At 39.0% G+C, this 57,671-nt stretch carries 45 protein-coding genes and 2 pseudogenes; 32 read left to right on the forward strand and 15 right to left on the reverse strand.

Annotation, left to right across the window (positions count from 1 at the left end):
• Positions 1–163: 163 nt before the first annotated feature.
• Positions 164–1,057, reverse strand: coding sequence for a hypothetical protein (locus ACPDHL_RS09385; protein WP_430532508.1), 894 nt, complete (start codon positions 1,055–1,057; stop codon positions 164–166).
• 343 nt (positions 1,058–1,400) lie between these two features.
• Between ACPDHL_RS09385 and ACPDHL_RS09390 the strand changes: the two genes are divergently transcribed.
• The 3 genes and pseudogenes from ACPDHL_RS09390 to ACPDHL_RS09400 form a co-directional block, all read left to right on the forward strand.
• Positions 1,401–1,847, forward strand: a complete 447-nt coding sequence (locus ACPDHL_RS09390) for a hypothetical protein (RefSeq protein ID WP_430532509.1) — start codon at positions 1,401–1,403, stop codon at positions 1,845–1,847.
• 165 nt (positions 1,848–2,012) lie between these two features.
• Positions 2,013–2,837, forward strand: coding sequence for a helix-turn-helix domain-containing protein (locus tag ACPDHL_RS09395; RefSeq protein WP_430532510.1), 825 nt, complete (start codon positions 2,013–2,015; stop codon positions 2,835–2,837).
• A gap of 91 nt (positions 2,838–2,928) precedes the next feature.
• Positions 2,929–3,045, forward strand: a pseudogene (locus tag ACPDHL_RS09400) (NAD(P)-dependent alcohol dehydrogenase); the annotation flags it as partial.
• 60 nt (positions 3,046–3,105) lie between these two features.
• Here ACPDHL_RS09400 and ACPDHL_RS09405 read toward each other — a convergent pair.
• Positions 3,106–3,552: a hypothetical protein gene (locus tag ACPDHL_RS09405; protein WP_430532511.1), complete on the reverse strand. Its 447-nt coding sequence runs from the start codon at positions 3,550–3,552 to the stop codon at positions 3,106–3,108.
• 765 nt (positions 3,553–4,317) lie between these two features.
• On the opposite strand from ACPDHL_RS09405, the gene ACPDHL_RS09410 reads away from it, so the two are divergent.
• The 6 genes from ACPDHL_RS09410 (at position 4,318) to ACPDHL_RS09435 (ending at position 13,459) form a co-directional block, all read left to right on the forward strand.
• The gene (locus ACPDHL_RS09410) at positions 4,318–5,292 is read left to right on the forward strand and encodes a FecR family protein (protein WP_430532512.1); all 975 of its coding nucleotides are present in this window, start codon (positions 4,318–4,320) and stop codon (positions 5,290–5,292) included.
• Positions 5,258–5,863: an RNA polymerase sigma-70 factor gene (locus tag ACPDHL_RS09415; protein ID WP_430532513.1), complete on the forward strand. Its 606-nt coding sequence runs from the start codon at positions 5,258–5,260 to the stop codon at positions 5,861–5,863. The genes ACPDHL_RS09410 and ACPDHL_RS09415 overlap by 35 nt, the downstream gene beginning before the upstream one ends.
• Positions 5,860–9,018 carry a TonB-dependent receptor domain-containing protein gene (locus ACPDHL_RS09420; protein ID WP_430532514.1) on the forward strand — a complete coding sequence of 1,053 codons (3,159 nt, stop codon included), beginning with the start codon at positions 5,860–5,862 and terminating at the stop codon, positions 9,016–9,018. The genes ACPDHL_RS09415 and ACPDHL_RS09420 overlap by 4 nt, the downstream gene beginning before the upstream one ends.
• An 11-nt stretch (positions 9,019–9,029) precedes the next feature.
• Positions 9,030–10,448, forward strand: a complete 1,419-nt coding sequence (locus ACPDHL_RS09425; RefSeq protein WP_430532515.1) for a tetratricopeptide repeat protein — start codon at positions 9,030–9,032, stop codon at positions 10,446–10,448.
• A gap of 10 nt (positions 10,449–10,458) precedes the next feature.
• Positions 10,459–11,781, forward strand: a complete 1,323-nt coding sequence (locus tag ACPDHL_RS09430) for an alkaline phosphatase family protein (protein ID WP_430532516.1) — start codon at positions 10,459–10,461, stop codon at positions 11,779–11,781.
• A gap of 301 nt (positions 11,782–12,082) precedes the next feature.
• Complete coding sequence (locus ACPDHL_RS09435; protein WP_430532517.1) at positions 12,083–13,459, forward strand: DEAD/DEAH box helicase; 1,377 nt, start codon at positions 12,083–12,085, stop codon at positions 13,457–13,459.
• A 257-nt stretch (positions 13,460–13,716) separates the two neighbouring features.
• Here the strand turns inward: ACPDHL_RS09435 and ACPDHL_RS09440 are convergent, their stop codons facing one another.
• From ACPDHL_RS09440 to ACPDHL_RS09450, 3 genes are all read right to left on the reverse strand, one after another.
• The gene (locus ACPDHL_RS09440; protein WP_430532518.1) at positions 13,717–14,292 is read right to left on the reverse strand and encodes a hypothetical protein; all 576 of its coding nucleotides are present in this window, start codon (positions 14,290–14,292) and stop codon (positions 13,717–13,719) included.
• Between the two features lie 961 nt (positions 14,293–15,253).
• Positions 15,254–16,270: a PTS transporter subunit IIC gene (locus ACPDHL_RS09445; protein WP_430532519.1), complete on the reverse strand. Its 1,017-nt coding sequence runs from the start codon at positions 16,268–16,270 to the stop codon at positions 15,254–15,256.
• 558 nt (positions 16,271–16,828) lie between these two features.
• A complete protein-coding gene (locus ACPDHL_RS09450; RefSeq protein ID WP_430532520.1) occupies positions 16,829–17,785 on the reverse strand; it encodes an alpha/beta fold hydrolase in 957 nt (318 codons plus the stop codon).
• Positions 17,786–18,013: 228 nt separating this feature from the next.
• Between ACPDHL_RS09450 and ACPDHL_RS09455 the strand changes: the two genes are divergently transcribed.
• The 14 genes from ACPDHL_RS09455 (at position 18,014) to ACPDHL_RS09520 (ending at position 30,218) form a co-directional block, all read left to right on the forward strand.
• On the forward strand, positions 18,014–18,796 hold the full coding sequence (locus ACPDHL_RS09455) for an enhanced serine sensitivity protein SseB C-terminal domain-containing protein (protein ID WP_430532521.1): 783 nt from the start codon (positions 18,014–18,016) through the stop codon (positions 18,794–18,796).
• A gap of 134 nt (positions 18,797–18,930) precedes the next feature.
• Positions 18,931–19,794, forward strand: coding sequence for a helix-turn-helix domain-containing protein (locus tag ACPDHL_RS09460; protein ID WP_430532522.1), 864 nt, complete (start codon positions 18,931–18,933; stop codon positions 19,792–19,794).
• Positions 19,795–20,004: 210 nt separating this feature from the next.
• Positions 20,005–21,504, forward strand: coding sequence for an acyl-CoA dehydrogenase family protein (locus ACPDHL_RS09465; protein WP_430532523.1), 1,500 nt, complete (start codon positions 20,005–20,007; stop codon positions 21,502–21,504).
• A 353-nt stretch (positions 21,505–21,857) separates the two neighbouring features.
• Entirely contained in the window at positions 21,858–22,586 is a 729-nt protein-coding gene (locus ACPDHL_RS09470; RefSeq protein WP_430532524.1) for a hypothetical protein, read from the forward strand.
• A 239-nt stretch (positions 22,587–22,825) separates the two neighbouring features.
• Positions 22,826–23,362 carry a hypothetical protein gene (locus ACPDHL_RS09475; RefSeq protein WP_430532525.1) on the forward strand — a complete coding sequence of 179 codons (537 nt, stop codon included), beginning with the start codon at positions 22,826–22,828 and terminating at the stop codon, positions 23,360–23,362.
• 155 nt (positions 23,363–23,517) lie between these two features.
• The gene (locus ACPDHL_RS09480; protein WP_430532526.1) at positions 23,518–24,291 is read left to right on the forward strand and encodes a methyltransferase domain-containing protein; all 774 of its coding nucleotides are present in this window, start codon (positions 23,518–23,520) and stop codon (positions 24,289–24,291) included.
• A 370-nt stretch (positions 24,292–24,661) separates the two neighbouring features.
• Entirely contained in the window at positions 24,662–25,135 is a 474-nt protein-coding gene (locus ACPDHL_RS09485; protein ID WP_430532527.1) for a hypothetical protein, read from the forward strand.
• Positions 25,136–25,137: 2 nt separating this feature from the next.
• A complete protein-coding gene (locus tag ACPDHL_RS09490) occupies positions 25,138–25,527 on the forward strand; it encodes a hypothetical protein (protein WP_182648071.1) in 390 nt (129 codons plus the stop codon).
• 121 nt (positions 25,528–25,648) lie between these two features.
• Positions 25,649–27,163, forward strand: a complete 1,515-nt coding sequence (locus tag ACPDHL_RS09495; protein WP_430532528.1) for an RHS repeat domain-containing protein — start codon at positions 25,649–25,651, stop codon at positions 27,161–27,163.
• A 3-nt stretch (positions 27,164–27,166) separates the two neighbouring features.
• Positions 27,167–27,448, forward strand: coding sequence for a hypothetical protein (locus ACPDHL_RS09500; RefSeq protein ID WP_430532529.1), 282 nt, complete (start codon positions 27,167–27,169; stop codon positions 27,446–27,448).
• A gap of 437 nt (positions 27,449–27,885) precedes the next feature.
• The gene (locus ACPDHL_RS09505) at positions 27,886–28,428 is read left to right on the forward strand and encodes a hypothetical protein (RefSeq protein WP_430532530.1); all 543 of its coding nucleotides are present in this window, start codon (positions 27,886–27,888) and stop codon (positions 28,426–28,428) included.
• Between the two features lie 5 nt (positions 28,429–28,433).
• Entirely contained in the window at positions 28,434–28,751 is a 318-nt protein-coding gene (locus ACPDHL_RS09510) for a hypothetical protein (RefSeq protein ID WP_430532531.1), read from the forward strand.
• A gap of 23 nt (positions 28,752–28,774) precedes the next feature.
• Complete coding sequence (locus ACPDHL_RS09515; protein WP_430532532.1) at positions 28,775–29,107, forward strand: hypothetical protein; 333 nt, start codon at positions 28,775–28,777, stop codon at positions 29,105–29,107.
• 259 nt (positions 29,108–29,366) lie between these two features.
• Positions 29,367–30,218, forward strand: coding sequence for a hypothetical protein (locus ACPDHL_RS09520; RefSeq protein WP_430532533.1), 852 nt, complete (start codon positions 29,367–29,369; stop codon positions 30,216–30,218).
• A 136-nt stretch (positions 30,219–30,354) separates the two neighbouring features.
• Here ACPDHL_RS09520 and ACPDHL_RS09525 read toward each other — a convergent pair whose 3' ends face one another.
• From ACPDHL_RS09525 to ACPDHL_RS09540, 4 genes are all read right to left on the reverse strand, one after another.
• The gene (locus ACPDHL_RS09525; protein WP_430532534.1) at positions 30,355–30,699 is read right to left on the reverse strand and encodes a hypothetical protein; all 345 of its coding nucleotides are present in this window, start codon (positions 30,697–30,699) and stop codon (positions 30,355–30,357) included.
• 347 nt (positions 30,700–31,046) lie between these two features.
• A complete protein-coding gene (locus ACPDHL_RS09530; protein WP_430532535.1) occupies positions 31,047–31,949 on the reverse strand; it encodes an HNH endonuclease in 903 nt (300 codons plus the stop codon).
• Between the two features lie 164 nt (positions 31,950–32,113).
• The gene (locus ACPDHL_RS09535; protein ID WP_430532536.1) at positions 32,114–33,070 is read right to left on the reverse strand and encodes a Fic family protein; all 957 of its coding nucleotides are present in this window, start codon (positions 33,068–33,070) and stop codon (positions 32,114–32,116) included.
• 307 nt (positions 33,071–33,377) lie between these two features.
• The gene (locus tag ACPDHL_RS09540) at positions 33,378–33,560 is read right to left on the reverse strand and encodes a hypothetical protein (RefSeq protein WP_430532537.1); all 183 of its coding nucleotides are present in this window, start codon (positions 33,558–33,560) and stop codon (positions 33,378–33,380) included.
• A gap of 179 nt (positions 33,561–33,739) precedes the next feature.
• On the opposite strand from ACPDHL_RS09540, the gene ACPDHL_RS09545 reads away from it, so the two are divergent.
• Together ACPDHL_RS09545 and ACPDHL_RS09550 are read left to right on the forward strand one after the other, a co-directional pair.
• Positions 33,740–34,708: a leucine-rich repeat domain-containing protein gene (locus ACPDHL_RS09545; protein WP_430532538.1), complete on the forward strand. Its 969-nt coding sequence runs from the start codon at positions 33,740–33,742 to the stop codon at positions 34,706–34,708.
• Positions 34,709–34,745: 37 nt separating this feature from the next.
• Positions 34,746–35,474, forward strand: coding sequence for a toxin-antitoxin system YwqK family antitoxin (locus tag ACPDHL_RS09550; protein WP_430532539.1), 729 nt, complete (start codon positions 34,746–34,748; stop codon positions 35,472–35,474).
• Between the two features lie 128 nt (positions 35,475–35,602).
• Here the strand turns inward: ACPDHL_RS09550 and ACPDHL_RS09555 are convergent, their stop codons facing one another.
• Positions 35,603–36,136 carry a hypothetical protein gene (locus ACPDHL_RS09555; protein ID WP_430532540.1) on the reverse strand — a complete coding sequence of 178 codons (534 nt, stop codon included), beginning with the start codon at positions 36,134–36,136 and terminating at the stop codon, positions 35,603–35,605.
• A gap of 643 nt (positions 36,137–36,779) precedes the next feature.
• Between ACPDHL_RS09555 and ACPDHL_RS09560 the strand changes: the two genes are divergently transcribed.
• A complete protein-coding gene (locus ACPDHL_RS09560; protein WP_430532541.1) occupies positions 36,780–43,574 on the forward strand; it encodes an MBG domain-containing protein in 6,795 nt (2,264 codons plus the stop codon).
• Positions 43,575–43,593: 19 nt separating this feature from the next.
• On the opposite strand, the pseudogene ACPDHL_RS09565 reads toward ACPDHL_RS09560, so the two are convergent.
• Positions 43,594–43,830: pseudogene (locus ACPDHL_RS09565) on the reverse strand (transcriptional regulator).
• 370 nt (positions 43,831–44,200) lie between these two features.
• Between ACPDHL_RS09565 and ACPDHL_RS09570 the strand changes: the two are divergent.
• Positions 44,201–47,038: a TonB-dependent receptor gene (locus tag ACPDHL_RS09570; protein WP_430532542.1), complete on the forward strand. Its 2,838-nt coding sequence runs from the start codon at positions 44,201–44,203 to the stop codon at positions 47,036–47,038.
• 60 nt (positions 47,039–47,098) lie between these two features.
• Here ACPDHL_RS09570 and ACPDHL_RS09575 read toward each other — a convergent pair whose 3' ends face one another.
• Positions 47,099–48,184 (reverse strand): zinc-binding dehydrogenase, encoded by a 1,086-nt coding sequence (locus tag ACPDHL_RS09575; protein ID WP_430532543.1) that lies wholly within the window; start codon positions 48,182–48,184, stop codon positions 47,099–47,101.
• Between the two features lie 230 nt (positions 48,185–48,414).
• On the opposite strand from ACPDHL_RS09575, the gene ACPDHL_RS09580 reads away from it, so the two are divergent.
• The 3 genes from ACPDHL_RS09580 to ACPDHL_RS09590 are packed head-to-tail and all read left to right on the forward strand — an operon-like array spanning position 48,415 to position 51,567.
• A complete protein-coding gene (locus ACPDHL_RS09580) occupies positions 48,415–49,701 on the forward strand; it encodes a DUF5690 family protein (RefSeq protein WP_430532544.1) in 1,287 nt (428 codons plus the stop codon).
• Between the two features lie 22 nt (positions 49,702–49,723).
• A complete protein-coding gene (locus ACPDHL_RS09585) occupies positions 49,724–50,878 on the forward strand; it encodes a TIGR03364 family FAD-dependent oxidoreductase (protein ID WP_430532545.1) in 1,155 nt (384 codons plus the stop codon).
• A gap of 5 nt (positions 50,879–50,883) precedes the next feature.
• Positions 50,884–51,567 (forward strand): phosphonatase-like hydrolase, encoded by a 684-nt coding sequence (locus ACPDHL_RS09590; RefSeq protein ID WP_430532546.1) that lies wholly within the window; start codon positions 50,884–50,886, stop codon positions 51,565–51,567.
• Positions 51,568–51,631: 64 nt separating this feature from the next.
• On the opposite strand, the gene ACPDHL_RS09595 is transcribed toward ACPDHL_RS09590, so the two are convergent.
• Positions 51,632–52,210, reverse strand: coding sequence for a helix-turn-helix domain-containing protein (locus ACPDHL_RS09595; protein WP_430532547.1), 579 nt, complete (start codon positions 52,208–52,210; stop codon positions 51,632–51,634).
• A 210-nt stretch (positions 52,211–52,420) separates the two neighbouring features.
• On the opposite strand from ACPDHL_RS09595, the gene ACPDHL_RS09600 reads away from it, so the two are divergent.
• Positions 52,421–53,377, forward strand: coding sequence for a hypothetical protein (locus tag ACPDHL_RS09600; RefSeq protein ID WP_430532548.1), 957 nt, complete (start codon positions 52,421–52,423; stop codon positions 53,375–53,377).
• Positions 53,378–53,463: 86 nt separating this feature from the next.
• Positions 53,464–54,714 carry an erythromycin esterase family protein gene (locus ACPDHL_RS09605; RefSeq protein WP_430532549.1) on the forward strand — a complete coding sequence of 417 codons (1,251 nt, stop codon included), beginning with the start codon at positions 53,464–53,466 and terminating at the stop codon, positions 54,712–54,714.
• 151 nt (positions 54,715–54,865) lie between these two features.
• On the opposite strand, the gene ACPDHL_RS09610 is transcribed toward ACPDHL_RS09605, so the two are convergent.
• Together ACPDHL_RS09610 and ACPDHL_RS09615 are read right to left on the reverse strand one after the other, a co-directional pair.
• A complete protein-coding gene (locus ACPDHL_RS09610; RefSeq protein ID WP_430532550.1) occupies positions 54,866–55,777 on the reverse strand; it encodes a hypothetical protein in 912 nt (303 codons plus the stop codon).
• Between the two features lie 280 nt (positions 55,778–56,057).
• Positions 56,058–57,272 carry a TCR/Tet family MFS transporter gene (locus ACPDHL_RS09615; protein WP_430532551.1) on the reverse strand — a complete coding sequence of 405 codons (1,215 nt, stop codon included), beginning with the start codon at positions 57,270–57,272 and terminating at the stop codon, positions 56,058–56,060.
• Positions 57,273–57,671: the final 399 nt, after the last annotated feature.

Here is a 57,671-nt window from a genome sequence, read left to right on the forward strand (position 1 = left end):
TAATAATGAAGTTAATGTTTAAAAACGGTCAACCATATTTAGGGACGTTCACCACTCACCACTCACCACTCACCACTTACCACTCACCACTCACCACTCACCACTTACCACTTTCCAATCACCACTTTCCAATTATCACCCCATCAATCAACTGTCAACTAAATCACTTCCACAGCGCAAATAGGCGTTCAATGTCTACTTTCAGTAGTTCAGTGTCATAAGTTATTTTTTTCTTTTGTAGTTTGATTGCTAGTTGATCAATAATTTCAAGGATATCTTCTAATAAGATTTGTTTTTGTTCCTCTATGGTTTTGAATCCAAATTCTTTGGTAAAATGGCGCGTAACCAAGAGTCTAAGTTCATTCTCTTTGGTTGAAAGGTTGCTTATTTTCAAACGAGGACGAATGCTATAAAGCGGTAAATGGTCTGATGCATTTTTTAATTCTTCGGGAACATCTTCTTCTGCGTGGTAGTATTCATTGCGCACGGTATGATGTTGATCATCGTGGTTACTGAAGAACAGATTTAAGCCAATATAGGAAAATGCATGACCATAGCGTTCGGGTTGTGTTTCCTGAATTAAAAGTGTCTTAAGTGTATCAAGTTGATCGATAAAAGGTTGTAGCGATTTTTGATAGTTCCCTGAGCGTGAATATCGAATAGGTGCTTTGGGAAGTTTATTTCGCTGTGAGGCTAGTGTAGTTGCACCATATGGAGTTAGATCCACCTCTTTTCCATCTAAAACATAGCTGTCTTTCTGTTTACGCCACGATTGTGAGGTTCCCTCTTTTGCTTCAAAGCGCTTATTTTGTAGTACCGTATAGAAGGTGCCATTGATCCATTTGGAAGCAAGTGCTTCTTGCGGTTCTTCATCCCCCCATCCCGTTAAAGCTAAGGTTTCACAAAGGCGAACCAAGTGGTTCCACTCTTCGATATTTTTATACTGAAGGAGGCGTGCATAGGCTTCAAGTAAGACAGGACGTAAAGCCTCAGCTGTTTGTTGTGCTACAAATCCCTCTAGTTCTTCTAGTGTTTCGAGTTGATAAATTTCTTTCATTTTTGCTTTTTGAGCATAAAAGTAAGCATTATAAAGGAGTCTACAGTGAACGGTTTAGTAATCAGTTACCACTTTCCACTCACCATTTACCACTCACCACTTACCACTCACCACTTACCACTCACCACTCACCATTCACCGTTGACAACGAACAGTTTACAGAAAACGAGTAGTAGTAATTAGTTAATGTTAAGTGAATAGTGTTTGAAAATCACCAATATCTCGTTTAATTTGGTGTATACTTCTTATGAAAAAGAAATATAATTTGAAGATTGTTTTTTTATTCAATTATTGTTTTGCCTTACTAACAAAATGAAAAAGGAAAATTAAAACAGGTAGTAAGATGAAAAAAAGTGTTATTGTAGGAGCCTTTGTCTTAATGGCTTCGTTTGCTAGCGCCCAAACAAAAGTAAGCAGTACGAGTATTGGAATTAATTTGGGAGGATTAGTTTCGTTAGTGTATGATGATGCCTCAGTTTTAGGGTTAAAAGAGAGCCAGTGGAAACAGATTAATCAGTATCAAAGGGATTATGAAGGGCAATACAACCGATGGGCGAGTAACAAGCGCTATAGCGAGTATGAACTCAATCGAAAAAAAGACCAATTGTATCGAGAAATAAGAGTGAAAATTGGCGATATACTCACCATAGAGCAACAGGAAAAATGGAATAACAAGGTGTATGTGTACAATCATTATCACCCGTATGAACACAAAAACAAGTACAAGAAACACAAAAAAAAGTACAAGAAAAAAAATAAACACAAGCATCACCATGATCATTGTGATTAACAAGTAGAAGAACGTCTTAGTAGGCGTTCTTTTTTTGTTTTAACGTGGCTGATGTTATATCCGTTCGTTGATAAAAGTGAGCTTTTGAGTAGATAGAAATGAGTCTTAGCGTAAGGTTTTAAAAAATAGGATGACTATCTTTATAGAAGTAAAAAGTAAAAGAAGATGCAAGTAAACGATCGCCTAAAGACCGTTAATTACGATGGAATTTTTCTGTCTTGTTATTCCGATTTCAGTGAGAAGTGTTTTCATGCCGCTCCAGAGCATGTATTAGTTTATGTCTATTCAGGCGAGCAAATCATTGAAGATCGCAATAAAAAGATCCGCGTACAGGCTGGGGAATGTGTGTTTATTAGGCGTAATCACCAGTTGATCATGCACAAGAATAGTGTGGGGAATGCCCATTATAAGGGAATTTCCTTAACCTTTAAACGCAGTGTATTAAAAGAATTTTACAGCAAGCTAAACAAGTCAAAACTACCGAGGGAAATTACTGTTTCAGATACGAATGTTTTTCCCGTTGAAAAACGCGTAGATGTTACGAGTTTATTCGAATCCTTAACGCCCTATTTCAAGGAAAATACCACGCCTAGTAAAGAGGTGATTCAGCTCAAATTACTAGAGGGAATTTACGCTTTACTTAATAATTCAGCGGTCTTTTACCCCTTGTTGTTTGATTTTACCGAACCGTGGAAGATCGATATTTTAGAATTTCTAAATGATCATTATATGGATGATTTAACCTTAGAAGAAATTGCCTTTTATACGGGTAGAAGTTTAGCTACCTTTAAGAGAGATTTTAAGAAGGTAAGCAATTTAACCCCCCAACGCTGGATGATTAAAAAGCGCTTAGAGGTAGCTTATAGCCGATTGAAAGAGTCAAAAGAAAAGATTCAAACTATTTATTTGGAGGTAGGATTTAAGAATCCGTCTCACTTTTCTACAGCTTTTAAAAAGCAGTATGGCGTATCACCAACAGCGATAGAATAAAATGAGCGTTTGAGTAAGGTAATTTGAGCTTTAAAGCAAAAGGAAACGCAAAATTATAAACTAGTTTTACAATCAACTTAAAAAGAAAAAAATGCAAACGAAAAACGTAAAAGCATATGGTACAGAAGCACCAGAAGCAGATTTGAAACAGATGAATATTAGCCGTAGAGCGGTAACGGCAAAGGACGTTGAAATTGATATTTTATATTATTACATCCAATGCATTAAAATAGACCATCAAAATAGGGGGGAATTACCTCATCCAAGGTTATAATTTGCTATTCAGTGGAATATTAAAACGCAAGGAGGTTGTAAATCCATTGATAGGAGTATAGCCTGTTTTATCCGCAATAGAAAATCCATACCCAAAGTCAATTTCCAACACGGTCAAGGCCGATAAGCCCACTTTTGCGGTGAGGGTGTAAGGGGTTACTTCAGCCCTGCCAAATAAACCGATATAGTACATCTCGGAGTAGTAAGTAGCGGCTATTTCAGGAATGACAGCATAGTTGTGCTGCACCCAAGTGAAGTTAGCCGTAGCATCGAGTTTTACAATGTGATTCGAATTAAAATCAGACGCATAATAGATCCCCGTTTTTAAGATGCTTCCCTTTTGGTACTGGTAGCTGACTGTTGGCCCAACAAAGTAATTTTGGGCTTGAAGTTTGACTGTACACCCTAGGAGCAGGCAACATACAAGTAGCATGATTCTCATCGTCTTTTTTTTTATCTACTTCATGGCAAAACTAGTGTAGTGTTTCCTATGAGTAGGATGGAAGTGTAAAGGTAAAATTTTAACGAGGGCTAGGTTATCCCCAAAAGTAGTGGTTTTATTTTTGTTGTTTATCTCACTTAGTTGATATTTTGTTTTGGTGTTCGATGAATCTTCGATTTGGTTTTTGTTGTTTGCTCTTTATCTCACCTAGTTTATATTTGTTTTGGTGTTCGATGAATCTACGCTACGCTTCGATTTGCTCTTTGTTGTCTGTGATATTTACTCTTATTCAGAAGATTTTCTCATCACTCATTTCCCATCACCAATCACGAATATCTAGGATGCGACCCTTCGTTCCCTCAGGGTGACACCTTCAATAAAAAGAAGTTTATCTTTATTATAAAAATGAATCGTACAACCTTGTCATGCAGACGAAGGAAGCATCGCATCAGTCGATTCACTCATCACTCATCTCCCTTTTCCCATCTCCCTTTTCCTCTAAGTTTTGGTGTTCAATGAATCTTCGATTTGCACTTTGTACGGTTTATCTCATCTAGTTTTTTAGCAAAAATGAATACTCAGAAGTTGTCCTGCTGACGAAGGAAGCATCGCATCGTTCAGATCCCACCAATCACTACTCACCATTCACCACTCACCATTCACCAAAAAAATCATAATAATTACCTAACAATTCAATAACCTTAAATTCTAGGTGTAAAATCAATTATTTCACTCCTTTACTAAACCAAACTACGGATTAGAGTTGTGAGTGAACACGAAATAAACCAGCGACGATGTATTGCCTATCTCGCTAAAGAATGTACAGAAGAAGAGCGAATTACCTTCGAAATAGACTTGCTTTTTGACGAAGTATTGAAAAGTGAATATGAAAGCTGTTCCTTGCTGTGGAGAAGCTATCCGACTAATAAGGAGCTCTGGAACCAATCCAAACAACAAGCGACAACACGCACACAGCGTTCGATCTATTATGGACGTGTGGCTTGTGCGATTTTGGCGTTGATAGGTAGTTTAACCACGAGTTTTCTTTTGTTTCAATCTCCCGTGACGGGACCCCAAGCGGAATACCGCATTTATACGAATGAAGAGGGATCGCGAAAAAAAGTAACCTTAGAGGACGGTAGTGTTGTACTGCTCAATGGACAAGCGCGTTTGCAGTTTACCCAAAATGATTCCTTGCGCTTGGCTTGGTTGGAAGGGGAAGCTTTTTTTGATGTCGTCAAAAACGTACAAAAGAAATTTTTAGTCAAACACGAAGATTTGGAAGTTGAAGTCGTGGGAACACAGTTTAGCGTCAATACCTGGGGACAGGAAAAACAAGTCGCCTTACTCTCGGGGAAAGTCCTTGCTAAATTAGGGAATGGCGAACAGCTCTACCTTAAGCCCAACGAACAATTGTTGTGGAACACCACCCTAGGCGAGGTAAAGCGATTGAAAACCGATGTAGATCAACAGCTGAGTTGGCGAAAGCAACAATTGGTTTTCGACAATATACCTCTGGCACAAGCCCTTGAAGAAATCAATCAATTTTATGGAGTTTCCTTTGTGATTCACGATCCTGTACTAGCGCAAAAGCGCATTACTGGAGTGTTTGATCAACCGTCTGTAGAGGCGTTTATTCAAGCGCTAACCTTTATTGCTTCTTGTAGTATCACCTCAACCAATAACCACTATTTAATCGAACCTTATGCCCCATATTCTCTATCAGAAAAGCAACCCTAAACCCGATGAAGATCTGGTGTTGTTTCAGGAAATAGCCCAGGGAAGTAGAATTGCCTTTGAACAGTTTTACGTCAAGTACTACCAATACCTGTGTCGTTTTGCTCGCAGCTATGAAAAGGACAGCTACCTCGTTGAAGAAAAAGTATCGGATGTGTTTTACTATATCTGGCAGCGAAAAGAAGAGCTCAGTAGAATTGAAAATCCCAAGGTTTACGTCTTTACTATGACTAAGAATATGCTGTTTCAACAGAAGAAAACGAGTCGAAAAACAACAGTAGATCTCGAGTTTGAATCAGTAGAACAAAACTATTATGTCGCAACAATCGAAGACGATATAATTCAATCCGAACAAGAAGCTGATCTCAGACAAGCACTCCTCCATATTGTGGATCAAATACCGCCTAAATCGAGGCGAATCTTCGAAATGAGTCGAATAGACGGACTCAAATACCATCAGATTGCCGAGGTCTTAGATCTATCTGTCAAGACAGTTGAAAGCCATATGCACATCGCACTAAAGACAATCGCCCTTGTACTAACCCAAACAAATAAAAATAATAACACACGATGATGAAAAAAAGCGTTTTACTAGCTACCCTTACACTAGCTAGTATAGCAACCCAAGTCTCCCCTTTGTATGCCCGTGCCCACATGCCATTGCAAACACAGGGACAAGCAAAGAAAGCATTCAAGCTGAAACTCAACCAGAATAAGGCTACGCTTAAACAAGTATTCGATCAAGTAGAAATGCAGACTCAGCAGCACTTTGTTTACCTTACAGAAGAAATTCCCGTCAATCAAACCTATGAATTTGGAAAAGAATACGATTCCCTAGAAGCATTGCTTCGCGACGTATCGACCAAAGCCAATCTTTCTTTTCAAACCCAAGGCAATCAGATTTTGGTACAATCCAATGCGGCAACCCAACAACAGATGGCTTCCTTTAAAGGGAAAGTCGTGGATCAAGAGGGACTAGCCGTTATTGGTGCTACGGTTCGTGATGCAAATAATGAGTTTATCGCTGTAACGGATATGGAGGGACAGTTTGAATTGACTGTAACTCGTATGCCGATCTCCCTATCCTTTTCTTTTATGGGCTATCAAACCAAATGGGTTTCCTTTTCAAAGAGCAACCAAAATATTGTAGTCAAGTTAGAAGAAGACAATCAAATGTTGAATGAGATTGTGGTGACGGGACAAGGGGCTGATGTACAGAAAAAGCGTTTGGCTAATAATGTCACGGTGATTAAAGCGAGTGAATTGGAAAAAATTCCCGCTCAACGCGTCGATCAATTGCTAGCGACTAAATTGCCCAATGCACAGATCAATTTGACAGGTGGACAAGCAGGATCCACCTCGTTGATTCGCTCTCGTGGAGTAAATTCTGCCTTTTTGAGCAGTACACCCATTATTTATATCGATGGGGTTCGACTAGATAACAACAATACACGTGCCTCTTTAGGAGGTAGTGCCCAAGGCGCTTCGATGAGTTCCATTGCTGATATTCCCATGGATAATATTGAGAAAATTGAGTTTATCAATGGAGGGGCAGCCACCACACTCTATGGATCGGATGCGGCAAACGGCGTAATTCAGATTTTTACGAAAAAAAGAGGAATGCCAGGAACCTATGTCAATGTGTATACTGAAATGGGGGTAGAAACCCCTACAACTGATTTCTTACACTTTAAGCGCACCAAAGATTTGCTGTTTGAAAATGGCTTTTACCAAAAGTACCGCTTAAACCTCAATGGAGAATCCGACAGTGGGTTTGGTTATAATTTTTCCACGAGCTATCAAAACTCATCTGGGGTGCAAATTCACAAGCAAAATGAGAATCAAAAGTTCGATTTAAGCTCAGGCTTTCACGCCAAACTTTCAGAAAAGGTAACCTATGAGAGTTCCTTTTTATATGTACACAATGCCTACAAACGCAACCGAAATGGAAACCAAGGAGGGTATACTGGACTGTGGTTTGCAGAAGATGGTGCCTCAAAAATAACGGGGCCTGGGTTTAATAATCGCTTGGATGAACTCAATGCAGAAGAGTATGCTGCGATGAAAACCTTTGTCGATAATGCAGAGCGTTTGCAAGACAATAACATCCTAGTCAATCGATTTACAACCTCCCAACAATTTAAGTACAACCCTTTAGACAACCTGTCGTTTAAATTAGTTGGTGGACTTGATTACCGCATTCAAGATCAGGAAAATATCGAAACGAATGAGTACTTAACGGCAACCAAAGGGCAGCCAATAAAAGATCAAGGAAGCATTCAAAAGATACAGCGTAAATACTTAGGATTAACAGTCGAATTTAATGGACAACATCAGGTGGATGTGAATGATTTCTCTTTTATCACAACGGTAGGGGGGCAATTGTTCCGAAATTCAGACAACCAAACCCTAATTGAGGGACGCAATATTCGCGATGGGGCTTATTCGATCTCTGAGGCTGCTATTCGCACCAGTGATGAATACATCAGTGAAGTACTGAATTATGGGTTTTATCTCTCTGAAAATGTAGGGTATAAGGATAAGTTATTTTTGGATTTAGGGATACGCGGAGACCGCAACCCGTCTTTTGGAAAGAATATAGGCGTACAATACTACCCTAAAGTAGGAGCATCCTATATGCTATCACAAGAATCGTGGTTTACCAATAAAATTGTCAATACGCTGCGTTTACGCGGAAGTTATGGGGTAGCAGGTAATTTACCACCAGCTTATGCCAATGAGCGTACTGTAGCATTTGATGGGTATTTAGGTGATCAAGCCACGCGTTTCAGTCAACCTGGAAATGACGATTTACGCCCTGAGAAAACCCACACATGGGAAACAGGTGTAGATGCTTCCTTTTGGAATAACCGCCTAACGCTTTCATTGGGCTACTACTATTCTAAAACAAAAGATGCCTTGTTCTATGTACCACCAGCCCCATCAAGTGGGTATACTAAGAGCCAACTCTACAACATAGGAACGATTGAAAACAAGGGATTTGAAATGAACTTTTCCTTAGATGTAGTGGCACTACAAGATTGGAATGTAACGCTAACAGGATCGGTGAATACCTTAAAAAACAAGGTGTTGAGCACCGGTGGAGCCCCAGCGTTCAACATCAATGGTTTTAGTGCGAGAACCCTACAAACCGTAGTAGAAGAAGGAAGACCTGTTGGGTTTATCCGCGGGAATTACGGCGTGATTGGAGCAGATGGTACACTAGAAGAAACAATTCCACAGGCGTATTTGGGTAATACCATTCCCGAAGTGTTTGGAAATATAGGGTTGAATGTACGCTATAAAAATTGGAGCTTATTTGCCAATGCCAACTATCAAACGGGAGGCTATGCAGCCAATTGGGATGCTCAGTTTAGATACAACTACGGTGCTTCTGATGATTTTGTACCTATGGAGGAAATCGAGAAAAACGGCAGAAAGAACTGGTTGAATTTAACCAACCGCTTCGTAGAAAAAACAGATTACCTCAAAATTAGAACCATTGGGTTGTCTTACTACTTACGACCATCAAATCCGAGCTTGTATCAATCGATCACCTTTGGATTTACGGTGGCGAATCCGTTCAATTTTACCGCTTCTTCTTTTGATCCAGAGGCGACAATTAGCGGTGCTGCACAAGGACAAGGAGGAGCTTCAACAGGAGGTATCGCCTATGCTACGTATTCTGCACCAAGACAGTTTTTAGGTTCTATTAAAATTAATTTCTAAGTCGAAAAATCATGAGAAAAATAACAATTGCCCTCAGTTTTGTTTTTACAGCAGCTCTAACAATGGTGAGCTGTGTAGACAATCCCTATGTAACAGAAGACAACTACTTAAACAAACCCAATGCTGGACATAGTTGGGTAATAGGTTTGCAAAAACAACTGGCTTTGACCACCAATATAGTCGTGATCAATGCAGAGATTACCTCGGATAATTACTTTAACAACTACACCCAATATTCTAAAGTATTTGATCAACCTCAAATAGACTATTTCGATCCCGATGTCAATAACTTACAAGCGAGTATTCAAGCGTTGCGTGAAATGGCGGTCTATGGATTGGAAGTAGTTTTACCCAAAGACCCAACCTTAACCAAAGAACAGGTGGCTTTTATGCACTTTTGCAAGGGATATGCCCAGCTTTTAGGAGGGGAGTTTTTCCTAGGCCTACCCGAGTCGAATTTAGGAAAAATCAGTACAACGACAGACATGCTCAACAAGGCGGTAGAAAGTTTTGCCCTTGCCTATGAGATGGAAACGAAAGAAGAGGTAAAAAATGCGTATGCTTTGTTTATGGCAAGAGCCCACTATCGTTTGGGTAATAAAGCCCAGGCCAAGCAATATGCTGAAATTGCCATTACAATGCCTACTTTACTGTATACCATCCAATTTGACGGAAAGAATAATGTACCCAATGAAATGCAAAATGCGACCTATGACGCTTTGCCTAATCGCTTAGCTCCATTACCGCGTTTGGATTATTTGGACCCTAAGTTCTTTGCTGTGGGTACCCCTCAAAACGATCAAAAGGAACTGGCTTTGGCCAAAGCAGAAGAGGGTTATCTTATCTTGGCTGAGTGGGCATTGGCTACGCAAGATCTAGCAGGGAGTAAGCAGTACCTCTATGAGCTTTTGGAAGTCGTAGCCGCTCGACCAACTGAATTAGTAGACGATAAAAAAGAAACGAGAAATGGTGGAATTCGCTCGGATTACCCACTCAAAGAGGTCGGTGTTCGCTTTGATGCAACAGCACCTGAAAAACAAGGCTATGTATTGGATCGTCAAAAAGGCAAAGTACTAGTAAGTAAGGTGTCGGGTACAAAAGTGACCCAAGCGGATATTGAATCCCTTACTTCAACAGATGAGTTGTTGTACATCATCTATTTGTTACGTCAAGAAATCTTTATTAGCGAAGGTCGTCGTTTGACAGATTTGGGAATTAAATACCCGATTTCACAGATTGAAGAGGGCAATAACCCTTATGTTACGGCTGCCTATACCAAGGCGTTAATTCCCGATTTTATTCCATTGCAAGCGGGAATGGATGATTTTACTACTGATCCAGTAACAGGTGTAGTAACCATGAAATACGATATGAATAAAGTACTGGTTGCCCATAAGAATAGCCCGTATATCATGCCTTTAGTAAAGTAAAAAGAAACAGATGAAAAAAAGAATTCTAGCGTTGAGTTTTAGCGTTGCCTTTAGTTTGATAAGCTTCGCTCAAGATAGTAAACACGTGATCTTGGTGAGTATTGATGGGTTTCGCCCCGAATTTTACCAAGAGGAAAAATGGGGGACACCCAACTTAAAACAAATGGCTAAGGAAGGGGTGTCTGCCAATGGGGTACGCACGATCTTTCCTTCCGTAACCTATCCTTCACATACCACCTTATCCACGGGTACTTTACCCCATAAACACGGTATTTACTACAATACAACAGTAGGAGAACAAGGACAGCCAGGGGAGTGGATTTACGATAGCAAGGATATTCAGGTACCGACCATTTGGGAAAAAGCCAAAGAGAAAGGGTTAACAACAGCCTCTGTCTCTTGGCCTATTACGCTACACAATGCGGGTATTGATTATAACCTACCTGAAATATGGGACTTTAAACGACCAATGGATCGCATTACACCGACCAAGGCGTTTGCTACCCCTGAAGGTTTATTCGATGAGATTCTGACCCAGGCGTTGGGGCAGATTCACTACAACCAGTTTAACTTGAGTAGTTTGGCTATGGATGCGAACTTGGGACGCAGTGCGGCTTACCTCATCAAAACGTATAAACCCAATCTATTAACGATTCACTTGCCTATTACGGATGGTGCACAACACAGCCAAGGAAGAGAAGGTGATGAGGTCGCTCGTGCAATTGCAGGGGCAGATCATGCGGTTGGCATGATATGGGAAGCCGTTGTTCAAGCGGGTTTAGCAGAGCAAACCCTCCTATTGGTTACGGGTGATCACGGTTTTGTATCGACGAATTTTAGCCTAGCACCCAATATTTGGCTGAAAGAAGCCGGTTTACTCGATCGCGCTTTTTTCTTTTCCACTGGAGGAAGTGCAGTATTGCAGGTTAAAAATCCAAAGGACACCAAAATTGTAGCTGATGTTCAACGTTTAATTCAGCAATTACCTGAGCAATACCAAGCGATGTTTGAGTTGATCACTGAGCCAATGATCCGCGCAAGAGGGGGAGAACCCAAGGCCCAATTAGCCCTATCAGGTCGGTTAGGGTATGCCTTTTCTAACGCATCCACAGGAGAAGTACTTTCGCCTAGTAAAGGGGGAAAACACGGGTATTACCCCAATTTCCACGAGATTTATACCGGATTTGTTGCCTATGGGAATGGGCTAAAAAAAGGATTGGTTATTGATCAACTGAATTTAGAAGATATTCCCGTTATCATCAGCAACGTACTTCAATTCGATCTTCCAGAAGCAGAAGGCTTGTATTTGCCCCTGTTTGAATCGAAACCATAAAGCGTTTATTTTATTTTAGCTCCCACATAGACAGTACCCTGTCGTGTAAAAGAAAACCTCATCTCGTTGTAGATGGGGTTTTTTTGATGCAATACAGCTGTGAGATTTGTGAATTCTAGTGATACCTTTTGGTCCCTATTGCGTTAACTTACTAAAATAAAGGGAGGCATTGGCAAAAGTTAACCATAGAAACCCGTTATTTGCAAGGTGAAAAAAACAGGTGAAATAAGTTAACTACTCCAAGTTATTTCAACCTGATACAATGGAGTATCGGTAATACTGGGCTTTTAGCCCATTGACTATGACTTTTAAAGAATTAAATATAATCCAACCCATCCTAAATGCAATTAAGGAAATTGGATATGATCAACCTACTGCCATTCAAGCGCAGAGTATCCCTTTTATTTTACAAGGACACGATATTATTGGGTGTGCACAAACGGGAACAGGAAAAACAGCTTCTTTTTCCATTCCTATTTTACAGCTGTTGCAACAGCAAACAGCACCAAAAAAAGGAATTCGTTCGCTTATTTTAACCCCTACTAGGGAGCTAGCGATCCAGATAGACGATAATTTTAAATCCTATGGTGCACAGTTAAAAATAAAACACCTAGCTATTTTTGGAGGAGTATCTCAACACAAGCAAGTAGGACAAATCAAACGCGGTGTGGATGTTGTTATTGCAACGCCAGGTCGTTTGTTGGATTTGTTAAATCAGCAGTTGATTTCGCTTCAACACATCGAAATTGTAGTGCTAGATGAGGCCGATCGTATGTTAGATATGGGATTTGTAAGGGATGTCAACAAGATATTTACCAAAATCCCCACAAAAAGACAAACGCTATTTTTCTCAGCAACTATGCCGCCTGAGATTAAAACATTAGCGATGCAACTCGTAAAGAATCCAAAAGAAGTGCATGTATCTCCCGTTTCTTCTACCGCAGGAACGATTGAACAAGGCGTTTATTTTGCGGAAAAAGACGACAAACTAGATTTGCTGTTTTCGATATTGAAGGATGTATCCATTGAGCGTTCCTTGGTTTTTACTCGTACGAAATACGGAGCCGATCGATTGGCTAAAAAATTGGCGGGTATGGGTATTTCTGCCGCAGCCATCCATGGTAATAAATCACAAAACGCTCGACAACGTGCACTTAGCGATTTTAAAGCAAACAAGATACGCGTATTAATTGCTACAGATATTGCCGCTCGCGGTATTGATATAGAGGAATTACCACATGTAGTCAACTATGAATTGCCCAATATACCCGAAAGTTATGTACACCGAATTGGACGAACAGGACGTGCAGGTGCGCATGGTGTGGCGGTTTCTTTTTGTGCCACAGACGAGATCAAGGAGCTAAAGAAGATTGAGAAAGTCATTGGAATTAAAATTCCTGTTTTGTCTGAGTCAATGCCTACTGCAGTACTATCGAACTCAGAAACATCGACTTCGGAAGAGAAGAAAGAAAACAAGCGCAACAATCGAAATAAGCGAAATAATCGCAACAATCGAAATAAAAAACGCGAAGGTCAGGAGGCTGTAGGTCAAAAACGTGAAGGTCAAAAACGTGAAGGTCAAAAACGCGAGGGTCAAAAACGTGAAGGTCAAAAACGTGAAGGTCAAAAACGTGAAGGTCAAAAACGCGAACCGCGCAAAGAGCAAATCGAAGCGTAGCGTAGATTCATCGAACACCAAAACAAATATAAACTAGGTGAGATAAAGAACAAAGAACAAAAAGTAGATTCATCGAACACCAAAACAAAATATAAAATCAGTGAGATACACCGTAACGCAGTGTAGGTTCATCGAACACCAAAACAAAATATAAAATCAGTGAGATAAACAACAAAGCACTAGAAAACAACATATTATTGGTTTCTAGTGCTTTGTGCTATAAAATTTACTCTGTTATATGCTTCTATTTACTTGCGTTAGTTTCGTTTATTCTTATTGAGTTCATCTTGAAGCTGACGTCTGATTTTTTGTTCGCGCTCCAACGCTAATTTTTTGTACTCTTCGAGTTCGCTTTCTGCGTCTATTTGCTTTTTACGTGCGTCCCTTGTGTCAGTAAAACTCTTTTTAAACTGAATAAATAAAACCCCCAAAATCAAGAGAAGGACAAGAATAATCGACCAAACGATTATTTTAAAGGTGCTCTTGTGCGTACTAATCCCAATAAAATCAAGGTTATTTTCTTGTTCAATAGCAACAGATAGGTCTTTTTGAAGTACTTGTAGTTGATTAGACAAGGAGTCAATCGACATTTTTTGTTGGCTCAATGCACTGTTGTTTTGGCGGATAGTCGTTTGTAAACCCGTGATCGAATCTTTTACATTGTGTTGAACCTGTTGTAACTTATTTTTTTCTACTACCTTGTAATTCTGCCAGTTATTGGACTGACTGATTAATGTGTTAAACTGATTTTCGATGGTGTTGCTGTCACTTTGTGAATAGGAGGACAACGTAAATGTTAGTAAGGTGGCAGATAAAATAATTGTTTTTTTCATGGATTGAATTTTTGAGTATATTTTTCTAGTTGCATATATAAAGTCAGAATAAACTACCTATTAAACGGCTAAATATCCAGAAAAATATGGGGGAACAAAAATTAATTGGGATAAAAGATCAACCTATTTCAAATAAAAATAGTCACCATTCATCCATTCGATTTAGTTACAATCACTTAGGGGTGCGAAGATTTTACTTCAAAAGGACTACTTTTAATCGCCAGGGATGCCGTTGGATGATCGTCATCCTTTCTACAAGAAAGACAACTAAGCAATAAAACAAGACCAAGAACGATTCGGAAATTGCGGTTTTTCATACTTTTTTCATTGAAAGGGTTAATGCTATTTATAGTCAAAAGTAGACGGCAATTTTGTAGATTTTTTGAATGGAGGTGAAGAAGTGAAAAATCGGAAAGTAAGGTCATTTTGTTCTGTTTTTTTTAACAGCTGTGACAAGTAAACTTTCATCTATGTTAAATGTTTAGGCATGGGTTTGGGTTTCTGCTTGCGAAGTGTTTATATTCAACCACGGAAAGCATAAACACGGTTTTACTTAACAGGACCTGATCACCCGATCGCGCGGATTTGCAACCCTGCGTTAGATAAAAGAGAAGATAAATTATAGTTACTATAGGATAGAGGAAGGCACGGATTGCGCAAAGAAGGAACAATACCTATTGAGCTAACTGCCTTGTTAATTGATTGGATAAAAGGAAATTTAATTATAAGTTGTGGAAACGGGAAGCACTGTCTCGCAAGAGGGAGATGCACAACCTAAAAACAGGGTAGATTTTAATGAAAAATCTGCCCTTTTTTGGCTATAAACCGTATTGAATTGCACACACAGCAACAGGGGTAAAGCGTATTTCCTTTTTTAAGAGAAGACTAACTGTCCCCGTTGATGTTTTTGATTCCATACTATTCTTTGCTTTTGTATTCTTGTTTGTAAGCTTTGCTTGTATTAAAACAATTTCATATCTCCATCTTGAATCCAGTGCTTTTTCTTCAGAAGAGAATAGATTAGATAGGATAGAAGCATTGGGCCTATAAATTGTAAACTTACAATTGTTAAGAGGATATACGTAGAAGAATAGGAGTCTTTCATCGCATTAAACGTTCCAATTTGCCCCACGAGTCCACAACTTCCCATACCCGACTCTAAGGCCGTATTTTGCATATCAAAAAACAAAATAGCCAGAGGGCCTAAGATAGCTGATGCCGCTGTTGGAGGAATCCAGATCTTCCAGTTTTTGTAAATGTTGGGCATTTGCAACATACTAGTACCCAACCCTTGCGCGAGTACGCCCTTTAGGCCATTGTCTTTGTAACTGATGGTTGCAAATCCAATCATTTGAGCACAACAACCGATAGTAGCCGCTCCTGCTGCTAATCCATCCAACTGCAACATCAAACACAAGGCTGCGGAGGAGATCGGCAAAGTCAATGCTATTCCTACCACTACAGCGATCACCATACCCATAATGAGGGGATTAGCCTCTGTAGATAGGATAATGAGTTGTCCAATCCACTGCATTACCTGATTGACGCTTGGGCCAATCAATTGGGCTAAAGCTACCCCAACTAAAACGGTAACAATAGGCGTAACCACAATATCTATTCGCGTTTCCCCTGCTACGGCTTTGCCTATTTCTACAGCAACGATGGTGGCGAGAAATACACCTAAAGGACCACCCAATTGATAAGCCGCCACACCCACAACAGCAGAAGAAAAGAGTACCAACTGAGGCGCTCGTAAACTATAGGCGATTGCCAGTGCGATTACGGGACCTGTGGCTTGATTGGCAAAAGGCCAAACAACCGTTGTTAAGAAGGGAATCCCCAATTCTTCCCCTATTGTTTTGAGGATGGTTCCAACGAGTAGGGTGGCAAATAACCCGTAGGCCATGGCCCCCATCGCATCGATAAAATAGCGCTTACTCGAAATTTGGATGTCTTTTTTTTGAAGAAATGCTCGCATGAATAGGATGATTTTATAAAAGGGTGATGCCCAAAGCAAAGTTAACTAAAAGCAAGGAGGTTGCTTGAGTTTTTCCCCCGATCGCGCGGATTTGAATCCGTGCGCTAGATTTATTCTAATTCTTTTATAAAAAAGAAGATAAATTATATTCACCAGCAGAATACGCTACAAAACTACATCAGTCGAAATTAACCTGCAATACTGCCTTCTCATATATGGTAAAAAAAAGCTCAAATGGCTTTATTTTTCTCTCTATAAAAAACATAAACAACTGTTATTCAGTTGTTTGTTTTGCTTGGTCTTAGTTTTGTTTGGGTCTTCTTCGGTAAACATGTGTATTTACGGGGGATTACCCCACATTTACCGAACAAAACCCGAACAAAACCCGAACAAAACTCGAACAAAATCCCCCGATCGCGACGAAGGCACGGATTGATTCTAATTCTTTTATAAAAGAGAAGATAAATTATATTCACCATCGGATAGATGAAGGCATAGATTGCCGCGCCATCGGATCATGCAATAGTAACAACAGTAAACGATACGCGTTTACTGTTGTTATTGCTGCACTAACCCCTTGAAGTGATTGAGGAGCATGGCTGCCGTTTGTTGCGGATGAGAAATCAACCCTCCATGTCCAGCACCAGGAATTGTATACAGTGCTATAGCCTTCACTTGTTGTTTAATTTCTTGAGCAACTGCTGGGTAAACGAGGATCGAATCCGATCCTGTAATCAACGTTATATGGCCCTTAAATTGGTTGAGGTTTTCAGGCTTTAGGTTGAGACGCTCTGGATCATGAGCCTGATCTAGCCAAGTGCGGTAACTCGCTGTCATGGTATTGCGGGCTCTTTCATCAAAAATAGCAGACCAACTGCCTGTGCCAAAGGCAACCTTTTCAATAAAATGAAACGTACCCTGTTCTATAGCGCCTTGTTCCAAGAGGGTTTTGCTCTTTTGCATGTCCTCTTGTACAGCGGTTAGGATTGATTGGTATTCAGGTTTTCCCTTGAGCAACCCAAAGACAGGCGGTTCGTAAAGCACAATACTTTCAACGCGATCCGCGTGATTCGTTGCTAGTTCAATGGTGATGTTAGCACCATAGGAATGCCCAATGAAATGCGCTTTTTTGAACCCCAACTCATCCAGTAGGGCTAAGGCATCTTGTACATCCATTGATATCGTTCCTTGTTTGGTGTCAGGGGTAGAAGCACTGTGTCCACGTCTATCGTATAGGAGGATAGGATTGGGTACGGCTTTACTTACTTCTTCTGCTACGGCTAACCACGAATTGTGATCATCCCATGATCCGTGAATAAAGACAAGGGGAGTCCCTTCCCCTTTTTTATAGCGTACAGCCAAATCTACTTCTTCAGTATGAATCAGGTGAAGGGGCGTGTTTTCAAGGGTGAAATACGCTTGTTCTGCGGGTGTTTGTGCATGAATCGCAAGAGGGAGTAGTAGCATAAAGGCAAAAACGAGACGGAGCATGCGTTGATATTGAAATAGAAGCATAATAGTATCTTATTGAGATTAATTATAAATAACGAAGTTAAGTAAAAAAAGAAGAGGAGGAAGCTCTTTTGTTTGCTATTCCTACGGAGCTGTGAAAATAATAGGGTGGAACAGCGGATGTCTTTTTTTTGAATCCCTTTTTAAGTAAATTTGTTGATAGAATTTCACTTTAATGGGGGATAGTATGACAGTACTAACTGTTTTAAGTAAAAGATAGAAACGAAGACTATGGGATTTTTAGATCGATTTAAAAAGAAACAGCAGCAACAGCCAACCAAAGATCAGTTGACTTTGGAGGAGATTTTAGAACAGGCATCGTCTGATCCTACCTATCGCATTGAATTCTACAACCGATTACTAACAGATGAATTGGTGATCTTGACGCAAAATCCAAATTTTCAAGCAGGAAGACATACTTTAGAACAAGAGGCAACGGTCAATATTGTTTCCTATGCAGATGGTAAAATTCCAGTATTCACTTCTATAGATCGAATTTTTGATAAAGGGGTGATTACGGAAGAAGTGGAATATATGCAGCTGACAGGTAAGAATTTATTTGATCTTGCACAAGGGGCGACGTTTGTACTCAATCCTTATTCAGACTACGGAAAAGAACTGATACCAGAAGAAATTGAACGACTGTTACAGGGGACTATTACGGCTACTGGAAAAACGATTACTGTAGAAAAGGAAACCCAGGTTCAGCTGGGACAACCAGCAAAGTATCCCACTGCAATTGTAAAGGCGTTAAGTGAATTTTTTGCAACACGCCCACTAGTGAAAGCAGCTTATTTGGGTTGGATATACGATCCAGAAAGCGGCGAATTACCTCATTATATTATGGGAATTGATGCGGATGGAGCGGTACAAGAACTGACACAAGAAGCGGGTTTTGTCGCACAACAATTTTTAAAAGAACACGAGTTTATTGACTTTGTTCAAATAGACGATAGTCCGTTAAGTAATTATTTTACAGAACAAACCACTCCTTTTTATCAACGAAAGGAATAGGTAAGTTTTCATGCGCTTTGTCCTGATCCCACGGATTTAAGGTGGAAATCCGCGCCATCGAATCAAGGTAAAAAAGCCTGTTTTTTATTGCCAATTCAATTCAATTGCTGAACTTTGAATAAACACCCTTAGGTATGATAGACAATCAAATTAATGCAGATGAATTTGTTTCTAAATTCATGGATATGAGTCGGAATCATTTGACCTATATTCAAACGCCAATTAAAATTTTTGCCCTTAAGGATATTGCGCCTTACCTTAAAATTCCAATTCCGCCTATTTTCTTTGGGTACAATTTATTGATTCACCTGACCAAAGGCTATTTTACCCAACGCATTGGATCAACTACATTTACCGTAGAAGCACCTGCTGTTTTGCTGTGTAACTATGGCTATATTTCGGCTATTGAGTCTGTGGATAAATCGGCAGAAGGCTATTGTGTGTTGATTAAAGAACACGCTATGACCTCTATGTTTCGCGAAACCCAGATCTTGAATATTTTTACCATCTCGCCTTTGCTCAATCTCGATGCGCAAAATAGTGCGGCACTCAGCAGTCTACTCGATTTATTGTATAGTGAGATTCACAGCGATAAACCCTATAAAGAGCTGTATGAGAGTTTGTTCAAAACCATTGCTTTGATGGTGATTAAGTTGTCGGATTCGACACGATCTATTGAGCGTAAGCAAGAGATTGCCATTGCATTCAAACAACTCGTTCATTTACACTTTAACAAGCATAAGACCGTCGATTTTTATGCCGATCAACTCAAGGTGTCCATCAATTACTTGAATCGCTGTGTTTCTGCGGTATATCAAAAATCATCCAAGCAACTCATCTTGGAAATCGCCATTATTCACAGCCAACTTTTACTGCTAGAAACCAACAAGAGCATTGCTACGATTGCTTATGAACTCGATTTTGTCGATCCCTCTTATTTTGCTCGACTTTTTAAAAAACACGTGGGTATTACGCCTTCAGAATACAGAAAAATATAACCTCAACGGTATTGTAAAGATGCACGATTTGTCCTAGTATTAATCTGAACTATCATATTTGTTTCGTAATCAGCTTCTTATATTTGTTCAAAGTAGGGTTTGATCGTTTTTGTTCTTTTGGATGAAGAAAAGATTTACTTAATTTTCTGTACTTAGGAAAAGAAACCGTCAAACTGCTGCGGATTTTTAATTGAAAAAAGGAGTATAGTTATGCAGGCAGTAATAGAACACATCGATTTTAGTACCTATATCGCAGAATTTAAGAAGCGATTAAAATATTTATTTCGCGAAAAATACAATTATAATGATATGGGATTAACCCGTGATTTTCCCCCTGAATTGATGGAGGAAATCATGGAGGAAAAACCATTAGCAGTTGCTATTCCGACTGAGCATGGCGGGCGAGGCGTACAAGTAAAAGAGTGTTTGCAAATACTTGCCGCTGCTTCGTATGAGTCGTTGCCCTTATCGTTGATGTTTGGAATTAACATTGCGCTCTTTTTGGAACCCCTTGCCAAATATGGACAACCAGCTGTGCAGCAACGCGTATTTCAACAGTTTATGGAAAACAAAGCCATGGGTGGTTTAATGATTACGGAAAAAGCGCATGGGAGTGATGCCTTGAATATGAAAACAGCCTTTCAGCACAAAGAGGGCCTGTTTCATATTAAGGGACAAAAACACTGGCAAGGCTTGAGTGGTGCTGCTGATTTTTGGTTGGTAACCGCAAGAGAGACTAAATCCAATGGCGAATTATCTCGCGATATTGACTTTTTTGTTTCTGAAAACAACAGAGCAGATCAACATATTCCGATGACGCATCGCTACAATAACCTCGGATTATATGCCATTCCCTATGGGATCAACGAAATTGATATTGCCGTTCCTTCGGAACAAAAATTAGTAACGGAAAGCACGGGAATTAAACTAATGCTCGATACGCTACACCGCAGTCGTTTGCAATTTCCAGGGATGGGATTGGGCTTTATTCAACGATTGTTAGACGAGTCTTTGGCGCATTGTCAGGAAAGACAAGTAGGAGGGGTTTCGCTGTTGAGTATTGATTCGGTGAAAAATCAAATTGCCAAGATTCAAGCAGCTTATACGCTGTGTTCGGGTATGTGTATTTTTAGCGTGGCAACTAGTGGCATTGAGCACGACTTAGCTTCGATGAGTATTGAGGCCAATGTACTCAAAGCGGTTGTGACAGATTTAATGCAAGAATCAGCTCAAATAAGCTTGCAATTAGCAGGGGCGAATGGATATCGCTTGGACCATATTGCAGGGCGATCATTAGTGGACTGTAGACCTTTCCAAATTTTTGAGGGATCCAATGAAATGCTGTATACGCAAATAGCTGAGGGAATTGTCAAATTGATGCGCAAGGCCAAGGAAACCAATTTATATCGCTTTTTACAAGGATATGAACGCACCAATGAAAGTGTGGATTTATTTCGTACCTACTTTGATTTTACGGTGGACAGCACAGTTAAACAACGCAATATGTTGCTGATAGGCAAGATGCTTTCTCGTGTGATTAGCTTTCAGTTTGTGTTGGAAATGGACGATTTTAACCCCCAACTCGTAGAAATTACCCGTCAACAGGTGGAAGCGGATTTAGCTGCTTTTTATGGACAGTTTAAAACCCAAAATGATGTAGATCCTATTTTGGATTATCAAGTCAATTCAGATTGGACGCGTTTCTTATAGGTGAGTGGAAAGTGGAAAGTGGAGATGGGAGATGGAGATGATTTTCTCATTTCTCATCTCCCATCTCCCATCTCTTCTGTAAACTGTCAACCGTTAACTGTAAACTGTAAACTGTAAATAATGCTTGGATACTACCTCTATTGTGAGTCCATAGTGTCTCTATTAAAACAATGCTTTTTAATAGAGACACTATGGACTCATCATGGACACATGACGGATCAAACCCAAACAATCAATAATAAAAAGTAAGTCAACTGTCAACTAAAATGTATAAATTGCCCCTGTGATTCCCTAGTCGTACTCATTCCAACTTCGGTTGGTGTAGGGCAACGGCTACGGATATAAAAACAGCTATGAGAACAATAACATTTATCGATAGTGCTTATCCAAAAGCACATCAATTGGAGGCATTTATCTGGTCTGGTCGTTTGGATGAGGCTGGAACATTGTGGTTTGACTTGCATTTAAAATCCCAATATTACTATCGCAGTGAAGGGGAGGAGTATATAGAAGAGGAAGAAGAGGAGGAGGGTGAAGATACGGTCTATGACAGTTGGAATTCTTGGCAATCCAAAATTGTGTGGGACAATTACCACCAGTGTACGCTATCGTCTTCGTATTGGTCCGATGAAGAGGGGATTTGCATTGGAGATGAGGAACATCCTTTTGATTTTAGGGAATTACAAGATCGCGTTTTTACCCTTGATACCCTGCCTTTGCCAGCAGATTGGACAGAAGAGGATGCAGCGTTTGGTATTTATTTGTTGGGCCACGATTGGTGTGCCAATCACAACCTTCAATTCACCGCCTTAGCCAACGGACTATACGACATCCAATGGAAAGGGAAAATAGCGCTAGCTTATGGCGGATTTTATGAGTATTTACACGATTTCGAGGCTCGTATTACCGATGCAACCTTTGATGGGTTTTACTTTCCTACTGCTTGGAGCTTAGAAGAGGCTACTGATCGTTTTAAAAAAGTACTCCGTTCATTTGAGCAGTATACCTTTGTTGATCTAAACCCCAAAAGCCACAAACGGGAGTATAAATTGGCACTGCTGACTGAGGTAAATCGCATTTAATAATGGGTAATTAACTCCAACTTTGCCTATCAAATAAGCCCCTAAAATAAAAGGTGTTAGAACAACTGAAGCCTAGTGGAACTCTAGTGGATTGGAGTAAGGAAGTAGAAAATAGGACGTATGAATGGAGCTGTTTACTGCCTTTTAACGCTAACTGTCCCTGTGGGCTGTTATTTGTAAAAGGGATACTAAGTCAGGGATTTTATCCGTATCTTTAAACACCAGTAAACGAAAACACCATGAAAATTGGAGCCGATGCTTTAGGCGTAAGTAAAAAAGACGCAGCTAAGATTATAAGCCTTGTGATTGTAGCCTATATCCTTTTGGGCGTGCTAATGGATTGGGTATTTGACCAAAACCTTGAGGCGTGGTACTACTATCTCGTGAAAGGCGTGCTTTTTGGTGTGTTTTTCTCCTTGGTGTTTTACTTCTTCATCAAGAAGATGACGAAGGGAATCCTGCTTAAATTAGATTTACCCCTAGAAGAGGACGAAGTCCTCGAAGCTTATGGTGTGGCCAATTTATTTTTAAACCGACAGGCTATTGGTGGAAAGCTAGGTATCACCCAAGACTATTTACTGTTCCATTCCCATAAATTTAATTTTACGAAAAAAACGGTACGCATCGCTTTTGCCGATATACAAAGTATCAAGCCGTGTAGAACCATGGGGTTGATCGACAATGGTTTAAAAGTGAATTTAGCGGATCAGGCATGCCGTTTTGTGGTTAATGATCGAGCGAAATGGATGGAGTTGTTGCAGGCGAAACTCAAGTAAGAGGTCATCTTTTCCTGTGCACAACCCCTTATCATTTCCCTAATTTTCCCTCTTATTTTTACCAATATAGCAGAAAACACACCCTATTTTTCTCAAATTATACACGTGTTTTCCGCGGCGACTTCGTAGCTTTACCTTAAATAAAATTTGATATTATGCCTTGGAATCCTACTGTCTACAACCAGTTTAAATCGGTTCGTTTTTTGCCTTTTTTTGATTTGAGTGCGCTGATTCAACCCACCACACCCATGAAATCTGTTGATTTAGGTTGTGGTACGGGAGAGCAAACCGCCTTACTCGTTGAAAAGTTTGAACAAGCTACTTTTGTGGGAATTGATGCCTCTCAAGAGATGTTGGAAAAAGCCTACCCTTTGGCGTCTGATCGGTTGACTTTTAAACAACAGACCATCGAACAATTCGCCACTTCAACAGAAACCTGGGATCTGATCTTTAGCAATGCTGCCCTACAGTGGTCGGATGATCATCAGACCTTGTTTCCCCAGTTGATTGAAAAACTAAATTCAGGAGGACAATTTGCTGTTCAAATGCCCTCCCAAGCAGAGAATATACTCAACCAATTACTCGATCGTTTAGCGGAGCAAGAACCGTTTAAAACACAGCTAGGAGGATGGAACAGAAAAACAGCGGTACTCCCTTTGGATGCCTATGCGCAACTGATGTTTGAAGGAGGATTGGTCGATTTGAATATCGCTCAACGCGTGTATCCTATTATTGCGGATACTCACCAAGCACTGTATGACTTTATTTCAGGTTCTGCCTTGATTCCCTATATGGAACGACTCAAGGAAGAGGAACAACCGCAGTTTGTAAAAGCCTTTCAAGCAGAAATAGCCCGTGCTTTTCCGACCTTGCCCGCATTGTACGCATTTAAGAGAATACTGCTGTATGGTAGAAAGGAAAAGCGATAAAGGAGTTTTACAAAAAATAGTAGAGTCTATTGTTGATCGTCTTTTACAACTAAAATAGGTTGCAAGGTGGTTCGTCAATAGACGATAGAAATAGAAAAAAGCAGTAGGAGAGCCCCTACTGCTTTTTTTTATGCTCAAGCTTGATTTCATCCTGAAGTAAGTTACTCTTTTTGCAACAGGTTAACTTTCCGTGTATCCTACATAAGCAGTATAAAAAGAAATTCGGTTTTGTGAAAAACGCTATATTTGGAGTAGTGAGTAGGTTAGTGGTGGAGGAGTATCCGTATTAACAGGAGGTAATTTCTGGGAAGGAGCGGTAACTGCCTTTTATGTGAGTATGTTAAATCATTCAGCGCATAAAGTAGAAACAATGGAGCAGAATGGCGAAGGAGATTTTACAGGTAAGGGGGCTGTATCAAAGTATGAACCAAAAAATAGTGATGGTCTTACTTTAGATCAATATAATAAATTACCTCTCTTTGGGAGAATATTTAGTGATAGACCAGGCGTAATAGGTGGAGCAGTCGAATTTGGTCCTGGTAAAGGGGCTAAATATCTTGCTAAAATGCTAGCTAGGGAAGGGACAAGTTTAGTTGAAGTTAAAAAATATGGTGATTTTTGGAAATACACAACTAAAACTATGGCTAGAAATGGCAATGGAAGTTATACTTTAACTACAAAATATTTGAATGCACAAGGGAAAACGATTCGATGGTTTCACGATACTTATACTAAGACTGGAACTTTTTTACATAGAGGATATACTGAAGGCAGTACTAAAGTTCATTTATGGTGGAATGGTGTTAAGCAGTATGGTAATGATTTCTTTCAAACATTTAGATAATTATGAAGCGTTTTAAATTTAATAACATAAAAGAAGTTTTATTTTCAATAAAAAATAAAAATTTTGATAGGAACTTCGCTTCACTCATCGGTTTGTCTTATTCAATTGATGAAGGTGAAATTGGAGGGTATTCATTTGAATTTGATGAAGATAAATTAAATAAATACTCTTTTTTATTTAATTTTTTTGATGTTGATCAAATAGGTCTTTCTGATGAAGAGTTTAAAAAAATTGTTGAAACAATTCTTTTATTCACTTCAGAGGATATAAAGCCGACTGAGATTAAAAAAATATTATATGAAAAACAATTGAAAGAGCTAGAGTGTAAGTTTAATAAAAAAATTATATCTAAAGAAGTATATAATAGCCAAGTTAATAAGTATATAGATTAAACACAAGACCCAGTCAACGGCTGGGTTTTTCATTTATGACTTAATCGAAGTTTAGATTTTAGAAGTTGAGTATAATGCTTTAAAAAGTCCTGTATCTATTCATGAAGAGAATAAAGAAGATTTGTACTTTGAATACAATGGAGCTGGTGATAGAACCGTAATGTATTATGGTAATGTTGCTACAACAAAAGAGCAAAGTTTGTATAGAAGGTATTATTCTTCAGATGGTAGTATAGAAATAACCTACAATACAAAAAATCAGAATATAGAGTATGTGTATTATGTAGATGGGGATGCGTATAATGCCACGGTAATAGCAAAAGGAGACAAAGCTAACGCTCCACAATACTATTATTTTCACCGAGATTATTTGTCTAGTATTGTCGCTATTACAAATCAAGTAGGAACCATTGTTGAAAAAAGACATTTTGATGCTTGGGGAACTGCTGTAAAAATAATGGATGGACAAGGACAAGTCCTGAATCAATTAACATTTACAGATCGAGGTTATACAGGACACGAACACCTTCAAGGAATCAATATCATTCAAATGAATGGTCGTTTGTATGACCCACAGTTGAGAAGATTTATGGCTCCTGATAATTATATACAGGACCCTTCAAATACACAAAACTTTAACCGCTATGGGTATGTATGGAACAATCCACTAAAATATACGGATCCCAGTGGTGAAGAAATTTCGTTTGTTGCGGCAGTAATTATTGGTACAGTTGTCGCTATGACAACTTATACGATGACCGCTCTTTTAGCAGATGTGCCTTTCTCCGCCGAAGGTTTTACAAAAAGCGCTATATTTGGAGCAGTCAGTGGAGCCGTTAGTTTTGGTGTTGGACAATTATTTCAGGTTGCTCAAGGGGCAAGTACAATAGTTACCATACAACAAGCCGTAGGACAAGCAATAGCCCATGGAATAAGTCAAGGAGCGATATCGGCTATTCAAGGTGGTAAATTCGGGTCTTCCTTTGCATCAGCGGCAGTAAGTAGTATGCTGTCTTTTGGGTTTATGGAATACGGCGGTAGTTTAGGAGATAATTCTGTAGCTATGGTTTCTTTTTCTACCGTTAGTGGCGGTGGAGTATCCGTATTAACAGGAGGTAATTTTTGGGAAGGAGCGGTAACTGCTTTTTATGTGAGTTTGTTGAATCATACGGCACATAAAATGACAGCGGATGGTGGAGATCAAGAAGATCCGTTAAAAAAGCATTCTTCAAATGTAAAACATTCTTTAGAGGAGTGGGCTGAGAGATATAAAGATATGTCTTGGAAAGAGATAGCTACTGAAGCAGGATGGAAACAAGGTCAACCATTAGGACCAAAAGCAGAATGGAGGTACGTCCAAGCTCCGGATGGAAAGGTAATGGACATGAGACATGTAGTAATAGTAGGGTATGGTTATGGTGAAAGTGTTGGTAATTTAATCGAGCATATTCAGAATATTCATTCTTCAACACGAGCTAGTGCTTTTGATCCACAAGATTATTATTCAAATCGAGTAGGAGCTTATTATTACCAAATGCGTCATTCTGGTAATTGGTCTTCATCTAGTTTTGCTTATGATTTTAAAAGGTTTATAGATGTATATTATAAAGTGCTATTTAGCACTGGTAAAAAATAGAGAATGAAACAAAGAATATATATTTTTATTATTGTATTTGGACTTTTTTTTAATTGTAGTAAAGTAGTTCAAAATTACAATGATTTAGTGAAAGTTAAGATAGGAATGCACTATAGAGAGGTAAATAGTATTATGAATAATAAACCACTAAAAGTTGAAAATGCTTTTTGGAATGATTCTTTATTTATTCAAAATTACGAATCTCCTAGTTCGGCATCTGATGATTATAAAATAGTATTTACTAAAAAAGATAGTATTGTAGTTGAAATCAATTACGGAGATTAGAATTAAAATGGTCAATTAATTAACAAATAATAGTTGTACAAGAATAGTACATTACATTGTTATAAGAATTCCATATAATATTTTATTCTTGTAAAGAATTTAATTTATCAAGGTATATACAGGGAAGTTTAAAAAAATAATTTAAAAAGTAATAAATTTAGAAAAGCAGTAGATCTATTTCCTACTGCTTTTTTTGTTTAAACACACACATTTAATAAACTTAATGCATTAATTCGTTCAACTTTTGTAACAGGCTACCCTTCAGTATTTACTAGATAAGAAGTATTTGAAAAGAAATTCGTTTTTGCGAAAACCGCTATATTTGGAGTAATAAGTAGGTTTGTGGCGGTGGAGTATCCGTATTAACAGGAGGTAATTTCTGGGAAGGAGCGGTAACTGCTTTTTATGTGAGTTTGTTGAATCATACGGCACATAAAATGACAGCGGATGGTGGAGATACAGATCCTCCAAAAGGCAGAAATAGCGAAGGAAAACTTTATGGTGGTGATGGTAGTGGTGATGGTTTGGATATGTTGTATAGAGTAGTTGATAATATCAATGACTGGTTACCTACTAAAGCAGCATTAGATATTGTTTATGGATTATTTACTGGGGCTGATTTAAATGGTAATCCAATGATGGCTACTGATTATGGATGGGCTGCGGTAGGAATAATACCAATGGGTAAAGCTTCTATAGCAACAAAGAGCGTAACGGGTTGGGTGAAAAGATCAGTTTATCAGTCATTTGACAAAACTGTTCAAAAAGATATAGCTAGAGCTGTTGCAAAAGGTATCGTTGCTCCCAAAGGAAACTCAGGAATTATAAAATTAACAGCTTCTGAAGCTCAATCTACAGGCTATACCTATAAATTAAAAATGATGGGAGAAAAGTCTAAAGACCTTAGAATTTATGGTAATGCGAATGCGAATGGACATATATATTTTGAGACACCAATGACTCATAAAAAGAACAGATAAATAGTATGAATGAAGAAAATATGAGAGCCTTATATAGTAAGGCAATAAATTTTATAAATATTTGGATTAAACAGCCTGAAAACATTAAAAAAATAGGAGATGAAATAGAACCAAAATATTTGAAAGATATTAATGATTTACGTTTTAAGAATACTAAAATAACTTTGATTTGGTTAAATAGAGACTATGAAAACTATAAAGTATGTATAACAATTTATTTTTTTGGAGATTCAGGTATTCTTTTAGGAGAATTTCTATATTTCGAGGATATGAAAGGAAACTACATTGAAGATAGAATATATTTTTTTGAAATTTTTGATTAATGCGAAAATAAATTTTAATTAATATGATGAGTGAAAAACTATTTAATATGCCAAGTGCAGAAGAAATGGATAGACTTTATGATGAAGCAAGAGAAGGGTTTAGATATTTAATCAATGTTCCTGATAATAAATCTATAGAAAATGAGCTTCAAGAAGATTTAGGGATATATTTTACAGATATTACAATGCAAAATAAAGAGATCCAGATTTTTTGGTTTCATGAGAATACAACCGATTACACAATAGAAGTATTTCTTACACTACTAGGAAAAGAAGATAGAGAAATTGGAGAATATGTTTATGTAATAGATCATGAAGGGAATGGTGTTGATGATCGGTTTTTTTATACAAAATAGCACTGGGGAAATTTAGTTAACAGTTTCGTTGACACATTGAAGAATCAAAAAGCAGTAGGGCTTCCCCTACTGCTTTTTTTATGCTCAAGCCTGATTTCATTCTGAAGTAAGTTACTCTTTTTGTAACAGGTTAACTTTCCGTGTATCCTACATAAGCAGTATAAAAAGAAATTCGGTTTTGTATGATACTTCATTAGTTAATTTATTTTGGGTATGTTGATTTGTTTTGTTAAATTAGATGGGTATAAATAGTATATTTATGAATAAAAGTACGATATATTTGTTAATTGTTTTTTTGCTAGGCATATTTTGTTATGCGCAAGAACAGCCACTAAATAATGAAGCATTTGTTGGGATTAATACGCGTTCCCCTCAAACTACACTAGATGTCAATGGGAAAGTAACCATTAGAGAAACGAATAATCTGGAAAATGAAGGTCATATTAAACCGTTGTATATCGATAAGGAAAGCGGTTTGGTCGGAACTATTGCGCCAGCAATTCCAACGGCTGCTATTTCGGTATTAACGGCTCATAATGATAATATCATGCCTAGTGATGAAACTAGCGCAGGACTGTTTAACCAAGGAAATACTGATTTAACGGTACCTTTATCTACAGCCGATCTCTCACCGAATAATTTGGGAATAACGGTTGATAATAATAGTATTGTGATTCTAGAGGATGGAACATATCAAATTAATGCCTATTTGAATATCATCATGTCTACCCCTAGTACCAATAAAAAAATTACAGTTGAATTTCCCGAGGTATACACAACTACAGGTAAACCAAAAGTTTCCACACAAACTATTGAAATCCCAGCTTATCATAGGCTTGTGTTTTTGTATGCAAAATTAAAGAAAGGCAATAGTGTAATTGCAGGGACTAGACCTATATTAACGAATGTATTGTCCAATCAGTCTAATATTGTTTCTCTTCCAACGGTAACCCTTAAATTGCAACAAGGCGATAAGCTTTCTTTGGCTTTTAGTCGAACCATGTCGAGCTCTAATGGTGTATCAAGCCCAGCGGGTGATGATGTGACCAAAATAGGGTTAGGCGCTAATTATGGGGCGAGTCCGTATAGTTTAACCATTACAAAACTGTAAAATACAAGTATTTTTTGTCCTTCCATTCCCAAGGTAGGAAACAGTAGCATGACAGCTCGTTTCTGTGTTTGCTGCACGACAAAAACTCTTTTTCGAATCAGATAAGGCTACGTCAAAAAACGGTGGATAGGGTTATTTATTGGGTTAAGGGAAACTCGACAGGTGAAAGCAACCAAGAAATGCCATCTTCATTTTGCTTCACATGCCAAATTACATGACCATAAGCCGCTTCACCAAGTGAAAAGCCTTCCCAAACAAAGGGAGGTACCCAAATGAGTTGGATCTCTCCATCACCACGCCAACCTGCTTCTTTGAATAAAGTTGCAGCTACAGCGAGGTATTCGTCCGCATTAGATAAGAATTCCGAAGGATTAAAGGTGAAGTGCAAGTTGTCTATATATTCATGAATGAACAGATGAAAGTGCTTTAATTCTTCAGGTTTGTATTGAATTATATCTTCTTTTGGGATGGAGTAGGCCATGGTTCAATGTTTGTATTGATAAAAATGAGGCAATCTTTTTTTAGGTGTAAAACCGAACGGCTAGACGTTTACGGGTGTTACAACTTCGTTATAGCTAATGAATGAGGATCTTCAACAGGGTGATGTCGATCGATACACTTTAAGTGCTAAAGGTAAGTATTCTTTTTTTGATGTAAAAGAGAGTGGATAGGGGTGGAAACGAAGAAGAGAAGGCTTAACCTATTTTTGCAACTAACTGAAGTTTGTGCTAAATATAGGAGATCTTATCTAACCATAGCGTCCTAGATACGCGCGTTTTTCAGCATGCATGACAGGATGCTATTGTTCAATTACATCGGTTTTGATCTTTATTGGTCAATAAACTTATTGCTTTTGCTGATGTTGCAATCACTACAAAGGGTTTGTAAGTTCTTGAGCTCTGTCAAACCACCCAGTGAAAAGGGAAGTTTATGGTCAATGTGTAATTTTGCACCGTCTAGGGCACCATGTCCACAAGCAACACATTTAAAATTGTCTTTTTTTAGTACTTTGTATCGCAGTCCAAGTGGAATCGTTCGCTTGCTTTTATTTTGAACTACTTTCAAAGGCAAATGCTCAATTTCCTCGTCTTTTCCCGTGAATATATAGTCTAACTTATTGTAAGTGGGCAAAATTTCAAGCTGATACCCTTTATTGCCTTGGAAATGCCCTTTTAATAGGGACACAACAATAAAGTCATTTAAAAATTTTTCAGGTGAAGTATTGACTAGTTGCTTGGTAGTGGGGTCAAAAATGCCGAGTATTAAATCGTTATTGTCTGTTATGTCATAGTTGAGCTTGCGTAAAATATCGCAAAAAACAAGTTGTTTTTGTCTGCGGTGTGCTTGAGCAAGTTGAGCACTGCCTTTATACTGCTCAATAAATTTTATCTTTTGGGTTAAGTAAATGACATTTTTACTTTCCTTTTCTGTCGTTAGGTTTAGAGAAAAGATTAGGCCTTGTTTCCCATTGATCTTGGTGAAGCAAAATAGCCGATAAAATTGGCTGGTGTTTTTATACAGTTGAAGGGAAACTTGCAGTTCACCATCTAAAATAGGAAAAGTATAGTCGTGATAATTTTGCAATAGATTAATGTCGTTTTGGTTGTATCGTATGTGATCCGTCACACCTTTTGTACCTGCAAGTATAAAATTTCCAATTTGTATTTGGTTTGGCAGTTTTGTATCCCGCATCAATTGTGCGAAAATACGAGCGTCGGTATGTTTGCTCATGTTTTGTTTTTTATCTCACTTAGTTTATATTTTGTTTTGGTGTTCGATAAACCTACACTTCGTTTCGGTTTGTGATAGTTATTCTTTTAGAGGATTTACCTATCTCTCATAACTCTCCTAAACGGTTGTCTGACATAGAAAGGACTGGTAAACCTTGAATCGAATTATATTATTTTTTTGTATGTGGTTGTTTTTTTATCCCCCTCTTTTACAATTTGCTTGTTTACAACTGCTTGTTTTAAATCGCGACTCGCCGTTGCAGAAGAGATATCCTTAAAATAGTTTAGATAATCTTTTCTGCTAAATGTATTGTTGTTATTTTCTAGAAACAGCATAATTCTATCGTTCGGGGTTAGTTTCTGAACTGAATGTTCTACTAGTTCAGCTAAAGAATGATCTATAATTTTCAACATATACTCGATAAATTTAGTCGATTTGCCTTCGTTGTCTGATTGTGCTAAGGCGAGGTAATAGTCGTCTTGATTTTTGGAAATTAAGGTTTCAAAAGGTAGAAATTCAAATATAGGGTAATCTTGCATTAAAATTAGTGTTTGCCATAATCGACCCATTCTTCCATTTCCATCTAAAAAAGGATGAATAAATTCCATTTCATAATGGAATACACAACTTTTAATAAGGGTTGATTCCGATTTGTCTTTTAAATACTCAAAAAGATCTTTCATTAGAAATGGAACATTGTCAAATGGAGGAGCAATATGCTCTACTTTAGAACCTTTAACAATTCCGACTCCTTGCTTTCTATACTTTCCAGGTTTATCGATTAATTTTTTTAAAAGTAAGTGGTGTGCATGTAAAAAATCTTTTTCTTTTTTTGGATTTAATTGGCTTATATTCTTGTAAACGTCTAAAGCATTAAGTACTTCCAGAATATCTTTTTCTGAACCAACTACTCTTTTATTTTCAATAATAGCCGTTATTTGCTCTTCAGTTAACGTATTTCCTTCAATTTTAAGGGAAGAATGAATCGTTTTAATTTGATTTTGTTTCCTTAATGTAGGATTAGTCTTGATTAAGTAGGTTGCATTAACCGTTCCAATCTTTTCTGAGATCGAAGCGATATACTTTACTATTTCCGATGTTATGTCGTAAGGAGGCTTCATTGATACTATCATTTGATACTATCAACAAAGTTAAAATTTTAATCTTGAATTCTGATGTAAGGAATTAAAATAACCTCAAATAAAAAAGCGCTGTAGGAGAACTACAGCGCTTCTTGATTTATAACTGATTGAAAATCAATCTGTGTTAGGATTAGTTTTTAATTAGTTTAGCTGTGGCAACACGTTGGCCATCTGCTTCTAAAATGATTAAATAGGCTCTTTTCTTTTGCTATGGTAATGCATTGTTGAGGTAGTGTAGTTGTTTGATTGATATAACCATTAGCGTGGTTATTTATAGCCAAACGGTTTACGTTCCAGGTTCGGATAGCTGGATATTCGTAGTTGCACCTGAGGCATGGTAGGACGTCGTATTTGTTCCTATACCAAATTTCCATTCCTCCCAGTTGCCTCGTCTTGGAGTTCGGATTATCACCTCTTCCTGCATCAAACATGTCCCACAAGAACAAGGGGTAATTCGAAAAGAAGGCAAGGAAATCCGTCTTTTTTAACTAATTTTACAAAAAAAGAAAAGAAGCAGCTGCTCGATGCCTTACTCGAGCGCGCACTGGTTGATTAAATCCCTGCATGACATATCGTAGGCACACGATTAGGATGTGTATTAAAACGTATGAGCAACAGGAATATTCAACCAAAACAAGGGCATAGCACATGAAAAAACACACTTATACCTATACGCCAGCTTGCAAAGCACTGGTTGTTTTTAGTAAACCAACACTAGATTTATATCAAGAACCCTATTTGAATGAAATAGAGGATTTGTCTATTGACAATGCTGCTGCCTTTCAGGTGGATCTAACGAAGTTTCCTCAGGTAAAAAGATTGACTATCGCCACGAAAGAGCCTTATACCCTAGATGATCTCGCGCATCTACAGCAGTTGGAAGAACTAAATACCAATTGTTTTTTACCTGAAAGTGTAGCGAAACTCAGCCAATTAAAGACGCTAAAACTAAGTGATCAAGCCCTGTTACACCTGCCAGAGGCATGGAAGGATTCAGCTGTTACTTCGTTGTCACTCTATTATGCTCCAAAAGGAGAGCCGCCTATTCCCATGCCTGATTTTGTCTATCAAATGACACAGTTAGAAGCATTGGAATTGACGCTGTGTAATTTTTCTGAATTAAGTGAAGAAATCAATAGGCTTACGCAATTAAAGGTGCTAAAGATTAAGTGCTCCATGACGCATTTAAACGATTTTCCTTCCTTGTCAGGCTTATTGAACCTGCGTCATCTCGTGGTAGATGGAGAAACGGTACAAGGACAATTAAGACCTAAATTCGCCCTCTTTTCAAAGGTTTTAGAACAAGTGTGCCAGCTGAGTGAATTGGAAACATTGGATATCAGCAGTTGGTATCCGAAGAATCAAAAAGAGCGAATTGCCTTCGAGGGAAAGAAAAATTCCCTACCTGATGTTTTTGCTCGCTTTCACAAGCTAAAGAAACTGACAATCGCGTGGATGAAGTTGGATTATTTACCACCCACTATTTCTCAACTGTCTGCCTTAGAAGAATTGAATATAGTCGCTAATTATCTAGCCGAAGAAGAGCTAGATCATGTACAACAACAACTACCTCAATTGAATATCGTTGGAAGAGGACACAACAAGAGCCGTTTTTAATCGAAACGCAAAGACAAAGAACTGAAAAAACAAAAAGATGAAAAGAGTAGTAAGCATCGTATTACTTGTGATGGTATGCCTGAGTTGTGGTATAAAAGAAGGGCGTATAGACAACCTTGAAGTTCGCAATGGAGTAACCTATGAAAAGAATGAAACCAAAGCATTTACGGGAGTCGCTAGGAGTTATCATGCGAATGGACAAGTTGATGTTGAGGAACAATATAGCTACGGCAAGTTGGAGGGTATTGCTAAACGCTACTATGCGGATGGGCAGCTAAAGATAGACGTCCATTTTGTACAAGGTGAACGAGAGGGAATCATGAAAGAATATGATCCACAGGGACACCTACTTATGGAAACCACGTATAAGAAAGGAAAGGTAGACGGGAGTAAAAAGGAGTACTATACTACTGGACAAGTAGCCATTGACGCAAGCTTTAAAGCGGGAAAGCTACAGGGCATAAGTAAAAAGTATACCGAAACGGGACAACTGATTCTGGAAACAAATTTTAAGGATGGGCTAGAAGATGGCGTAACGAGAGGATACCATGAAAACGGACAACTAGCTGTTGAAACACAGTATACCAACGGGAAATTAGATGGAGTAAGCAAAGAGTACCACAAGAATGGGCAACTAGCAGGAGAAGCGAGCTATAAGGATGGGGAATTAGATGGGGTAGTTAGGGGATATGATGGGGATGGACAATTGATCGGAGAGGCGTGGTATATCGACGGGGAACTCAAGGAGAGCTGTAAAAAGGAGTAGTCAGGTCACTGTATGATAGCGGAAATAGCCATCCGAAGACTGTTGCTGGGATCACTCTTATTTCAACATGAATTTATTGTCCTTTTTTCTATAAAAACAAGAGCGGTGGAGTAAGGTAGAGGATAAGGTTATAACGCAATATCAACTTTGATAATTTCAATCGTATCATCACTGAGAACAGGCGTACTTTTATGCGCATCCATATTACACAAGATAATGCGTGTAGTAGCTTTAAGGTCACTTTTTTGTAATTTTTTTATACTCTTGTTTTTCTTTGCATTAAAAAGAGAAGGCGCCACATTGAACGCTTCGCCAATCAAGATGGTATTTTCACCATGAGAAATAATATCATGCGCATTCTTATTTTCATTGCCAAATTCTACCTCAAATTCAGTGAATTGAGTTAAATGCACATAATTCCCATCCAATATACTTTTTACGCCATAGAGAATAACTAAATCGGACATAATTCGATTGGACGCTTCAAAAAAAGAAACCTTAGACCAAGGTCCGGCTCCAATTTTATCTCTTTTTATTTTGGTCATTAGTTCTAAAAGATTGTCTGCTTCTATTGTTAGCGGAATCTCATCTAGTAAGTTTTTGTAAGCGGTAATGGCAGCATCGATATTTGCTTTGGTTAACTTTCGAGGGAGTTTCTTCATCGTTTTATGTAGTTTATTTTGTCTTGGACCTAGGGGAACATAGTACTTTGTTTTGGGTGACATAATTTAAACGAGAATGTGCATGTATACATCCGCATCAAATCTAGTGTTCGCTCAATCCGAAATAACGGGGCGACTTTTACCAAAGGTAGTATTTTTTGGCAGAATAGGAGGGATTAGGTCCTGCAGGTAATGGTAAAATAATATCCTTTATGCAGGTTTTTTTTTGTTTTACAGCCGTTTTTTAGCCTTTTTGTGTCCGAAAAGTAACGGATATAGATCCTTTTTGTTACTTCGTATCTGTGTAAAAATCAATCCATTGCGATCTATATTTGCAAATGTCCCCTATTTGTCCACCCCCTAAATTAGCGTTGTTTTAACAAAATGGAATACCTTGTCCTCATTTGTGTTCTTTGTTGACTACATATAAAACGAAGAATGCGATTTTTAATCCCCTTTACTAGAACATAGCATGAAGCAAAAACGACGTTTACTAGGGCTTTTTTATGTGGATTTTCACGTCCAATTATGGCCCAGATTCAGACTAGATCAGAGTCAGATTATAGCTTTTTTTACTTAGTAACGGCTCAAAGGATTGGCCTAGCTAAGTTAGAGATTTACAGCATGAACTAAACGAACGATGATGAACAAAAAACTACTTTTAATAGGCTTTCTATTGGGTATGCTTTTTTCGGCCCAGCTAACCCAAGGGCAAAGTTATACTCCTTTAGCGATTACCTCTGGTTTTAATGAAGATGTTATTGCAGAGGAGGGGCCTGCATCGACTTATACTACTGCAGCGGTTGATGCAACAAATTCTGGTGCGAATAATGCGTTTATGAGTAAGAATTACCCCGATGCTACGGTAGGACTACCAGAAAATGGATTAATTCATTCTATTGCTACAGCTACGCCTGGATTGTCTTTTCAACTAGCGGATTACGATAAAAAGAACAGCTTAAAGATTAATGCGGATAATGGAACAGGTACTTTAACTGTTCAAACTACACAGAAGCTTAGTATACTTTATATTTTAGCCACTTCGGGTAGTTCCGTTTCAACGTTTACGGGAACAATTACTTTTACAGATGGAACGCAACAAGTTTTTGGTGAGCAATCTGTTCCCGATTGGTATGATCAAGGGAGACCGGCAATTGCCATTATAGGAATTGGAAGAGTTCCTCGTTCTGGAAGCGAAAATCCAGATAATAATACAACGAATCCTAAGCTATTTCAAGTTGCCATTGATATTGACCTGGTGAATCAAGATAAGATCATTCAACAAGTGGCTGTTATTAAAACAAGTTCAACAAGTGGATTTTTAAATATTTTTGCTTTATCCGGTGAAATTACGCCCACATGTAGAAAACCAGTAGATTTAGGCATTCAGAATTTGACGGCAACAAGTGTGGAGTTGACCTGGAACAGTCCAGGTCATGCGTTTGATATCAAATGGGGAGACCGAAATTTTGCCATTGCAACAGCTGGAACTTTAGTACCCGGTTTTGCTAATGGAGGTACACTTACGGGCCTAACCGCTGATAGGGATTACGACTATTATGTACGTCAGGATTGTGGTGTTGTAGATGGAGTAAGTACCTGGGAAGGACCTTTTCAATTTAGAACAGGATATTGCATACCGACAGGAGCTACAAATAATCCAGATGAGATTCTAAATTTTACACTGTCCAATCTAAATAACAATTCTGTTACTTCTGAAGGAACAGCTGGCTATAAGAATTATGCTGGAACAGTTGAGCCTGCCGTACTAGAAATAGGGGAAGCCTACGTAGCTTCTTTGACTAGTGGAAGAGGAACTGGACTTCACGGAGCTGCGATTTGGATCGACTATAATAATAATCTTGTTTTTGATGCTAATGAGCAAGTGAGTGTAATTGGCAATACGATATCACCGAGTACCACGGTTTATTTTCCAAGTTTTACTGTTCCTGCAACTGTACAACCGGGTCTATACCGACTAAGAGTACAATACCATCACAATAAACCTGGGGCTGATTTAGATCCTTGTAGACTGTCCCGTATTTATGGAGAAACGGAGGATTATAGGGTTGAAATTATACCTGCACCTACCTGTTTTCGACCACTAGATAGCCGCGTACAACGAGTTAGTAAAAATTCGGCCCATGTGGTTTGGGATGCTCCGATACAAGGAGATCCACCTGCTTTGGGATACAAAATTGAAGTTAGAACAAGTGGGCGTCCAGGTGATGCTACAGGGTTAGTTCGTACGCTAACTACAACTAATTTATCAGAAACGATAACGGGATTAGCGATTGAAACAGATTATCTTGTTTACATTCAATCCCTTTGTAGTACAACAGATGAAAGTGCTTGGAGCAAGGTAGCCTTTACGACCTTATGTGATTATCCTGACTATGAATTAACAACAGATCCTACAGATTTATCGTTCTGTGGTTCTCGTGCGGTTACTTTAGAAGTGGACACGCAAGGAATCGTCAATTGGTACGATTCCGAAACAGCCACAACGCCAATACACACTGGAAATACCTATACCACTACAGTATCAGCTACTTCTTCCTTTTGGTATCAAGTTGTTACCCCTGACACGGCTACAATTCCAACTGGTCCTTTAGATGCTGAAGAAGTAGGTCCGTCAAGAAATAATTGGATTAAGGAGTGGGGGGTGTATTTTACGATTTTAGAACCAACCCTATTAAAGAGTATTGATATTTATCCTACTACGGCTGGACAATATGGTGAAATGAAATTTGTACAAAGAGGAGGAACAGGGGCCACCATAGGGGAGATCAATTATACCACAGTGGGTGATTTAACGGCAGAAAAACAAGTCGTTCCTATTAATATTCGTTTCGAACCAGGAGACTACACCATAGAGACCAATTTACCAGTCGATGGTATTCTTAGAAATGCAGCTTATGCGTCCTATCCTTATTCCTCAGCAGTAGCTTCTATTACAGGCAATGAATACCAGCTTTCTTATTATATGGGCTATTACAATTGGATTTTTGAAACGGGATGTAAAGCGATACGAGAAGAAGTTGTCGTTACTGTCATGCCGTCTCATAGTATTGCGAATGCAACAGTAGCGGTTACGGCAACAGAAGGAGCGACCTTACAGATTACTTCAGCCGCTTCGTCCTTTACGATAGAATATGGATTAAGGGGGTTTGAACAAGGAACAGGAACCGTTGTTGAAGGAGTAGGACATTCCTACGGATTCAGCAGTTTACGCGGGTATACCGCCTATGATGTGTATATACAAGCTCAACCTTGTGGTCCTTTATATGGTCCTCTGACTTTTACTACCCAAGCACCAACGGATACCCAAGTGATTACAGTCTCAGACCTTAGTAAAAACTATGGGGATTTGCCTTTTACTACTGGTTCATCGGATAGTGGATTGCCGTTGAGTTATCAGGTTGAAAACGAAGCAGTAGCTGTTTTTGAGCAAGGACAATTGGTCATTAAAGGAGCGGGTACAACGCGTATTACAGCGAGTCAAGGAGGAGATGCACAATATGTACCTGCTGCAGATGTCGTTTTTACCTTAACGGTTAATAAAGCTATGTTAACGATTACGGCAGAGGCGAATCAACAGAAAGTATATGGTGATCCAGATCCTGTATTTACGTTTGATGTGGATGGATTACAGTATGAGGATGACGCTAGTATAGTCACTGGACTGGGGAGAGTTGCTGGAGAGGCTGTAGGGACTTATCCCTTAGAACAAGAGAATTTAACCGCAGGGCCTAATTATGAGATTACTTTTGTAGGCGCTGATTTTACCATAACTGAGGCAATCTTAACCGTAACTGCAGATGCGCAAACCAAAGCCTATGGAGCAACAGATCCTGCCTTAACTTATGAAGTTACGGGATTACAAAACGGAGATCAAGCAACTGAAGTGCTAACTGGACAGCTTACCCGTCAGGTAGGGGAAGCAGTAGGTACCTATGGGATTAACCAAGGTAGTTTAGTAGCAAATACCAATTATACTTTGGTGTATGAAGGCGCTGATTTTACCATAACCGAAGCGATCTTAACGGTAACGGCGGAAACAAAAACCAAAGTGTATGGAGCAACGGATCCTGCCTTAACTTATACGGTTACAGGATTACAAGAAGGAGACGATGCTGCTACTGTTCTAAGCGGAAGCTTAGTGCGTCAGGTAGGGGAGTCTGTGGGTACCTATGGGATTAACCAAGGTAGTTTAGCTACAACACCCAATTATACCCTAGTGTATGAAGGCGCTGATTTTACCATAACCGAAGCGATCTTAACGGTAACGGCGGAGCCTAAAACCAAAGCCTATGGAGCAACAGATCCTGTATTAACTTATACGGTTACAGGATTACAAACAGGAGACGATGCTGCTACTGTTATAAGCGGAAGCTTAGTGCGTCAGGTAGGAGAAGCAGTAGGTATCTATGGGATTAACCAAGGTAGTTTAGTAGCAAATGCCAATTACACCCTGGTGTATGAAGGTGCTGATTTTACCATAACCGAAGCGATCTTAACGGTAACTGCCGCAGCGCAAACCAAAGCCTATGGAGCAACAGATCCTGTATTAACTTATGCAGTTACGGGATTACAAGCAGGAGACGATGCTGCTACTGTTATAAGCGGACAGCTGACCCGTCAGTCAGGAGAAGCAGTAGGTACCTATGGGATTAACCAAGGTAGTTTAGTAGCAAATGCCAATTACACCCTGGTGTACGAAGGCGCTGATTTTACCATAACCGAAGCGATCTTAACGGTAACGGCGGAGCTTAAAACCAAAGTGTATGGAGCAACGGATCCTGCCTTAACTTATGCAGTTACAGGATTACAAACAGGAGACAATGCTACTACTGTTCTAAGCGGAAGTTTAGTGCGTCAGGTAGGGGAGTCTGTGGGTACTTATGCGATTAACCAAGGCAATTTAACAGCAACAGCTAATTATACCCTAGTGTATGAAGGTGCTGATTTTACGATAACGGAAGCAACCTTAACGGTAACGGCGGAGCCTAAAACCAAAGTGTATGGAGCAACGGATCCTGCCTTAACGTATACGGTTACAGGATTACAAGAAGGAGACGATGCTGCTACTGTTATAAGCGGACAGCTTACCCGTCAGGTAGGAGAAGCGGTAGGTACCTATGCGATTAATCAAGGAAGCTTAGTAGCAAATGCCAATTATACTCTTGTGTATGAAGGCGCTGATTTTACTATAACGGAAACGATCTTAACGGTAACGGCGGAGCCTAAAACCAAAGCCTATGGAGCAACAGATCCTGTATTAACTTATACGGTTACAGGATTACAAACAGGAGACGATGCTGCTACTGTTATAAGCGGAAGCTTAGTGCGTCAGGTAGGAGAAGCAGTAGGTATCTATGGGATTAACCAAGGTAGTTTAGTAGCAAATGCCAATTACACCCTGGTGTATGAAGGCGCTGATTTTACTATAACGGAAACGATCTTAACGGTAACGGCTGAGCCTAAAACCAAAGTGTATGGAGCGACGGATCCTGTATTAACTTATACGGTTACGGGATTACAAAACGGAGATCAAACCACACAGGTAGTAACCGGACAGCTTAGCCGTCAGGTGGGTGAAGCAGTGGGTACCTATGCAATTAATCAAGGTAGTTTAGCAGCAACAGCGAATTATACTTTGGTGTATGAAGGAGCAGATTTTACCATTTCACCGATTGAATTGGTTATTTATCCGCAACAGAACCAAGCCAAAGAATACGGTACTGCTGATCCTATCTTGACTTTTACTGCAGTTGGATTAAGCAATGAAGATACCCTAGCAACGGCTTTACGCGGTGCATTAGGTCGAAATACAGGCGAAAATGTAGGTCGTTATCCCTACACCTTAGGAAGCTTAGAAAGTATTGGAAATAATTATGTATTGCGCTTAGATACAACCGAGCGTTTTGAGATTACGCCTACTTCAATCGATATTGTTGTTGATGCAGGGCAATACAAGCGTCATGGACAAACAGACCCTGTATTGAGGTATACTATTCAAGGATTGCGTCGTGGCGATTATCCCGCTAATGTTATGACGGGGCAGTTAGAACGCGAGGCAGGTGAAGCAGTAGGTCAATATACGATTACACAAGGCAGCCTTGCCCCACGAGCGAATTATATCATTCGTTCGTTTACAACCGCTACTTTCGAAATTAAGAGAGCTGTAATACAAGGGCTTAGCTTGCCTTCAAAAACAGTGGTTTACGATGGAGAGGCTCAGTATTTAGAAGTAGAAGGATCGTTGGACACGGGGGCAACAGTAACCTATGAAAACAATGGACAAACCCAAGTAGGGCGTTATACTGTAGCGGCTACTATTGCAAATGAACCCAACTATGAACCCCTCCGCTTAGTGGGCACCTTGACGATTACACCGGCAGAGCAATACATTCGCTTTGGAGTTGTGTCAACGGTGGTACTGGAAGATACACCATCTTTGCCACTTCAAGCAGTGGCTAGTTCTGGTTTAGCTGTAACCTATACGATTGATGATCCAGCTGAACAAGCTATTGCACAAGTGGATGCAGCAGGAGTGATTTACTTCTTAAAACCGGGGTTTGTAACGGTAACAGCCCATCAAGAGGGGAATGCCAATTACCAAGCGGCAGTTCCTGTATCGCGTACTATCCAAGTGAGAAGTCGAGATACGACTATCGAAAACTTAGTTGTTGATGGGGTTTCCTATAGAAAGATTCCACATGAAGTATATGTGGAGGTTGGTTGTGAAGGACTTACGAACAGCGTTTTGATTGAAGTTGAAACAGCAGAAGGCACTTTGGTCTTCCCGTCTTCCACTATTGTGGTGGAGCTCCCTGAATACGGCACTTATAAACAAGAAATAGAAGTTCTTGCTGAAGATGGTATTCACCGAGAAACCTATACTGTCATTATTGAAAAGAGAATGCCATGGGAGGGCGTTTTGCTACAGAAATACGACAACCTTGTTTTTGTTAATAACAACTCCAAAACTAATGGAGGATATGTGTTTTCAAAATACGAATGGTATAAAAACGGACAAAAAGTAGCGGACAAACAGCTGTTCTCCGAAGGAGGAACATCGGGTGATTTGTTGGATCCTACAGCAGCATACTACGCTGTACTTTACACTAGTAGAGGTCAAGTATTCACGACCTGTCCGATGCAAGTGACGCGCAAAAACACCTATGCCATGACGGTATATCCGAATCCAGTCGATAAGAATAAACCTTTGACTGTTCGATTTGATTACCCTGTAGCAGCGTTTAAAACAAGCGAGTACACCATTTACAACACCCTTGGACAGTTCATCACCAAAGGTCAGTTAGGACAGGCGGTATCCGTCATTGACTTGCCGTTTGACCTAGCGGCAGGTGCCTATATTTTGGTGATTAAAGTCGATGGAAAACCACAATCCGTTCGATTTATCGTCAAGTAATACAAAAATCGCTTGCTGCTTAAAAACAGCAAGCGATTTTTTTTTTTGAGATAAAAATAAAAATCAACCTACTCCGCTCCTTCACTTCTTTACCAATCATAGGTAATACATCGTTAGCTTTATTTAAGCGAAGTTTTTTTCCTTGTGCTAAATCACGCACAAAACGCAAGCCTACACTAGCATGTAGTGCTAATTTCTCTTGTGTAAGTTTTAATTCTTTTCGCTTTTACTTTACAAATCCTTGTATTGAACTCATAGCTGTACTTTATCAGCTATAAATAGAGATAAAAACACAATATAATACCCCTTCGGGTATCGTTTTGTTTTATTTTGATGTTTTATACCCGAAAGGTGTTTTTTGTTTACTTATAGTAACTATTTTAAATTTTACTATAAGTAAAATAAAGAAAATAATTTATTCGGGTTTATTTCTGGATTTCTGACGTAAAAAACGGATTGTAAACTTTATTTACTTTAACCTAACTGTTTGTTTATGTTGAGGTAATATAGTGTTGTTTTAGAGTGTTATTCTTCATGTTTAGATAAAATTTTCATAATACTATTTTTTTACTATTTGTAAAAAATATAAGCAATTTTGTCTTGTTATTTATTAAAAATAAAACGGTATGATGAACACGAAGTTTACCTTATGTCTAATTTTGCTGTTGAGCGTAATTTCGATGCAAGCACAACAGCAACCATTAAAAGGAAGAGTACTGGATGGGGGTGAATCCCTACCAGGTGTGGTTGTAGAGATTGCTAGTACGGGCAAATACACGACAACGGATTTAAACGGGGACTTTTCGTTTCATGATTTGGAAGCGAAAGAATATGAAATTACCTTGAAGTATTTTGGCTATGCGGATAAGCAAGAAGTTGTTGACCTAAGCCAACAGCAGCAGTATACGTTTACTATGACGACTTCTCATAATAATTTAGATGAAATTGTCATTACGTCTTCCAAGCGTTTGAGTGAAGCGAAAGCGATTAACATGCAAAAGAATTCCATTAGTTTGGTCAATGTAGTAGCCTCAGATGGGATTGGTAAATTGCCTGATCGAAACGCTGCGGAAACAGTACAGCGTATTCCTGGGGTGTCCATTGAGCGCGATCAAGGCGAAGGGCGCTATGTTGCGGTTCGAGGATTGCCTGCTGAATGGAATTCAACCACGATGAATGGACATCGCTTGCCTACTGCAGCTGATGAAGGCGCAAGTAGAGCAACGGCATTTGATTTTTTTCCAACTGAAATTATCGGCTATGTGGAGGTATTCAAAGCCTTGACACCCGATATTGATGGAGATGCCTTGGGTGGAAGTGTAAACTTTATTACGAAAACGGCTCCTGCGGACTTTACGTTAAATGCGTCCTTAGGGATGGGGTACAATCAGCTGTCGAATAAAGGGGTGTACAGCGGAAGCTTTACTGTTGGGGATCGCTCTAAAAACGGCAAGTTGGGCTATATTGTAAACCTATCTCAATGGAACCGAAACTGGGCAACAGACAATTACGAAGCAAGGCGCTCAGGAGATGAAGGAGTGTATCGCTTAGAGTTGAGAGATTATACAGGAGAACGTCAAACAACAGGACTCAATACCGGTTTTGAATATAAAATAAGTGATAATTCTAAACTTTTTGCTCGTTTGAATTACGGAAAATTATTGGATAAAGAACTGCATTATAAGCGACGTATCCGCTTTGATAAATTTAATGCAGCTACACAAACGGGGCGTATTGAGCTGCAAAATATCGTCAATGATTTGAATTTTGATTTCTACGGAGGCGAAGTAGGGGGAATACACGATTTGGGTAAAGGAAAAATGGATTGGAGTTTGGGACATTATAGAACGGAGTTCTACTATGGCAATATTCCAGATAAAGCGAATCACAGCTATTTGGCCTTGATGTATACTCAAGATGATGTGCCATTTAATGGGGATCTATTGGAAGATAGAGGTAACGGTATGCGCGCGTATTGGCAAGCAGATCAAGGGGCATTAAATACCGGTAATGTATTCAACTATTTAAGCGATTCAAACTTTGTGGATGACCCGAAGAAAATGAAGTTTTCAAATCTACAGCTGTATAAAGTGGGTGTAAAAGAAAGAGATAATATAGTAGCTGCTGCAAATTACGAATGGGAATCCGCTAGTGATTTTAAGTGGAAAGTTGGAGCTAAGTTTGTCGATAAAGAGCGATCAGCAACATTTGCCGATGAGTTTTATGGATGGACGGGGTCTCAGCCTACACCAGTACTGGCAGATCAACAACCGTATTTGGTAGGGCAACCAGGGGCATCGGATTACCTAAAGCCACTAGATGCAACTATAGGGAATAGTTTTGGTCCTGTATTGTCTAAGGCAGGAATGAAAGATTTTTATTTTAACCACTTTTTTAATGGCGATTTGACCCTATTGAAAGGCGATTCAGAAATTCTTGCGGAAGGTAGAGGATTGGGGCGTAACTTTAAAGTAAGAGAACAACATAGCTCTGCTTTTGGTATGCTGACCTATCAAATCAATGATCAATTGACCTTTTTAGGAGGATTACGTGCAACGCATACGCATACAACCATTGATGGTTATAATTATCAACAAGAGGAAGGACAAGCAACAGGACAGCTGACTAAAGTAAGGGATACCAAAAGTTATCTTTCGCTTTTGCCGATGTTGCACCTAAAATATACCCTAGCAGACAATACCAACCTGCGTTTAGCAATGACCCGAACCTTTACACGTCCTGATTTTGGTTACTTGGCTCCTGGGGGAACTTATTTAGCGGCAGACAATCAGTACGTTGGTGGAAATCCATCAGTAAACCCTACGTATGCCTATAATTTTGACCTTATGGGCGAGCATTATTTTGGCGATTTGGATGTTATTTCAGGTGGAGTATTCTACAAGCAAATAACGGATCCAATTTTTGTCAATGCGGAACAAGGAACCTATAATGGAATCAGTGGTGTGGAAATGGCACAGCCGCGAAATGGAGACAATGCTTGGTTGTTGGGAGCGGAAATCAGCGGAAATAAAAAGTTTGACTTCTTACCTGGTTTTTTCAGCGGGTTTGGAATACAAGCGAATTATACCTTTACCCAGTCAGAAATGAAAATTCCTTCGCGAGCGGGAGTAACGTCCTTACCCCGTCAGGCAAAGCATTTGTTCAACGCACAGCTTTACTATGAAAAAGGAGGGCTTAATGTACGTGCCGCCTATAATTTTAAAGGGAAATACATTACCGAACACGGGGCAAGTGGTTTGTCTCGAGATGATGTGTACTATGGAGATTATGCGAGTTTAGATGCTAATATCACCTATAAAATCAACAAGAATTTCACCATCTTCCTGGAGGCGAATAATTTGTTGAATTCAAAGTTAGCCTATTACTATGGAGATTCGAGTCGTCCTTTGCAAGTAGAATACTACGGAGTAAAAGGAATGCTGGGATTGAAGTGGGAATTGTAATTCTTTTATTTAAGCGAAGAAAAAGACCTGATTGTTGCGATCAGGTCTTTTTTATTGGGGCTAGGTTAGGGCTGTTACGCCTACTCTAAAATGCTGTCCCGTGTTGGCGGCATCAAAGGCTTGGGTTAACTCCGTTAGGTTGTATTGGGCACTGACCAAATCGCCAAAGGGAAAGCGATGGTGGTGTTGGGATAAAAACTGTATCGCCTTAGCGAGATCTTGTGGGATGTAGTTGTGTAAGCCGCGGATCGTTAGGAGTTTGCGCACTACTTTCTCGGCATTAATTGGCGTGGCTGCCTGGTTAAATACAGCGCCAATCCAAATGCTACTACCGCCAATGCCCAGTAATTCAATGCCTTCTTCCATTACGGCAGGAATGCCAGTGGTGTCGATAACGACATCGGGACTGAGGTTAGCCTTGGCTAATAGCTGTTGTTTTGCTGCTATATCCAAGGTGTTGATCAGGGTGAGTTGTGCGCCAAATTTCTCTCCTAAAGCCAAGCGGTCTGCGTTAAGATCACAAAGAATAAGGTGTTTTGCGCCTAAAGTAGTGGCCATGGCTGTTGCGGATAATCCCAACATACCCGCGCCATAAATTAGCACGGTTTTACCTTCTAGATTACCCGCTAAGCGCAAACCGCCGGCTATAGTAGCATGGGTGCAATTAAGCGGGGCGATTTCCTGCAAGCTCAAATGGGAGGGAAGTTTAAAAATAGCCGTGCCCTTTTTTAAGAGGCAGTGGGTAGCAAATCCGCCGTTGAGTTCTCCTTCATTAAAAGGATGATGCCCATATTTGTAGAGCGAAAGGGATTTTTGAGGATATCCTCTTTGCGCCATGGGATCGTCTTCTTCGTGAGCGTAAACACACCACGTAACCAAATCCCCAAGCATCAGTGTTTGTCCGGTGTAATCTTTGTTGTTAGATGGGAGATGTACAATTCGCCCTACAATTTCATGCCCTAATATTGTGGGACTATCCAGCGCTCGTCGCCCACAATAGGTGTGTAGGTCGCTCGTGCAAATTGTGGTATAAGCAATCTCGACAAGGGTTTCTCCCTCGGGTACAGGTTCAAGCTGAACTTCTTGAGCTGTAAAGGTCTTGGTTGTGTTATCAAACACCATAGCCGTGGCTTTTGTTGATTTCATATTTTTACTATTTGTAAACATTTTCTTCCTGAAGTATAGGTTTGTTTTATTGTTTAATTTCGATGTAAACTAGGAGGTATTCTCCTTGTTTTATTGGTGTTGTAAAGGTATGTGCTTTGTTTATAGGTTGTTTGGGTGGGTTGTAAGCTTAACCTAAAGTTTACTTTCTGTTAATATTTCCTTGTTTTCTTTCTGTTACTTTTGTTTACAAATAATAAAATAATCATCTCATGAAAGGAGCAATAGTTACAAAGAGTAAAAATACAGAAACGTGGTTTTTGTTGATTTCCGTTTTTCTTTGTTATACAGGCATGTATGCCGTGCGCAAATCTTTTTTGGCAGGACAATATTCGGATATGACGGTATTCTTTGGTATGGATCCCAAAATTCTACTGGTAATCAGTCAGGTTTTTGGGTATATGATTTCCAAATTTGTGGGCATTAAGATTGTTTCCGAGATGTCAAAAAGCAGCCGTTTATACTGGTTAATTGGTGCGACAACGTTTGGGTTGGCGATGTTGGGGTTATTTGCGATTTTGCCTGGTGAATGGAAGTTTATTGCTTTGTTTTTAAATGGATTGCCTTTGGGGATGATTTTTGGTATCGTATTCTCTTATATTGAAGGGAGAAAAAATACAGAACTACTAGCGGCGGCGCTGAGTGCAACCTTTATCTTTTCTACGGGATTTGTCAAGTCAGTAGGCTTGTTGCTGATGGAAAATTTTGGGGTAAATGAATACGATATGCCTTTTCTAACGGGACTGTTGTTTTTTCCGTTGTTTCTCTTGTGTTCTTTTATCATGAACAAATGCAAAGGGCCTTCTGTGGGAGATATCGAAGCGCGTAGTGAGCGAAAACCCATGTATAAAAAGGATCGAATGGCTTTTTTAAAAGCCAATGGCTTGGGGTATTTGGGTTTGGTCTTAATTTATGTTATTCTTACCATTGTACGCGATTTTAGAGATAATTTTGTCGTAGAGTTTTGGGAAGAGCAAGGAGCTAGTGGAGCTCCCAAACTAATCACACTAACAGAAATTCCAGTTGCACTTATCGTACTGATTATTGCCGCGTGTAGTGTGCTAATTAAAAACAACAAAAAGGCTTTTAATCTGGGGATTTATATGACAGTCACCGGAGCATTAGCCATGGTAGGTACAACCATTCTCTTTAAAGAAGGTCAAGTATCTGCAATTGTCTGGATGATTGTATCGGGGATTGGTGTGTACTTGCCCTATATTTTATTTCACTGTTTAATTTTTGAACGATTGGTGGCTTTATTGAGCTTTAAAGGAAATGTGGGCTTTTTGTTCTATTTCGCAGACTCATTGGGCTATTTTGGCAGCGTAGCAGTTTTGTTGCTCAAGGAGATTGTCGGTTTTGAACAGCGATGGACAGATTTCTTCATCAACTTAAATATACAAGCAGCCCTAGTGATTCTGTTGGTTGCTCTGGTTGTCATCTGGTTTTTTAAAAAGCAATTGGAGAAAAAACCAATCTTACATAACGCAACAGTTTAAAAATAGTAATAGTTTATTGCATATGAAAAATACATATGATTTAATCGTAGTAGGTGGAGGTGTTTTGGGAACCTTCCATGCGTATTACGCAGCGCAAAAGGGATTGCGCGTATTGGTCCTAGAAAAAGATAAACAACCCAGCAGTGCAACAGTGCGCAACTTTGGGCAAGTGGTTCCCTCGGGAATGAATACCAAATGGCAAAATTACGGCAGGGAAAGTTTACAGTTATACAAAGAAATACAAGCTAAATTTGATATTTCAGTACGAAATAACGGTTCGGTCTATTTGGCGTCTAATGAAGAAGAATTAACGCTGCTGGAAGAATTGCATCACATCAATAATGGCAACGGATATACCTCCCACATATTAACCAAAAACGAATGCTTAGATCGCTATCCTGGCATACGATCCTCTTACGTCAAAGGTGGGTTGTTTTTTCCTGAAGAAGTAACCGTAGAACCGCGAACGATGATTCATCGTCTACATGAATTTATGACTACAACACTAGGGGTTAGCTTTGCTTATCAAACGAATGTGGTCCATTGTCAACAGGCGAACGAACAGGTAGAAGTGACAACTGCTAGAGGAGAAGTGCTAGGTGCAACCAAAGTACTGATCTGTTGTGGGGCGGAATTTAAAACGCTTTTCCCTACGGTGTTTGAACAAAGCGATATGGAAGTGACCAAATTGCAAATGATGCAAACAGTAGCTCAACCTAGTACCTATCAATTAAACGGTTCTATATTGACAGGCTTGTCTATTCGCAGGTATGAAGCATTTAGCGAGTGTCCTTCTTTTGAGGCAATCAAAGCAAGAGAAGATCAAACTAGTTTGGAGAAAAAATGGGGGGTGCATATTTTGTTTAAACAGGCGACTGATGGATCAATTATTATTGGTGATTCGCACGAATATGCCGATGCTGTAGATCAGGATGCCTTGGGGTTTGATATCAAACAAGAAATCAATGCTTTTATGCTGGAAGAGGCCAAGAAAATATTCGAATTACCCCGCTATGAAATACGAGATACCTGGTTTGGCGTTTATGCCCAAGGAAAGAATAGCGACATCTTTAATCAAACAATAGGCACAAACATTCATATTGTCACGGGAATTGGTGGTAAAGGCATGACAGGTAGTGCAGGTTATGCAAAAGAAAATATAAATACTTTATTTTAATAAAAATGAAAAATATAGAATTGGTGGTTTTTGATATGGCAGGAACTACGGTGAATGAGGATAACTTAGTGTATAAAACCGTTTGCAACGTAATTAACGATGCGGGTTATGCGGTAAGTTTAGCGCAAACCCTAGAGCACGGTGCAGGTAAAGAAAAGCTACAGGCGATCAAAGATATACTGCGTGCCTGTACGTCAGCAGTTGACGTAGAGAAACAAGCGCAAGTTATTTTTAGAAACTTTAAAAAGCACTTAGAAGATGCCTATAATACCTATCCCATCAAAACATTTGATGGAATGGAAGCCTTTTTTCAAACTTTGCGCGCCAATAAAATCAAGGTGGTATTAAACACAGGATATGATGCGAAAACAGCTACTAAATTATTAGCTAAGCTAAATTGGCAGGTTGGAACTACAATCGATGGATTAATTACAGCAGATGATGTTGTTCTAGGGAGACCCTCTCCTGAGATGATTCAAATGGCAATGAAACAATTCAATATTGTAGATCCGCAAAACGTACTCAAAGCGGGCGATTCCATCATCGATATAGAAGAAGGGAAAAATGCAAATTGCGGGGTAGTAGTAGGAGTTTTAACGGGAGCTCAAACTAGAGATCTGTTGGAAACTGCCGAACCTACGCTAATTGTCGATGCCCTCGTCGACATCCAAAGTATGTTAGTAAAGTAAGTGAATAGAAGTAAAAAGGGATAGTATTGTTTTTTCAAACTATCCCTTTTTTATAGGTAAATAATTAATCGTTTTTATCATAAAAGAAGTAAACCACAAGCATCAGGCAATTTTCTTGGGTTTTATTAATTGGAACGTGTGGAATTCTGCCGTCAAATAAAATAGAATCTCCTGCTTTTACAAGCACTTCGTCTTCCCCAATTACGTAGGTACAGGCGCCTGAAATTACATACTTGAACTCAAAGGCATCCGTTTCTACTTTGTCTCTTTTCGAATTGGGTTTTACCTCCAACAGGACGGTTTCAAAGCCACAAGAGTTGAGCTGCTTGGAAAAGATAGAGCGGTATTCAAAACCCACAGCTGATTCTTCCTTCTCAATTATCGTATAGTCCTCTTTTTTACACAGAATAAAATTGCGCTTATTAGCCAGTGGAATATGGGCGAAAAACGTACCAACTTCAACATCTAGCGCCTGAATAATGTTTAATAAAACAGGTAAGGAAGGAATCGTTCTTCCATTTTCAATTTTAGAAATAAGACCATTACTCACTTCCGCTTTGGTGGCAACTTGTGTAATGGTATATTTATTTCGCTTTCTAATTTCCTTTATTTTTTTGCCTATACCAATCAGGTAATTATCCATGCTTTTTCTGTGTTTAAAAGCAAATATAGGAACTTTATACTAGTAATAGCGTTTTGCGTAAATTATATAGGCGAGGATAAGGAGGTAAAAACATCCTTTGAGCCGTACCGCCTAAAACGGGAAAAAAGGCTGTCAAAGGAATCGAATACTTGATAATTGGTAAGTTTATTATAACTAGAGGTTTCGATAAACGGTTAAAAAAAAGTATATTTGAATAAGGACTCAATAAAAATCGTTTGGTGTTTGTCTGTCAGTGAGTTAGATTTCTTGTCTGACTATGTCCTGATCCTAAAAACCGAAGTAGAAAACCTTTACATCCTAGCTATGAAGTTTACGCTTAAATCGTTTTACTATACTGTATTCCTATTCTTTATCCTGGTCAAAATGACTGCACAACCTAGGGCAGTTTCTACCTATGATAGCCTTATTGCTGAATCTTATCAAAAGGATCAACAAATTAGAGTGGAATGGGATTCCCTCTTGGCAAATGAAAATAGGAGTAATCAAGAATTAGTAGACCATTTTGCTAAGGTTGAGAAAATTGATCTAGACAATCAACGTATCGTACTGCCTATGTTAGATCAATATATAGCTCAGGAAATTGAACTAACGGATGCTTCATTAGCTCAGCTGTACTATATCATTCAACATGCCGATGGAGCAATTCAAAGTAAGTATGCCCCTTTTATAACAACATTGTTTGATAAAGAATTAATTAGCAATCAAGAGTTCGCCTGGTTTAGCGATCGCTTGGCTGTTAGAAAAAACAAGGTTCAACCCTATGGTTTTCAAATAAAAAGTTGGGCAGAAACAGCAGAGCGTTTTCCTTATCCTATTTCCAGTCAGGCAGAAGAAAATTGTCAGCGGATTAGTTTAGAGTCAAGTAAGGCGTATTTGGAGGATAACTTTGGTGGTGATTATCTGCCTCAATACCTCACAACAGGGGAATTCGTTGTTTTTGGTCACGTGAAGGGAGAGCAGAACAACAGGGTAATTGTAGGGGAAGAAATGGAGGAAGCTGTGGTTAATGACAAAGGGTTTTACGTCCTGAAATTGAAGAAAAAGAAGGGGCAAGAAATTCGATTATGCTTGAAAAGAGGGGAAGAAACCATTGATTGTAAAACAATACTCATGGACGACAAGGACTGGGAAGAAGTTGATTTTTAGCTAACGCCAAACTATCTATATCTAAATTGTATATTGGCTTGAAAAACAAGAGCCAAGGATACCATTGGTTTTAAAAATATAAAAAAATGAAGGTGGAATTTATTTGTTTTTTTGCGTGTGCACTAGCACTTGTGGGATGTAAAGACAAGGTAACTACAGCTATTGCAAAGCAAATGGTTGAGGTCAATGTCAATGAAATGAGTTTTATAGATGACTTTATTGAGAATAAAGATATTGTGATTTTGGGTGAGGCAAGTCATGGGGATGGACGTACTTTTGAAATTAAGTCTGATTTAGTCAAGTATTTAGTGGAAGAAAAGGGGTTTACTACCTTTGCTTTTGAGTCAAGAGATTTTTTAGAGATAGCCTATATTGGAGGTAATTCATTTTTAAAAGATAGATTGGAAGAAAGTCTCAAGGAAGATTGGGTACGACAATGGAGCCCATGGGGACCAGCACAAGAAATTCAAGGTTTGGTTGATGTGTTGACTACCAAAGCAATTAGGCCTATTGGGTTGGAGACCTATTCCTACACTTCAGAATTACTCGCGTTAAAATTAATCAAGGAAAAGTTAGCAGAAGATAAGCACGCGATTGGTTTGGTTGATTGGCGCTTGTTAGACGAGTTACATGCAACGATTTTTGAGGAGCCATATGATGCAGATACTGCTGAAGACCTAAAATCCTATGTATCTATTTTACAAGATGTATACAAGGAGGTTCTTCGTTCTGAAGTTTATGATCCGTTTACACTTCAATTAGTAGAAAATGCTAGTACATCAGCAGAATTAAACTATTATTCCTCCCTAGAAGCGAATCCTACAAATCTAAATAAAGTAATAACGTTGAGAGATCTTCAGATGTCAAAAAACTTGGTTTGGTATAAAGAACAACATCCAGAGGCCAAAATCATTGTATGGATGGCAAATTTTCACGGAGCTAAGGAACTAAGTGCTGTTACTTTTGAGGGAGAGGAGGATTACTCCTATGAAAACCAAAAAGTTTTCGCAGAATTCGTTACGGAAAAATATAAAGACAACGTGTTTAGCTTAGCCTTTACATCCTCAGAGGGAAAATCTAAAATGCCTTATGATTTTGAAGGCGTGGAAGAAACTATCATTGTATCGCCTAAAAACTCCTTAGAAGAAGAATTGGCATTAAAAGGGATGGACTATGGTTATATTGATTTTAAGGCCTTACGAAATCAAAAAAGGTATAATCAACAGCGGTTTCATAGCATACTGTTGGGCTATCATAATCAAGAAGGAAATTGGCTCAACGTATTTGATGGACTTTTTTATATTAAGCGAAATGATAGAGCCAATCCAATTGAATAGGTTTGTATCGCTAGGAAAAGTCTTCCATGCAATTTTAAATAGTTAATAGATAGCATAAAAATTAATAAAGCCAAGAGCGCTTCAACCTGCGCCTTGGCTTTATTAATTTTTATGCGGTCTACTATCACTTAAACGAAGTATAGATGGTAATCTATAGCTCCGTCCAGTTTAATTCTTTTCTATATTTTTCCGTGAGGGTAGGGTCTGCTGATTCAATGCTTTGTACGTCGTATTCCTCTTTTAAGTAAGGGGGAATATCCTCAACAGATAAGAGTCCGAAGACTTGATTCTTATCCGCAAGGAATTTGATTGAATCTATATTTCTAAACTTGATAATAGGAAGATCCTGCTTGAGATAGGAAGCTTTATAGTATGGATAAATCATCTCAAAATAAGTAGTGAAATTTTGTTGAAAATTATGTATTTCGATAAAGTCATAAGGCCTTTGAATTAAAGCAAAGGAATTTGCAGTAGGCATAGAACCAATTGAGGCTGAAATGTTGAATAAAGTTTTAGCATTCTCCATATAGTTAAACCTAAACAAAGCGCGTATTAATTCACGCTGTTTTTCCTCTATTTCTGAAGAATTGTAAACATCCATTAATGCTTTTGTCATGACTTGATCCTTTTGATGTAGGGAGTTTAACGTCTGTATATCCACTAACTTATCTAGATTATGGGCTAACCATTTGGGATGATTTTCGATATACATCTTTTTGAACCAAGGGGCTAATTCACCAGAGATAATGGACTGGTAATAATTTTCCTGCCCAGAAAGATAGGACACATTATAGCCATTGTGGAGCACTAATAGTTCCAAAGAGGATTGAAAGAAATCAAGATCGTTATATTGAAACATCGCCTCTAGGTTGTGATGAAGCACTTCAGGATTGTAGCTACCATCCCTATCTTTTAGCGCTTGAATGTCTTTTTTAAGGGCTGTATAATCGGATTCATTTTGAATGTACACATTGTAAATGGTAGAGACTAAGGTATCTCGAGGGGTTTGAGCGCTAGCAAAGGCTGCAAAAAATAGGGTAATGAGGGTGAATCTTATTTTCATAGGATAGTAGTAATTAGATGGGTTAGGTTTATAGTATCTCAAATAGTAGGATCAATTTTGATTAAAAGAACAACAATATACTAAAAATGAATGGAAGTAGGATATGCGTAATAATGAGATTGAATCCGTTCGATTTATCGTCAAGTACTACAAAAATCGCTTGCTGCTTAAAAACAGCAAGCGATTTTTTTTTGAGATGGGAATAAAAATCAACCTACTCTGCTTAGTGGTAAGGGGGCTATCCGTCTTCTTGCTAAGTCGTTGAAAAAAGGTGGAGGTATTAACGTTCTTTTCTACTGTATCGTAGGAGTAAATACAAACTAGTGAGCATGAATACTGCTGCGAGTGCAAAGGCAATACCAGGTAAGTAGAGCCAGGCATTGTCTTGAGTAAAGAGATAGAAACTGTAGGTAAATAACGGAGGTGCTATACTTGTTGTCAACCCATTTAAACTTCCTAATACTCCCTGTAGTTCGCCTTGATGTTGGGAATCAACCGATTTAGATAACATCGACTGAAATCCCGTTTGCTGTACACTACCGAGTAGATAGAGCGTTATTCCGATCCACAGCTGTACTGTTGTTGTACAAAAACTCAGTAGAACTAAACCGATAAAGCTTACAATTACTCCAAGGTAGATCAGTTTGTGATCTGTCAGTCTTTTGGAGAGGTATTGCAACACATACGCTTGTACCAAGAAGCCGATTATACCTATTAAGGTCAGTGATAGTCCGACTTGCTGTTTGCTCCATTCAAATTGGAGTAGGGTAAAAAAGGACCACGTACTCTCCATGCTATGTGAGGCTGCGGAGAGTAAGAAAAAGACAACAAATAAGACGGTGATTTGTTTAAAACGTCGGATGCTTTTTAAAGACTGTAGCGGAGAAAAGGAGGAAAGGCGTATGGGGGTTTTCACTTTCGTTTTATGAGTCTCGGGAAAGTAAAAGTAGCCATATGCGACATTGCATAAGCCTAGAATTCCTGCAAAATAAAAGGGGTAGGTGTGGTCGTATTCACCGAGTAAGCCACCCAATAGAGGTCCCAAGATAAAGCCGATATGAAAAGCCGCATTGAGATAACCAAAGTATTTGGTTCTACTCGATTCATCCGTACTATCTGTGATGGATGCGGAGGTTACAGCGAAGGTAGCCCCTGTAATACCAGCAAGTAATCGGCTAATGAACAAGAGCCAGTAGCTAGAGGCGAGTGCCATAATAAAGCAATCTATCGAAAATCCGAATAGGGAGAGTAGTACTACTTTTCTACGTCCATAGCGGTCGCTTAAAATTCCCAAGATGGGAGCAAAGATAAACTGCATCAAAGCATAAGCGAGTGTCAGTATTCCTCCATATTTTGCAGCTGTGCTTACATCCGCATCCAGTACTTTTTCTAATAATTCGGGGAGTACAGGGAAGATAAGACCAAATCCGGCACTATCTAATAGTATGGTGATCGTACAAAATAGTACGACCCTGTTTCGATTTGTTGATTTCATGATGAGGTATAATAAAATAACGGTACCCCAAAGATTGGGTACTCAAAAAAAACTTGCGTTTTTCTTTTCGAAAGAAGAACGACATCGGTCTATGTTATTTTACTATTGCTGCATAAGCGTACAAAGATAAGCGCTAAAAGAGTTAGGATCAAGAAAAAAGAGGGAAAATAAAGTGTAGAAAGTGCTGTTTTTCTGTATGCGAACTACTTGATTTTATGATATCTTTGAATGGGACTATAAAACAACGTTCGTTGTTCATTCCGCATAAAAATAGACCGCTATGAATTAAATCGTTTTGAATGATACTACAGTAGTGCTCAAAGTGAAAAAGAGTCCTCTATTGGTTCGCGGAATTTTGTATGTAATTACATTTCTTTCCGCTGTTTTACCTATAGGTAG

This window comes from Myroides sp. C15-4 (assembly GCF_050522745.1).
Classification (GTDB): domain Bacteria; phylum Bacteroidota; class Bacteroidia; order Flavobacteriales; family Flavobacteriaceae; genus Flavobacterium.

What these genes read in the sequence shown, in the direction of transcription:
- ACPDHL_RS09385 (WP_430532508.1), bottom strand. Translation starts at nt 1,057, where the DNA reads ATGAAAGAAATTTATCAACTCGAAACACTAGAAGAACTAGAGGGATTT.
- ACPDHL_RS09390 (WP_430532509.1), top strand. Translation starts at nt 1,401, where the DNA reads ATGAAAAAAAGTGTTATTGTAGGAGCCTTTGTCTTAATGGCTTCGTTT.
- ACPDHL_RS09395 (WP_430532510.1), top strand. Translation starts at nt 2,013, where the DNA reads ATGCAAGTAAACGATCGCCTAAAGACCGTTAATTACGATGGAATTTTT.
- ACPDHL_RS09405 (WP_430532511.1), bottom strand. Translation starts at nt 3,552, where the DNA reads ATGAGAATCATGCTACTTGTATGTTGCCTGCTCCTAGGGTGTACAGTC.
- ACPDHL_RS09415 (WP_430532513.1), top strand. Translation starts at nt 5,258, where the DNA reads ATGCCCCATATTCTCTATCAGAAAAGCAACCCTAAACCCGATGAAGAT.
- ACPDHL_RS09420 (WP_430532514.1), top strand. Translation starts at nt 5,860, where the DNA reads ATGATGAAAAAAAGCGTTTTACTAGCTACCCTTACACTAGCTAGTATA.
- ACPDHL_RS09425 (WP_430532515.1), top strand. Translation starts at nt 9,030, where the DNA reads ATGAGAAAAATAACAATTGCCCTCAGTTTTGTTTTTACAGCAGCTCTA.
- ACPDHL_RS09430 (WP_430532516.1), top strand. Translation starts at nt 10,459, where the DNA reads ATGAAAAAAAGAATTCTAGCGTTGAGTTTTAGCGTTGCCTTTAGTTTG.
- ACPDHL_RS09435 (WP_430532517.1), top strand. Translation starts at nt 12,083, where the DNA reads ATGACTTTTAAAGAATTAAATATAATCCAACCCATCCTAAATGCAATT.
- ACPDHL_RS09440 (WP_430532518.1), bottom strand. Translation starts at nt 14,292, where the DNA reads ATGAAAAAAACAATTATTTTATCTGCCACCTTACTAACATTTACGTTG.
- ACPDHL_RS09445 (WP_430532519.1), bottom strand. Translation starts at nt 16,270, where the DNA reads ATGCGAGCATTTCTTCAAAAAAAAGACATCCAAATTTCGAGTAAGCGC.
- ACPDHL_RS09450 (WP_430532520.1), bottom strand. Translation starts at nt 17,785, where the DNA reads ATGCTTCTATTTCAATATCAACGCATGCTCCGTCTCGTTTTTGCCTTT.
- ACPDHL_RS09455 (WP_430532521.1), top strand. Translation starts at nt 18,014, where the DNA reads ATGGGATTTTTAGATCGATTTAAAAAGAAACAGCAGCAACAGCCAACC.
- ACPDHL_RS09460 (WP_430532522.1), top strand. Translation starts at nt 18,931, where the DNA reads ATGATAGACAATCAAATTAATGCAGATGAATTTGTTTCTAAATTCATG.
- ACPDHL_RS09465 (WP_430532523.1), top strand. Translation starts at nt 20,005, where the DNA reads ATGCAGGCAGTAATAGAACACATCGATTTTAGTACCTATATCGCAGAA.
- ACPDHL_RS09470 (WP_430532524.1), top strand. Translation starts at nt 21,858, where the DNA reads ATGAGAACAATAACATTTATCGATAGTGCTTATCCAAAAGCACATCAA.
- ACPDHL_RS09475 (WP_430532525.1), top strand. Translation starts at nt 22,826, where the DNA reads ATGAAAATTGGAGCCGATGCTTTAGGCGTAAGTAAAAAAGACGCAGCT.
- ACPDHL_RS09480 (WP_430532526.1), top strand. Translation starts at nt 23,518, where the DNA reads ATGCCTTGGAATCCTACTGTCTACAACCAGTTTAAATCGGTTCGTTTT.
- ACPDHL_RS09485 (WP_430532527.1), top strand. Translation starts at nt 24,662, where the DNA reads ATGGAGCAGAATGGCGAAGGAGATTTTACAGGTAAGGGGGCTGTATCA.
- ACPDHL_RS09490 (WP_182648071.1), top strand. Translation starts at nt 25,138, where the DNA reads ATGAAGCGTTTTAAATTTAATAACATAAAAGAAGTTTTATTTTCAATA.
- ACPDHL_RS09500 (WP_430532529.1), top strand. Translation starts at nt 27,167, where the DNA reads ATGAAACAAAGAATATATATTTTTATTATTGTATTTGGACTTTTTTTT.
- ACPDHL_RS09505 (WP_430532530.1), top strand. Translation starts at nt 27,886, where the DNA reads ATGACAGCGGATGGTGGAGATACAGATCCTCCAAAAGGCAGAAATAGC.
- ACPDHL_RS09510 (WP_430532531.1), top strand. Translation starts at nt 28,434, where the DNA reads ATGAATGAAGAAAATATGAGAGCCTTATATAGTAAGGCAATAAATTTT.
- ACPDHL_RS09515 (WP_430532532.1), top strand. Translation starts at nt 28,775, where the DNA reads ATGATGAGTGAAAAACTATTTAATATGCCAAGTGCAGAAGAAATGGAT.
- ACPDHL_RS09520 (WP_430532533.1), top strand. Translation starts at nt 29,367, where the DNA reads ATGAATAAAAGTACGATATATTTGTTAATTGTTTTTTTGCTAGGCATA.
- ACPDHL_RS09525 (WP_430532534.1), bottom strand. Translation starts at nt 30,699, where the DNA reads ATGGCCTACTCCATCCCAAAAGAAGATATAATTCAATACAAACCTGAA.
- ACPDHL_RS09530 (WP_430532535.1), bottom strand. Translation starts at nt 31,949, where the DNA reads ATGAGCAAACATACCGACGCTCGTATTTTCGCACAATTGATGCGGGAT.
- ACPDHL_RS09535 (WP_430532536.1), bottom strand. Translation starts at nt 33,070, where the DNA reads ATGAAGCCTCCTTACGACATAACATCGGAAATAGTAAAGTATATCGCT.
- ACPDHL_RS09545 (WP_430532538.1), top strand. Translation starts at nt 33,740, where the DNA reads ATGAAAAAACACACTTATACCTATACGCCAGCTTGCAAAGCACTGGTT.
- ACPDHL_RS09550 (WP_430532539.1), top strand. Translation starts at nt 34,746, where the DNA reads ATGAAAAGAGTAGTAAGCATCGTATTACTTGTGATGGTATGCCTGAGT.
- ACPDHL_RS09555 (WP_430532540.1), bottom strand. Translation starts at nt 36,136, where the DNA reads ATGAAGAAACTCCCTCGAAAGTTAACCAAAGCAAATATCGATGCTGCC.
- ACPDHL_RS09560 (WP_430532541.1), top strand. Translation starts at nt 36,780, where the DNA reads ATGAACAAAAAACTACTTTTAATAGGCTTTCTATTGGGTATGCTTTTT.
- ACPDHL_RS09570 (WP_430532542.1), top strand. Translation starts at nt 44,201, where the DNA reads ATGATGAACACGAAGTTTACCTTATGTCTAATTTTGCTGTTGAGCGTA.
- ACPDHL_RS09575 (WP_430532543.1), bottom strand. Translation starts at nt 48,184, where the DNA reads ATGAAATCAACAAAAGCCACGGCTATGGTGTTTGATAACACAACCAAG.
- ACPDHL_RS09580 (WP_430532544.1), top strand. Translation starts at nt 48,415, where the DNA reads ATGAAAGGAGCAATAGTTACAAAGAGTAAAAATACAGAAACGTGGTTT.
- ACPDHL_RS09585 (WP_430532545.1), top strand. Translation starts at nt 49,724, where the DNA reads ATGAAAAATACATATGATTTAATCGTAGTAGGTGGAGGTGTTTTGGGA.
- ACPDHL_RS09590 (WP_430532546.1), top strand. Translation starts at nt 50,884, where the DNA reads ATGAAAAATATAGAATTGGTGGTTTTTGATATGGCAGGAACTACGGTG.
- ACPDHL_RS09595 (WP_430532547.1), bottom strand. Translation starts at nt 52,210, where the DNA reads ATGGATAATTACCTGATTGGTATAGGCAAAAAAATAAAGGAAATTAGA.
- ACPDHL_RS09605 (WP_430532549.1), top strand. Translation starts at nt 53,464, where the DNA reads ATGAAGGTGGAATTTATTTGTTTTTTTGCGTGTGCACTAGCACTTGTG.
- ACPDHL_RS09610 (WP_430532550.1), bottom strand. Translation starts at nt 55,777, where the DNA reads ATGAAAATAAGATTCACCCTCATTACCCTATTTTTTGCAGCCTTTGCT.
- ACPDHL_RS09615 (WP_430532551.1), bottom strand. Translation starts at nt 57,272, where the DNA reads ATGAAATCAACAAATCGAAACAGGGTCGTACTATTTTGTACGATCACC.